This window comes from Nostoc sp. 106C (genome assembly GCF_002154725.1).
Taxonomy (GTDB): Bacteria; Cyanobacteriota; Cyanobacteriia; order Cyanobacteriales; family Nostocaceae; genus Aulosira.
In genome coordinates this window covers 1-57671 of record NZ_MTAW01000140.1, presented here as the reverse complement: position 1 = coordinate 57671, position 57671 = coordinate 1, and the positions used below count along the sequence as shown (strand labels likewise).

The following is a 57671-nucleotide window of genomic DNA, read 5'->3' as shown; positions in this document are numbered from 1 at the left end:
TTTGACAATTAAATTACTATAGTTTTGTAATAAAGCGCTTAAGCAATCATCACTATGAGGGTGACGGTGTTGTGCCACAGCTATAGGTACAGGAAAGTTTTTTGGTAAACTTCCCAAAATAGCTGTCAGGGCATTTAACCCTCCTAATGATGCGCCAATCACAACGAGTTCAAAGTAGGGGCGAGAAATAATTTTTTGGTTTCTAACCAGTTCTCCGGTAAAGCTTCTCACGGCCATCTAATTCCTCATATTGTTTCTCATAAGGTGTAAACCTCAGTGACTCTTGGCGTCCTAAACCCAAAATGCCAAACCTAACTAAGCTCTCATACAATAGATGATGCACCCTTGCTTGTAGGGATTTATCAAAGTAGATTAGGACGTTGCGGCACAATATTACATTAAATTCATTAAAAGAACTATCCGTGACCAAATTATGCGGTGAGAAGATGATATTTTCTCTTAGAGATGAGCGAAAGATTGCACCATCATAAGCGGCAGTGTAATATTCTGAAAAATAAGTTTTCCCTCCAGATTGTAAATAATTGTGTGTATACTGCTGCATCAATTCTAAAGGAAAAATCCCGTCCCTGGCTTTGCGTAAAACCATTTCATTCATGTCAGTGGCATAGAGCCTAGAACGATGGTAAAGTCCTTCTTCTTGCAGCAAGATTGCCATAGAATAAACTTCTTCGCCAGTAGAACAACCAGCGTGCCAAATCCGAATAAAAGGATAAGTTTTTAATATCGGTACGACTTTGTTTCTAAAAGAAAGATAAAAGCTAGAATCGCGAAACATGGCGGTGACATGGACTGAAAGATTCAGCAAAAACCGTTCCATGCATTCGCGATCGTGCAAAACTTTTTCTTGTAAGCCGGATATAGTAGTTAAATTTTCTGAATGAATAGTATTCCAAATGCGGCGTTTGAGGGAAGCTAGGGCATAATTCCGAAAATCCAGACCATAGTATTGGAATATGCCCTCTAGCAAAAGTTGAATTTCGATGTCTTCTAAATGTGGGTTCATTGGAAATAGGGCATAGGGCATGGGGCATTGGAAACAATTTTAGATTTTGGATTGGATTCAATCTAAAATCCAAAATCTAAAATCTAAAATTTATTTTCCTCGTCCCCCTTGTCCCCCTACTTCCTCATGACGCCTATCTATATAGCCAAACGCGCAATAAAGAAAGCAACTGTTCCGTATCTACAGGTTTAGTGATGTAGTCGGATGCACCTGCTTCAATACACTTTTCGCGATCGCCTTGCATGGCTTTAGCAGTGAGTGCAATGATCGGTAGGGTTCGCAATTGATTGTTTTGGCGGATTAAACGTGTTGTTTCGTAACCATCCATTTCTGGCATCATTACGTCCATCAAAACAATATCAATATCTGATGTATTTTCCAAAAGCGCAATCCCCTCTCTACCATTCTCCGCATATACAACCTGCATTTGATAACGCTCTAGCATACTTGTTAAGGCGAAGATGTTGCGCACATCGTCGTCTACAATTAGTACTTTCTTTCCTGTGAGTAAGTAGTCTCTAGCGTGTAGCTGTTCGAGGATTTCTCGCTTGGGTGCAGGTAAATTCGCTTGGACTCGGTGCAAGAATAATGCGGTTTCATCCAACAGACGTTCAGGCGATCGCACGTCTTTAACGATGATTGTATCTGCTATGCGGCGCAGTTCGGTTTCTTGTACCCTAGTTAGTTCTTGCCCAGTATAAACTATTACAGGTAAAGATTCCCCATTGGGTAGCAGCTTGATTTGCTCGATTAATTCAAAACCCGTCATATCTGGTAGTCCTAAATCTAGCACCAGACAATCAAAATACTGAGAGCGAATGGCTTCCAGGGCAGCTGCACCCGTACCCACCGCCGTGGTAGTCACGTCGCTGTTGCCAATCAATTCGACAATGCTGTGGCGTTGGGTATCGTCATCTTCAACTACTAGGAGGTTTTTCACCCGGCGTTCAATGAAACCTTTAATTTTAGTTAAAGCTTCGGAAATTGTTTCGCTGGTTAAAGGCTTTTGCAGATATGCGATCGCTCCGAGTTGCAAACCGCGTTGTCGCCCTTCCTCAACCGTCATGATATGTACGGGGATGTGACGGGTATGGGGGTTATGTTTCAGCCGATCTAGCACCGTCCAACCATCCATTTCTGGCAAGCGGATATCCAGTAAGATAGCTGAAGGCTGGAATTGCTGTGCTAGGGTGAGTCCAATACTGCCGTTTTGGGCAGTAATTACCTTAAATCCCTGCTGTCGTGCCATATCTAGGAGGATGCGCGCAAAGTTAATGTCATCTTCCACAATCAGCAGTACGCGATCATCTTCTGCCAGAATAGCGCGATCGTCATTCAGTGGTGAGGAGTTGAGACTGGTTAGTGGTAACTGCGCCTTGAGAGAATGAGAGTTAGAGATGGGGAGTGACCTTGGTGCTAAAGGCTCAGAAGTTAATCCCCGTAACTCTGGACTTGTTTGCGGTAGGTAGAAAGTAAAGGTGCTACCTTGATTGGGGGTACTGACAAGTTTGATTTCGCCACCAAACAGGCGGGCAATTTCGCGGCTAATTGACAAGCCCAATCCTGTACCGCCGTATTTGCGACTGGTGCTACCATCGGCTTGTTGAAAGGCTTCAAAAATCACTTTCTGCTTTTCTGGGGCAATACCAATACCTGTATCCTTGACAGAGAAAGCAATCACAGTCTGGGCGCGATTCAAGCTTTCATGCGTAACGCTCCAACCCTCCTTAGCTACCTCCACCCTTAAGCCTACTTGCCCACGCTCTGTAAATTTAAAGGCGTTGGAAAGTAAATTTTTCAGTACTTGTTGTAAACGTTTACTATCGGTGTATAAGGTTTTCGGTAATTCGGGAGCAAATTCAATCGCAAAGGTGAGTCCTTTGTTCTGCGCGATTTGCCCGAAAGTGCGCTCTAGTTGATCGCCTAACTCAGAAAATAACATCTGGTGCATGTCAATTGACATCGTTCCAGATTCGATTTTCGCCAGATCTAAAATGTCATTGATCAACGTCAACAAGTCATTACCGGCTGAGTAAATTGTCTGGCTATATTCAATTTGCTTACTTGTGAGGTTGCCTTCCATGTTGTCTGTTAACAGCCTTGCCAAAATCAACAAGCTGTTGAGTGGTGTCCGCAGTTCGTGGGACATATTTGCCAGAAACTCAGATTTATATTTAGATGAGAGTGCTAGTTGTTCCGCTTTCTCTTCCAAAGACTTTCTGGCTTGTTCAATTTCTAGATTTTTGCGCTCGACTTCTTTCTTTTGCAGGGCCAGCAACTCGGCTTTTTCTTCTAATTCCGCGTTGGTTTGTTGCAACTCTTCTTGCTGTCCTTTGAGTAAATCTTCAGAAGCTTTGAGTGATTGAGCTTGCTGTTCTAGACGCTTGTTGGTTTCTCTCAGTTCGTTTTGCTGGGTTTGTAGTTCTTCTGCTAAAGATTGCGACTGTTTGAGTAATTCTTCAGTCCGCATCGAAGCTGCGATCGTATTCAACACGATCGCAATACTTTCGGTGAGTTGGTCGAAGAATGTGAGATGAATCTCGCTAAAGCGGCGGAAGGAAGCTAATTCAATTACTGCTGTCACTTGCCCTTCAAACAACACAGGTAAAACTACCGCATTCAGTGGCGCAGATTCTCCTAAACCAGAGCTAATTTTGACATAATCACTAGGCACATCTGTGAGTAGAATTCGCTCTTTTTCCAAAGCACACTGTCCTACCAAACCTTCACCCATGAAAAAGCGGTTAGCCAAGTGTCGCCGCTCGCGGTAAGCATAACTACTCAATAGTTTGAGATAGGGCTGAGTCTCTGGATTTTCCATCATGTAGAAGACGCCATGTTGCGCTCCTACTAGAGGTGCAAGTTCGGAGAGAATTAATTTGGAGACAGTTTCTAAATCTCGCTGACCTTGCAGCATCCGGGTAAACTTCGCCAGGTTCGTTTTCAACCAATCCTGTTCGGTGTTTTTCTGCGTTGTCTCTCTCAGGTTAGCGATCATTTGGTTGATGTTGTCTTTGAGGATCGCTACTTCTCCTAAAGCTTCCACGGCAATCGATCGGGTGAGATCGCCTTTTGTTACCGCTGTTGCCACTTCTGCGATCGCTCGTAGCTGGGTGGTGAGAGTTGCAGCTAGTTCGTTCACGTTGTCGGTCAAATCTTTCCAAGTTCCGGCTGCACCAGGCACCTTAGCTTGACCGCCCAACTTTCCTTCAATTCCCACTTCCCGCGCCACTGTGGTTACCTGATTTGCGAAAGTGGCAAGGGTGTCAATCATTTCGTTGATTGTCTCTGCTAGGGTTTCAATTTCTCCCTTAGCATCCAGCATTAATTTGCGTTTCAAGTCCCCATTTGCCACCGCCGTCACAACTCTGGCGATACCTCGCACCTGGGCTGTTAAATTACCCGCCATCGAGTTCACGTTGTCGGTCAAATCTTTCCAAGTCCCGGCTACACCTTGGACTTGCGCCTGACCGCCTAATTTTCCTTCAGTTCCCACCTCCCTAGCAACCCGTGTTACTTCCGAGGCAAAGGAACTTAGCTGATCCACCATTGTATTGATGGTGTCTTTCAGTTCCAAAATTTCACCTCTCACATCCACGGTGATTTTCTTCGAGAGGTCACCGTTTGCCACCGCCTTGGTCACTTCCGCAATGTTCCGCACCTGGGCTGTCAGGTTCCCCGCCATTGAGTTCACGTTGTCGGTCAAATCTTTCCAGGTGCCAGCTACCCCTCGGACGTAGGCTTGTACACCTAATTTACCCTCGGTTCCCACCTCCCGCGCCACCCGCGTTACTTCCGATGCAAAGGAGTTGAGCTGATCCACCATTGTGTTGATGGTGTTTTTCAGTTCCTGAATTTCGCCTTTCACATCAACGGTGATTTTCTTCGAGAGGTCGCCGTTCGCCACCGCCGTTGTCACTTCCGCGATGTTCCGCACTTGCGCTGTCAAACTGCCCGCCATGAAGTTTACGCTGTCGGTGAGGTCTTTCCACGTACCCGCGACTCCTTTCACCTCGGCTTGTACGCCCAGTTTTCCTTCGGTTCCCACCTCTCGCGCCACCCGCGTTACTTCCGAGGCAAAGGAGTTGAGTTGATCCACCATCGTGTTGACGGTGTTTTTCAACTCCAAAATTTCACCTTTAACGTCCACAGAAATTTTCTTCGAGAGGTCGCCATTCGCCACCGCCGTGGTGACTGCGGCGATGTTCCGCACCTGGGCCGTCAAACTGCCCGCCATGAAATTCACGCTGTCGGTGAGGTCTTTCCACGTACCAGCTACACCTCGCACATCTGCTTGTACGCCCAGCTTGCCCTCACTTCCCACTTCTCTAGCAACCCGCGTTACTTCTGAGGCAAAGGAGTTGAGTTGATCCACCATGATGTTAAGCGTGTTTTTCAACTCCAAAATTTCACCTTTAACTTGCACGGTGATTTTTTTGGAGAGGTCGCCATTCGCGATCGCAGTCGCAACTTCCGCAATGTTCCGCACCTGGTCGGTAAGATTACCCGCCATCATATTCACCGCACCAGTCAAATCTTTCCAGGTGCCTGCCACGCCTCGCACCTCGGCTTGTACACCCAGTTTCCCTTCCGTTCCCACCTCCCGGGCAACCCTGGTTACTTCCGATGCAAAGGAACTCAGTTGATCCACCATTGTATTGATGGTGTTTTTCAACTCCAAAATTTCGCCCCGCACATCAACGGTGATTTTCTTGGAAAGGTCGCCATTTGCCACCGCCGTTGTCACTTCTGCGATGTTCCGCACCTGTGCCGTCAAACTGCCTGCCATGAAGTTCACGCTGTCGGTGAGGTCTTTCCATGTCCCCGCTACCCCGCGCACTTCTGCTTGTACACCTAACTTTCCTTCACTACCCACCTCTCGGGCAACCCTGGTTACTTCTGATGCAAAGGAGTTGAGTTGATCCACCATTGTATTGATGGTGTTTTTCAACTCCAAAATTTCGCCTTTCACATCCACAGTGATTTTCTTGGAAAGGTCGCCAGTTGCCACCGCTGTGGTCACTTCTGCGATGTTCCGCACCTGTGCCGTTAAACTGCCTGCCATGAAGTTCACGCTGTCAGTGAGGTCTTTCCACGTACCCGCCACACCTCGCACTTCCGCTTGACCGCCCAGTTTTCCTTCTGCACCCACCTCTCGGGCAACCCTGGTTACTTCTGATGCAAAGGAGTTAAGTTGATCCACCATGATATTAACGGTGTTTTTCAACTCCAAAATTTCGCCTTTCACATCCACAGTGATTTTCTTCGAGAGGTCGCCATTCGCTACCGCCGTTGTTACCTCTGCAATATTACGTACCTGAGCAGTCAAATTTCCTGCCATCAGGTTCACGTTATCGGTCAAATCCTTCCACGTACCTGCAACTCCCCGCACTTCCGCTTGTACGCCTAATTTTCCTTCGGTTCCCACCTCGCGGGCAACCCTGGTTACTTCCGATGCAAAGGAGTTGAGTTGATCCACCATTGTATTGATGGTGTTTTTCAACTCCAAAATTTCGCCTTTCACATCCACGGTGATTTTCTTGGAAAGGTCGCCATTTGCCACCGCCGTGGTCACTTCGGCAATATTCCGTACTTGCGCTGTCAAGCTGCCCGCCATGAAGTTCACGCTGTCAGTGAGGTCTTTCCATGTACCTGCCACACCCCGCACTTCCGCTTGACCGCCGAGTTTTCCTTCTGCACCCACCTCGCGCGCCACCCTAGTTACTTCTGAGGCAAAGGAGTTGAGTTGATCTACCATGATATTGACGGTGTTTTTCAACTCTAAAATTTCGCCTTTCACATCTACCGTAACTTTTTTAGAAAGGTCGCCGTTTGCTACAGCTGTGGTCACTTCCGCAATATTACGTACTTGGGCGGTCAAATTACCTGCCATCATATTCACTGATTCGGTAAGATCCCGCCAAGTCCCAGCCACGCCACGCACTTCTGCTTGTACGCCCAACTTACCTTCGGTTCCCACTTCTCGGGCAACCCTGGTTACTTCTGAGGCAAAGGAGTTGAGTTGATCCACCATCGTGTTGACGGTGTTCTTGAGTTCGAGAATTTCGCCTTTTACATTAACTGTAATCTTCTTCGACAGGTCACCGTTGGCGATCGCAGTGGCAACTTCCGCAATATTCCGCACTTGTCCGGTAAGATTACCCGCCATTAAGTTGACGTTATCAGTCAAATCTTTCCAAGTACCAGCCACACCGCTAACTTGTGCTTGCACACCCAGCTTACCTTCAGTTCCCACCTCCCGAGCCACCCTGGTTACTTCCGATGCAAAGGAGCCGAGGCGTTCTACCATTGTGTTGACAATATTGGCAGTTTGGAGAAACTCTCCTTTGAGGGGTCTGCCTTCAATGTCTGGTGCGATCGTTTGGGATAAATCGCCATTAGCTACAGCTCTAATTACACGTGTAGTTTCTGCTGTTGGCTGAACTAAATCTGTAATTAGTGTGTTAACAGAATTAACGCAACTTAACCAAGAACCGCGAACATTTCCTAAAGAAGCGCGTTCCGAAACCTTACCTTCTTTACCAACAACATTACCAATTCGCTGTATCTCTGCCGCCATTCGCTCATTCTGTTCAATAATGTCGTTAAGTGTATCGGAAATTTTTCCGGCTATGCCTGTTTGGTCAATGGGCATCCGAGCAGAAAAATCGCCTTTCTTGGCAGCATTTAGCGTTCTCAATAGTAGTTTTAAATCTAAATTGTCGCCTTCTTTGATTAACTGTTCAGTTGCCATAGCCATAGCCTTTAGGAATTTATATATCTTTTACTCCCCCTAACTGCTTGGGGGTACTGTTAAGTTCATAATTGGCGTTATTTTGGCCGGGGTTAACTTAACCCTATGCCTATATCCATTAAACAAGGCTGCTGCCAACGCTTGTTGGAACCTTACTTAGCCAATGATAGCTTTTGCATCGTCCTTAAGATAGCTGGTTATAGGATATTTTGCACAGTAAATATTTAACCAGTCTTATTACCTATTTCTTTAGACCTATTTCGCTAGGAGGAAGATTTTTACGCAACCATGACAATGACTAAATATTGCTCTCCTGAATTCAACTGATTTCTCCAAAATTGACCAAAGCTTACCTGTGACAAAAAAGCGATCGCTTTTAGCATCGTAAGCAATTCCATATACTTTTTGATATTAGAGCAAGATTTTCTTCTTACACATATCAACCGAACTATAGGACTCCTATTTGATTTTTGAACAAGACTAGGAGATAATATCGGCTAATAAAACAGGTGTAAGAGGAGACAATGATAAGTTAGGGTCTGCAAACTATCACACTCCCAGAGGTAGTATCACGGCAAGAAATACCAGAGAAAGACGCTCAAAAGGCGATCGCCGAACTACCTAAAATCCTTACAAGGTAAGCGTTATAAAATGTTTTTCTTGAGAGTTAACGATAAATCTGGAGGCAAATACCAACTTGGCTTAGTAATATGCCAACTAAAATCAAGCTACCACCAATATACTGGGCTAGAGTAGGAGCTTCCCCCAGTACTAAATAAGCTGCTATAATTCCCACAATTGGTGTAAAAGAGCCTGCTAAGGAAGCTGCTGACACGGTAGAAGCTCTTAAGCCTTTGAGCCAAAATAACTGACCTAACACTACAATCACAGCACCATAAACAAGCATCCACTGCCACAGGAAAGGTGAGAATACATCTATAAAATGGTTGCTGCCATAGAAAACTAAAGCAACAAAGAAAAATATTACAGTTCCTAAAGCAGTACGAAATATACTAAAGATTCCGACTGGGATATTGGAGATTCTGACTTTAACAATAATCGTTGAAGCGACTGAAGCTACGGCAGCGACCGCCGCTAAAAATTCCCCAACACCCACTCTTAAAACACCCATGTTGATCGTAGCTGCCTGTGAAGGTTGCAGAATAATAGTAAGGGTAACACCGACAAATGCAGCGATCGCTCCGACAATTTCCCAACGATTTACCTGTTCTTTTAATAACCAGACTGATAAAGCTATAGTTAGAGGTGGCTCTAAGCGTCCAACCAAAATAATATTATTAACTTCTGTTAATGCTAATGCTTGGAAAACTAAACCAGGAATCAGCGCTCCAGATAAAATAGCTACTACTGTCAGCGCCAACCAATCTTTTTTTGACAGTAGCTTCAAAGTCTTTTTGTGCCACTGTTGCCTATAAATAGGTAACAGAACCATCAAAGCACAGAGATTTCCTACGAATAAAACATTACATAAAGAAATCGGATTTCGACCATCTATGAAGTGTTGAGCGCCAATTTGTGTCAGTTTGCGGGTAACTGCACTAGAGGCTCCAAAAATCAAGATTGCTAACCAGAGATAGGTTTGACCTGGAATTTTATCGATAGAAGGATGCCATCTTCTCGCTCTGCTCACAATAACACCACTGCCAGGAAATACTCTTTCCTATACTCATCCGACTTGCTTAATTTTACATGAGATGAATCTGAGAAAACACTTAAAGCAAGCTGAGATAGAAGAATATCATAACTTACTGAGAATCTGCTGAGTATAAACTCAATTTTCCCAATGGATAAATTCAGATAATTAATAGACTTGTTTCATTTGAGCCTCAGTAGCAGATGAGATGCTTTAGTTCATTGAGGAGCTTCAACATAAGGAAAAACAAATGAAAATCGCTTCTTCTGTGCTTACAAGTGTTGCTATTGTTGGGATGTTAGCAGCCTGTAATGTTCCACTTAAAACTGTGAGTCCTTCCCTGATGCAAGCATCAGCCGCAGAAATGAAAGATGCTACAGGTTTGACTACTCAACAAAAGATTGATTTGGTCATCAAGCACAAGGGTCAGTTTGGTGGTGGTGACGAATTACGTCGTTTCTTTTTTGGCGATCTTGAGCCGCTTGCTGTTCAACCTGGTGGTGCAGGTATGGTGGTTAATCTTTATAACAAAGCTAATAATGTGACCTTTGCTTATTGTTCTACTTACGATGTGATAGTTGCAGTTAAAAAGGGTAAAGTCACTAAGTTCGCTGCCGATGAAGTTAAGTAATTTTTGAGTTGTAGATGTTTGTTTAAGTGCAGTGTACTGCTTCATAAGCATCTAAAAATGGGTAGTGCCAAGCGCTACCCCAAAATTTATCCGAAATCTGGAATTTTCTAGCAGTTGCCAATAACCGCAGAATTAGTCCAAAGGCATTGTTTGAGAAAACGAATTTGTCACTTTTGGTGAGAGATCAGATATGGAATCTAAAGATATTATCCTGCTGTTACATCCAGCGATCGCTGTACTTGTAGTCTTTCCATTAATTGGTATCATTGTCAACCGCGCTTTACAAGTCCGTCAACGCCGATTACAAACTTTAGCTACGGGTAAAAGCAAAATTCCCCCCACTGTAGGACAAGAACACGTCCAGTTGGGGCAATGGCTAACTGGAGCAGTTGTTGGTATTGTTTTAATAGCTTTTGCTAACGATATTATAAATAATATTTCAGACAATCAAGTTTGGATGAAATCCCCATTTCAGGTAATCTTTATCGGGCTATTGTTTGTGGCTGCGATCGCTTCTTTATATTTACTTTATCAAGCAAAGGAGAAAAAATGGCGCGGCATATTTGCAACCCTGACAGGAATGGCATTAGTGGTGCTTGGTTGTCAAGATGGTGTCTATCGCAAAACTGACCAATGGTATATTTCTCACTACTACTATGGGCTAACTGCTGCTCTATTGATGATTTTTTCACTCTCCATATTGCGAGACATTTATCAAGATAAAATCAATGGTTGGCGCAAAGTTCACATCATTCTTAATTTCATCGCCCTTTTACTATTTCTTGGGCAGGGAATAACAGGAACGCGGGCATTATTAGAAGTTCCCCTTACTTGGCAGGAACCCTATATTAAGATACTTTACGAACAAAAATGTGATACAAAATCCTGTACTATTCAGCCATCTTCTTTACTCCAAAATCATTAATAATATAAAAATCAACATCTTTTTTATCAACTCAAACTAAAACAGTGAATCAAACAAAAAAAAAATGGATATATCTTGACCCATTCTCATTACAACTACGCATAACAGTTGGTATTGCTACGTTTTCAGCTTTGATTTTAGGTAGTTTCGCTGCATGGACTCGTTGGAAAATGCAGCAATTTTTGATTGATAGTTATAAACAGAATATAGAACAAATTACTCAACGCTTGCCACATGATATACAAATTTATAGTGAAATGATGCAACCTGAAACCGGGTTGCAGAAGGCTATTGATAACTTAGGAAATACTAAAATATTATTATGGGTAAAAAGTGATAATAAAATACTGGTGAAATCTATAACTTTGGATTTGTTATCTGATTCTATAGTGACTCAATTGATGTCTCTAAGTAATATGCAGATTAAAGCACAAATTTACAAAGTTAATCAAAGCTACTTTGTTTTAAGTAGTGGTTCTTTGCAAGTGCAGGGTAAGTTACTGGGTAAGCTCTTTGTAGCACAGGATATTACTCGCGAACAAACTGTGTTTATGGCGATGGTGCAGAGTTTGAATATTGCTAGTATTTCGGCAATTATTTTGACGATAGCTATAATGACATTTTATATTAGACGTTCTCTGCAACCACTACGTCAACTAAATCAAATGACTTCTGTAATTTCTATAAAAGATTTAGGACAAGCACAACTATATGTTGATAATGCACCTAGTGAAGTCAAAGAATTAGCTCAAACTTTAACCATGCTACTATCGCGTCTCTGGCAATCTTGGGAGCAAGAGCGAGAATTTGTGAGTAACGTTTCTCACGAGTTACGTACACCTTTGACAATTGTGCATGGTTATTTGCAAAGCGTTTTACGACGGCAGAATAACTTAACAGAAACTCAACAAGAAGCTTTAGAAACTGCTGCATCAGAAACTGAACGTACCATTCGCTTGCTACAAGATTTACTTGATTTAGCACGAGCAGATAGTGGTTATTTACATTTTCAGATGAAGTCTTATGTACTGAATGACTTAATTGAAGAAGTCGTTATGATGGCACAAAAGTATAGCGATCGCTTAATTACAATTGAGTCAACAAGTTACCCCATTGAAATCAAAGCAGACTATAGTCGTCTTAAACAAGCATTGCTAAATTTGATTGACAATGCTATTAAGTATTCTGATGCTGGTACGCCTGTAAGTATAAAGCTAAATCAAATTTATGACAAAGCGATTATTCAAGTTTTTGATCGAGGGTATGGCATTCCTTTACAATATCAAACACGGATTTTTGAGCGATTTTACCGCGTAGATGAATCCCGCTCTCAAACCACTGGAGGTTCTGGTTTAGGTTTATCAATTGTTAAAACACTTGTAGAAGCTATGGGTGGTAGTGTATCTGTACAATCCAAGTTAGGAGAAGGAAGTGTGTTTACAATAACTTTACCTACATAGTTTAGTAAAGGTAGTTGAAAGTGATAATTCTCTTCTGACTCTATCTATCTGCTATAAGAGCAAAAATATGTCAGCAAATATTCTCTTAGTTGAAGATGAAGTTAAACTAGCGCGATTTGTTGAATTAGAATTAAATAGTGAAGGTTACAATATAAATGTGGCACATGATGGAATCACTGGTTTAACTTTAGCACGAGAGTTATCACCGAATTTAGTCATTCTTGATTGGATGCTACCAGGACTGTCAGGTTTAGAAATCTGTCGTCGGCTGCGGGCAACTGGTATCTCTATACCAGTAATATTATTGACAGCAAAAGATGAAGTTAACGATCGTGTAGCAGGTTTGGATGCCGGAGCAGATGATTATGTGGTCAAACCATTTAGTATTGAAGAACTACTAGCTAGAATCCGCGCTCATTTACGCCGTACTCAAGAATCAAATCAGGACATTTTACAGTTTGAAGACTTAAGTTTAAGTCATCGTACTCGCCAAGTTTACCGAGGTAATCGAGAAATTGAATTAACGGCAAAAGAGTTTGATTTATTAGAGTATATACTTTCACATCCCCGTCAGGTATTAACTAAAGACCAAATTCTACAGAAAGTTTGGGGTTATGACTTTATGGGTAATTCCAATATCATTGAAGTCTACATCCGTTACTTGCGTCTAAAGCTAGAAGAAAATCATGAAAAACGCTTGATTCATACGGTGCGTGGTGTGGGCTATGTACTCCGAGAATAGTTATAAGCCTGTTTTGTTATTTTTGGAAAATAATCAAAGCTCAAGGCTATTTCATTCTAAAAAGTTGTTTGAGTATATCCAAACCAAAACAGCAGAGTCGTTAGACTTGTGCTATATCTTTAAATATCTGTTCACGGTAGAAATTGAGTGTCAAATTGCGAGCGACGTAAAGCCCCCGTACTTTAGTTGGGGGCTTTACGCTTCACGCCTTGTAAACTTTAAAAAATACCAGGTAACTTAAGCAGAGCTTAAGCCTTCAATTATCACTCTCCAGCATCATAGTCAGGTACAATACTTTCTACATTTCGCAGCCTCCGCCAGGCATACCCAGCTAAACCAAGAAGCACACCCAAGAAGCAAAACAGAGCATATTGCAGCGCCATCCCTGAACTAGAACCAGTACCGAGTAAGCTGCCGAATATAGGCGCTAAGCTACCTTTAGGCATCATCGCTGGGCGGAAAAAATCATCCGCTAACGGCCCAGCGATCGCTAATCCCAGAGGTGAAGCGATGAGAGTGAATAGATAGCGAGTAGTAAAGACTCGGCCTTGCACATTAGGTGGTACTTTAGATAGCCAGATTACTTGATTTGAACTAGAAACCCACGGCCAAAATACAGAGGCCAAAAAGCTGGTAATCATCCAAATTGCGGGTAAAGTTGCCAAGCTAAAGACCATCATGATGCTGTAGTGCAATATGATGCCTAGTAATAAACCGTGAATGCGGGGTTTAAGACCGCCCCAGACACTCAGCCCTAAAGCACCAACTAGACCACCTAAACCAATAGCAGATTGGATGCTGGCAAAGACTGCGGGATTGCTACCACTACGAGCTAAAAGGAAAGATGAATGTATACCAAAAATAATAGAATCAATTGAGTGAAAAATGAATAAGAATAATAGAAGATTCAGTAAGCCAGTACTTTTAATAATATAGCGAAAACCAAAGGTCAAATCTTGCCAAATTTTTGCGCTTTTTAAGTCTGTTTCAGACGGTATAGGTTGGGGTATATGTACGATACAGATAGCGGCGATCGCCAGAATAAATGTAACTATATCAAACGATAAAATACCTTGCAGACCGATTACATAGTAAAGTGCCCCAGCTAGCCCTGGTGCTATGATATTCGAGCTAAACTGACCTATGTGTTCACTCATGACAACAGCCCTAGTGTAATGCTGTTTTGGAACGACCTGAGAAATCGAAGTTGAAAATGCGAAATACTGGAGGTGGCGAAAGGGGCCAAGGATGGCAGCAGATGCGTATATATGCCAAATTTCTAGGTGATTAGTTAAATAAAGTAAAAAGATAATAATAGTAGAGATACCTGATGCTGCATCCCCCAAAATCATCAACAGCTTGCGATTATAACGGTCAACAATTATGCCAGCAAATAGAGTCGTGATTAATCTAGGTAATTGGTTAAATAAGAGAATTAAGGATAAAGAAGTTGCTTTGCCTGTAATATTCCAAGCCCAAAGTGTAATGGCAAAATCAGTCATTTCAGAGCCAAGCATTGACAGCAACTGAGTACTCCAAATAAGGAGAAAAGTGCGAAATTTTGGTTGATAAATATCTTTTTTTATCAAAATTTAATTCCTAAGGTAATTGCAGATAGAATTAATATTGTAAAAATTAAAGAACTCAGACTTTTAAAGCAAAACATTGCTTTAAAATAAGCCTTAAAAATAATTTGCTTTGAATTAATTTTCAGCTTTAGTACAATTACAACTAAAAGCAGAATGTTGTTCCCAAAATTTAAATATTTTATTGGTATATAACCACATATTAATATTTATGGTGGTGCTAAGAGATAAGGCTTGATGCCACCAAAAAGCGGGAATAAAAAGTATATCTCCTACATTCAAAACAGCTTCTAATCCATTAGTTTCATTAAATAGGGGAAACATTTCTAAGTTTGGTTGTTGTGGGTCAATAGGGCTTGACCAAAGCTCATCGTCAATCTTTTTTACGTAAAGATTTTTATATTCTTCTGGTGCAAATAATAAAAAGACTTTTTTGCCAAATATTTGAGCATTAAAGTTATGGTCTGGGTCGTTATGGATAGTTGATTTTTGATTAGCTGCTCCCATCCAAATGCGAATATCAATACCATTATTATCTGGAAAATAATTAGGAAAATCGAAATGAAGCTTTAACTTTTCAAAATATTCTTGAGCCTGGGGCGAAGTTAAAGAAAGATTTCCAAGATATGATGGGCGTTGACTATCTGTATTGAGTGATTCAATGCTATCTATATAATCAGCGATTGATATCTCTGTTAGTGCTGTAGATTTCCCAAAAAATACATCTATTTCATTATCACTCTGTCTCACAGGAACACGTACATCACCAAACATACTTTTAAAAGCCTCCGGTTTCCACAAATAACAAGCTGGCCACTCATTAGCAACACCAGAGATAATTACTGGCTTGTCTTGCATGACAAACTCATACTGAAATTCTTCTACAGTTGGTTTTTCAATGCGTTCAATAGGTTTAAGTTGCATATTACTTGGATTTTTTGAGTGAATTTTTCAGGCGATCGCTCTTAAATAAGCTGCATCATGTAGACTATAAAGTTGGATTAACCCTACAAAAAATATCCAGAGCGCAAGTCATTTATACTATTCTTCACAGCCTGAATTATGTAATTGATATCTTCATCTGTATGCGCCGTTGATAAGAAGCCACTACCACCTCGGCTCAATAACCCTCGCTTGATTAAATGATAAGTTAATAAACTTAAACCCAGTGGTATGGATTGTTCTGAGTTAGTAGTATTTCCAGAAGCAGCAGGGCCAAACAATGAGCCAAAATTAACCATCTTCACAGGTATATTTTCAGCTTCAAAGTAAGCGTTTAAAGTATTAACAAACTCTGCTGTGCGTTGATTTAAATTTGATTGCAACGTTGCACCTTGAGTCTTGAGATAGTTAAGCACAGCTTTTGCAGCAGCTAAAGATAAAGGATGCTTACAATGCGTACCTGCAAACAATGTTGTTTCTATCTGAGGGAAGGAAGTATCGCCATAGTTCCACATACCCCCATCAATTTTATCCATATAGGCAGCTTTACCAGCAATGACACCTATAGGTAAACCGCCACCAACAATTTTTCCGTATGTAGCCATATCTGCGCTAACACCAAACCATGCTTGTGCGCCACCTGGATGAATACGGAAACCTGTTACCATTTCATCAAAAATTAAGACAATACCCAATTCTGTTGTTAATTGCCTAAGTTGATGAAGAAATTCTTTTGGTTGTAAATCAGCACGGCTAGTTTGTACAGGTTCAACTAAAACAGCTGCTAATTCATGTTGATAAGTTTCTATTAATTCTAATGATTTAGGACTACCATAATCTAGAATCAAAACATCTTCAGCAATTCTAGGAGGAACGCCTGGAACTGTTGGTAATATTTGTAAGCTGCCATTTATTTTTTTAGCTTCAACTAAAGTACCATCAGAATGACCGTGATATGAGCCAGAGAATATAGCTATTTTGTTACGCTTTGTCGCGGCTCTAGCGATACGAATAGCTGCCATTACTGCTTCCGTACCTGTATTGCTAAAAGTAACTCGCTCCATTCCAGTCATTTCAGCGATTAACTCAGCAACTTCGCCAGCTAATTCTGTTTGGGGGCCAAGTTGGATACCTTGTTCTAACTGTTCTAGTAACGCTGTTTTCACAAAAGATGGGTTATGACCAAACAGATTTATGCCAAACCCCATTGTGACATCTACGTATTCATTCCCATCAACATCCCAAATTCTGGAACCCAAGGATTTTTTCGCAAAAATGGGATAGCACATTTCTTTTAGCGCTAAATTGAAACCTGCGGGAACTCGACTATCAGCTAAGGTAAAACGATAGTTTTGTGTCAGTTTTTTAGATGTTTTGGTAAGTTGGTTGTAGTCAGTGATAAATTGCTGTAAATAATTTTTTTGTACATCTTCTGGTGAGCTATTAGGTTGCTGTAGTTTAGAAATTGTTTTTTGCATATATTTCAGTTGCTTTTGGAGCCGAGACAAAATTATTACGAACTAGGTGAGAAAAATATGTGGAAAGTAGCTTCTCATCTGTGATTGGACAAACAATAGAAGTACCTGTAAGACCCTGTTGTGTGTTGCTACAATCAAATTCAAGTTTTATAAAGTTTGATGTCGCTTCAGTGTTCTTTTTCAGAGTAAATAATGGAATTAAAGGATAGAGAGGATGTTCTGGAAAATTCTCAGCAATTTTCGTTAGTTCTAGTTGCCATTGCTCCTCAGAGACTTGTTGCAATGGATAGCCAAAAGAGCGAACTACATTAAACAATATATTTAAGTCAAGAAGCTCTGGATTTAGTACATGAAAAGCTTTACCTAAAGATTCTTGTTGTCTAGATAAATAAACGATAGCTTTGCTGACATAATCCACAGGCGCTAAACTATCGAAAAATTCTCGTTCGGGAACGCTACCTAGTTGGACGCATCCTATCAGTAATCTGTAGAAGAAATCATTGGGATTAAATGCACCAGTTTTACTATGTCCTGATATTCTTCCTGGCCTGTAGATGGAAACTGGTAAACCGCGATCGCGTGCAATATTAACTAACTTTTCTGCTACCCATTTACTTTGAGCGTAACCACCTTCTGGTATTTGGTAATCATCTAGATTAGATTCTTCGCTAACTAACTTAACTCCAGTACCCTGAGGTGCAGAAAAAACGCTAACAGTAGAAATAAAATGTACAGGCTTAATTTTTATTTGGCTGGCTAATCTTAAAACTTCTTGTGTTCCCAATACATTTGCAGCCTTAAGTGTGGAGTATGGAGAAGCATGATGTACCCATGCACCATTGTGATAGATAACACCAAGTTTCTTGGCTAGTGCTGTAAACTGCACTTGGGAAAGCCCCAGAAGTGGTTGAGATAAATCACCTACAACTGGAATAATTCTTGAACTTTGAGATTCATTCCAAATGAAATAAGATTCCAGAGTACGACGTAGTTTTTGCTTTCCTTGCTCGGCGTTAGCAGCACGCACCAAACAATAGATATCTGCTTGAGTTTGTTGGAGAAGTTCATTTAATAAAAAAGCACCTAAAAAACCTGTTGCGCCAGTCAAGAATATACAAGCAGGATTAGTTATTTCTTCAAGCTGTTTACCTTCACAATTAATTGCTGGATCTAATACAGCCTCGGCTTTTAAATCAAAGGTAGAATGAGCAATATTTGCATTTTTTAACCTTTGAGTAAAAGCTGCTACAGTAGGCGCTACAAATATAGTTTGTATAGGTAAATCTATTTTAAAAACTTGGCAGATACGGGCAAACAACTGCATGATTAGCAAGGAATTTCCCCCCAGCTCAAAGAAGTCATCATAGATTCCTATTTTTTCCAAACCAAGGACTTCTGCCCAAATTCGTGTTAGTTGTTCTTCTTGAGTATTACGTGGTGCTACATAAACTTTTTCTAACTCTGAATGACTCTGATCAAATCCTGGTAAAAGTTTGCGGTTAACTTTGCCATTGGTAGTCAATGGTAATGTTTGTAATTCTACGAATCCCGTAGGCAACATATACTCAGGTAGCTTATTTTGTAAAAAGCAACGCAAGTCACGAACTGTAACTGTTGATTCTGTTTCTGGAAGAAAGCAAGCTACTAAAAACTTATTACCGCTAATATCTTTTTGTACATTTACAACTGCTTGCCGCACAGCAGGATGTTGAGAAATAATCGCTTCAATCTCTCCTAGCTCAATCCGAAAGCCTCTAATTTTTACTTGTTGGTCGATGCGTCCCAAAAATTCAATATTGCCGTCTTCCAAATAGCGAACTAAATCTCCCGTTTTATAGAGATATGAGCCAGGAATATTACTGTAAGTATTAGGCAAAAATTTACTAGTTGTTAAATCTGGACGGTTAAAGTAATGCCGCGCTAAACCGTCTCCACCAATATATAATTCACCAGGAACACCAACAGGAACAAGTTGCAAATTATTATCTAATATATAAATCTGGGTGTTGGCAATAGGACGACCGAGAGGAACATAATTTTCTATTTTGCTATCAGCAGTAATAGGATAGCAACAGGTAAATGTCGTATTTTCTGTTGGGCCATAACCGTTAATTAGCTGACAGTCTTGGCACTCTTGTAAAAACTTCTGGACATGGGTAACAGATAAAACATCACCACCAACTAAAAGTTGTCGTACTTGCTTTAAATCCTCTAATCGTTCATCTACAATTAAGTTAAACAAACTGGCAGTCAGCCATAATGTTGAAACCTGATATTGCCGCAAGACTTTTCCTAAATCTGTCAACAAAGTTGTAGTGTCACCTGGAAATAACACTAGCTTTCCACCATTTAACAAGCAACCCCAAATTTCAAAAGTGGCTGCATCAAATGAAATAGGCGCAGCTTGCAAGAAAACTTCTTGTGCATTTAACTTAGCGTAATTAGTTTCTTGCACTAGCCTGACTACACCTTGATGAATGACACTTACACCTTTAGGTGTTCCAGTTGAACCGGAAGTGTACATCACATAGGCTAAATTTTGAGGATTAATTTCAGTAACTAGATTAATGTTATTTTCTTGGCTAATAGTCTCTTTCTCTCGATCCAAGCAAACAACTTTAACTTGAAATTGGGGTAATTTAGTTAATAAGTTTTTTTGAGTTAATAGTACTGGTGTCTGTATATCTTCTAGCATCCAAGCTAAACGTTCTGATGGATATGTATGATCTATTGGTACATAAACGCCTCCAGCTTTGAGGATAGCTAGTATAGAAATAATCATTTCTAAGGAACGTTCCAGGCAAATAGCAACTGGAACTTCTGCTTTGATATTTAATTTTCGGAGATAATGCGCTAACTGATTGGCACGCTGATTTAGTTCTTGATAAGTTAATTGCTTGCCTTTAAAAACTACCGCAATAGCATCCGGTGTTTTTTCTACCTGTTCCTCAAATAATTGATGAATGCACTTATCTTTGGGATACTCTGTTTGCGTATTATTCCACTTTATTAATTGTTGGTGGATTTCGGCTGCTGTCAATAAAGGTAATGAAGAGAGAGATTGGTGAGGATTGGCAACCATACCCTCTAATAATGTTTGCAAATGTCCTAACATTCGGGTGATGGTAGCTGTATCAAAACGAAAGCGATCGCTCACAATCTCTAACGCTAATTCTGTACCTACCCCTGCTTTAATTGTGATGGGATAGTTTGTAGTTTCTACAGACCGCACATTATGAATCTGCATTTCTGTAGCCCATACTTTTAAAGAAGCGTCTACAGGATAGTTTTCAAACACCAAAATACTCTCGAACAGAGGCAAATCTCTAGGAACTTCACTCCATCCCTGAACTTGCACTAAGGGGCTGTATTCATACTGCTGCGCTTCTACCTGTTGCGCCTGGAGTTTTTGCAGCCAAGGAATCAGTAACTCATCCCCAGAAACTTGCACCCGCACTGGCAAGGTGTTAATAAACAGCCCTACCATTGAATCTGAACCAACTAATGCAGGTGGACGACCCGCAGAAGTCGCGCCAAAAACAACGTCTTCCTCCCCACTATAACGGTTGAGGAGTATAGCCCAAGCTCCCTGTACTAAAGTATTGACAGTAACCTTGTGCTGTCGTGCTAAAGATTTTAGTGCGGCAGTTGTGGCTGGGGATAGCTTTAGTGACTGCTCATCATATCCTGTTGCGTCATTTGCGGAACTACTTACCCGCAACTGCGTAGGTGCAGTAAAACCTTGCAGAACTTTGCGCCAAAATGCTTCTGCTTGTGATAAATCCTGCTGTTTTAGCCAAGCAATATAGTCTGCATAAGGACGACAGCGTGATAAAGCTACAACTTGCCCATGACATAGTGCTTCATAAGCCTGGAATACTTGCTGAAGTATCAAAGCCCCAGACCAGCCATCTAAAATTAGATGGTGGCTGCTCCAAATAAAATGATAAGTTTCTTTAGCTACCTGTATAAGTGTCAAACGCATTAGGGGTGCATGAGAAATATCAAACCCTTGCTGACGGTCGGCTTGTAAAAACGCTTCTAGCTTTTCTTGTTGTTCAGATACAGAGAATTCTTGCCAGTCATGTTGTTGCCAAGGTAACTCTACATTTCTATGTACTACCTGAAACGGTTCTTTGTGCTGCTTCCAGTAGAACGAGGTGCGTAAAATAGGATGCTGATTGATAACTTGTTGCCAAGCTTGCTTAAAAGCTGCAATGTTGAGAGTTTTACTGAAGGTATAACAACTTTGAACGACATAAACTCCCGATTTTGGGGCATAAAGGGTGTGAAAGAGTATGCCTTGTTGCGTAGGTGAAAGCGGATAAATATTTTCAATATTTTTCTTGTTCATTATTAATGATTATGGGTAAAAAACGAACCGCAAAGGCGCAAAGAGCGCAAAGAAAGAATGAAAGAAGAGAAATTAAAGTGTACTATCCGAGTTCTGCCATTAATTCATCTAGTTCTGCTTGACTAAACTGCATCTGCGGAAAATCAGAAGGAGTGAACCCGCCAGCGTTGGGTGACTGACAGTGGACAATGAGCGATCGCAATGCTTCAATAAATCCTTGAGCTAGTTTTTCCACTGTTGTATGTTGATATAAAGCTTTGCTATAAGTCCAATCCAGGCTCAACTGTCCCCCAACAATTAATCCATTTACCTCTAGCAAACAGTTACGCTTTCCTCTAGGACTTTGGGTTGTTCCTGTTGATTCCGTCGCAGGTCGAAACATTGAGGTTTCAGAAATCACTTGGTCAAACTGACCTAAATAATTAAATGTCACTTCTGGTTGGGGTAAAGCTTTTAATTTTTCAGCAATTGATTGTTCACTTAGATAACGTAGTACACCATAATTAATACCTTTATTAGGAATACTACGTAGTTGTTCTTTAACTGTCTTTAATGCTTCTCCAGGGTCCAAAGCTGCTGTGATATCCAATAACACTGGAAATATAGTAGTAAACCAGCCAACAGTACGTGATAAATCAACGTTCTCTAAAATGTCTTCTCGTCCATGACCTTCTAAATTAATTAAAAGTGAACTGTTACCAGTCCATTGTTTAAAAGTTTGGACTAGTGCAGTTAGCAAAATATCATTGATTTGAGTTTGATAAGATGTTGGTACTTCATATAATAAAGATGTCGTTTCTTCTGGAGAGAGACTAACTGAAACTATACAAGTTGAAGCAACGGTATTTTCTCCATTGCGACAATCAACAGGTAAAGGAAAAATATTTTGATAAGGCTGGCTCAACCAGTAATTAAGTTCTGATTTAACATTTGCTAAATTAGCATATTCTTGAAGTTTTTCAGCCCACTGCTTTACCGAAGTTGTTTTAGGTTGCAATTGTATTTTTTCATTTTGCACAAGTTGTTGATAAGCTGCTTGCAAATCTTCTAGTAATATGCGCCAAGAAACTCCATCAACTACTAAATGATGAATAATAATTAACAGTCTGTAAGGTTGATTTTCTCCTAGCTTAAGTAAAGCGACTTGTACTAATTGTCCGTTAGATAAGTTCAGGCTGGCTTGGAGTGCATTAGCTTTTGTTTCTATACTCTGTTTCTGTTCATCCTGAGATAACTTTGATAAGTCAATGATAGAAAAAGCTGTATTATTTTTCGGTTCATTAATACTTGATTGCCAACCGAATTCAGTTTGCTCAAACCGCAAACGTAAAGCATCATGATGAATAAGTAATTGCTGTATAACCTGTTCTAATAAAATTGGGTCACAAGTATGAGCTACTTCTAACATTACTGCCTGATTCCAATGGTGAGAATCAAGCAATTCTTGTTCAAAAAACCAATGTTGAATCGGAGTTAGATTTATAGAACCTGTAACAATGCTTTGTTCTGTAATAATTTTTGTACTAGGAACAGCAACTAATGCTAAATCAGCAATAGTTTGATATTCAAATATCTGTTTAGGAGTTAGTTGTAAACCTGCTTGATTAGCTTTAGCAATCATTTGTAGACTCAGGATAGAGTCTCCACCTAATTCAAAAAAGTTGTCGTTAATCCCGACATTTTGCAGTCGCAGAACTTCAGACCATATCTGCACAAGGGTTTCCTCAATAGGAGTGCGTGGTGTCGCAAAATCAGCTTGTAAATCAGGTCTAGTGGTATCTGGTGCTGGTAGTGCTTTTCGGTTTACTTTGCCATTGGGTAAAAATGGTAAGGTATTTAATGTGATAAAAATTGATGGCACCATGTAGTCAGGGAGAGTTTGTTTCAAGAAACTCCGCAGTTCACTAACTATAGGTGGCTGTTCTTGGTTAGGAACAATATAAGCTACTAAGCGTTTTTCTCCTGGTATATCTTCTCGAACTAAAACTACAGCTTGTTTGACTTGTAAGTGCTGGTTTAACTGGGTTTCTATTTCACCTAGTTCAATACGAAAACCTCTTAGCTTGACTTGTCCATCAATGCGTTCAATAAATTCTATAGTCCCATCTGGACGATAACGAGCTAAATCACCTGTTTTATATAACCTTGTGCCAGGAAGAAAAGGATTTGGAATAAATCTTTCATCTGTCAAATCTGGACGGTTGAGATAACCCGGTGCTAAACCTGCACCACCGATGTAAATTTCACCAGAAACACCAATAGGTACAGGTTGGAGGTAAGAGCCTAAGAGGTATACTTGGGTATTAGCGATCGCTTTTCCAATCGGTACTGTTCTTTGTTCATCTTCCGACTGACATCGCCAATAGGTTGTATCTATTGTTGCCTCTGTTGGGCCGTATAAATTACACAATTCGACATTGGGCAAAATGCTGAAAAAGCTTGTCTGCAAGTCAATTGCTAATGCTTCCCCACCACAAAATACTCGGCGCAGGCTGTGACAGTTGGATATTTTTGGTTCGGCTAAGAGCGATCGCAACTGTGAAGGTACAAATTGCACAATGCTAACTTGTTGTTGTCCAATCAAATCTAGAAGATAAGCATTATCTTGATGTCCACCTGGTTTAGTTAAAATCAAACAACCTCCAGCCAACAAAGGTGCATAGAATTCCCAAACCGAAGCATCAAAGCTAAACGGTGTTTTTTGCAGAACTCTGTCTGAGGCGGTGAGGGGAAATTCTGATTGCATCCACAGCATATGATTACAGAGGGCGCGGTGGGGAATCATTACACCTTTGGGTTGTCCTGTGGAACCGGATGTATAAATCACATAAGCTAAGTTTTGGGGTTGGACTTGGCTGTTTGGAGTTTCGCTACTGTGTTGGGCTATATTTTCCCAATCTTGGTCTAAACAGACTACCGACGCTGATGTGTGCGGCAATACATCCTGTAGGTGTTTCTGAGTTAGTAATACCGATACATCTGCATCAGCAAGCATAAATATCAAGCGTTCTACAGGATAAGCAGGGTCAAGGGGTACATAAGCCCCACCTGCTTTGAGAATCCCCAACAGTCCTACAACCATTTCTAAACAACGCTCTACACAAATCCCGACTAAGTTATCAGAACCTACACCTAAGTTTTGCAAGTAGTTTGCAAGTTGACTGGCTTTGCTATTTAACTGACGATAGGTTAATTGTTGATCTGCAAAGACTGCTGCTACAGCATCCGGTGTTTTTTCTACTTGTTCTTCAAATAACTCATGAATACACTTGTTGAAGTTGTATTCTGCGTGAGTGTGATTCCAAGTCAACAACTGATGCTGCTCATTTGCCGTTAGTAAGGGCAGTTGTGCTATTTGCTGGTTGGGATTGGCAACAATACCTGCAAGTAATGTCTGTAAATGCGCTACCATCCGGGCAATAGTGGCAGCATCAAACAAATCAGTGTTGTATTCTAACCCACCCCTGATTCCTGACTCAGTTTCCTCCATCAACAAAGTCAAATCAAACTTGGCTGTGCTAGATTCGCTTTGCAAAGCCTGTAAACTCAAGCCAGATAACTCAACTGCCGACATCGGCGCATTCTGGAGGACAAACATCACTTGAAATAGCGGTGTATGGCTCAAGTCACGCCGGGGCTTAAGTTCTTCCACCAACACATCAAAAGGTAAATCTTGGTGGTCGTAGGCTCCTAAGGTAACTTCGCGCACCCTACCTAGCAGTTCTCGAAAAGTGGGATTATCTGATAAGTTAGTCCGCAACACCAATGTATTGACAAAAAAGCCAATTAACCCTTCTATTTCTGAGCGATCGCGGTTAGCAATTGGTGAACCAACTACAATATCTTCATTACTCGTGTAGCGATATAGCAGCACTTTGTAGGCTGCTAACAAAGTCATAAACAGGGTGCAACCTTCCTGCTGACTCAAGGTTTTGAGGGCAACAGTCACATCCTGCGGTAATTGGAAAGATTGTACAGCCCCTCGGTAACTTTGAATATGGGGTCGCGATCGGTCGGTGGGTAACTCTAAAACTGGTAGGTTGTCTCCTAATTGCTGTTTCCAGTACTCTAGATGAGTTGCTAGCACTTCACCTTGTAACCATTGTCGCTGCCAAACAGCATAGTCAGCATACTGGATAGGCAATTCTGGCATAACAGAAGGTTTGCCATTAGAGTAACTTTCGTAAAGAGTTGCAACTTCCCGCACTAATATATCTGTTGACCAACCATCACTGACAATATGATGCATGGTAAACAGTAAAATATGTTCTGCTTCAGAAAGGCGTAGCAAAGTACTTCTGACTAATGGCCCAGTTATTAAATCAAAAGGTTGCCCAGCTTCTTTATTTACTAAATGTTGTGCCTCAGTTTCTCGCTTTTGAGGTGGTAAAACAGTCAGGTCAATTAACTTAATCGTCAGCTTTTGTAGAGGATTAATTATCTGAATTGCTTCGCCATCCACAACATTAAATGTAGTTCGCAAAATCTCGTGACGTTGGATGATGGCGTTAAAACTCTGTTCCAGTGCGGCGATATTAAGTACACCATTCAGGCGTAGAGCAGCAGAAATGTTATAAAAAGGGCTATCTGGTTCTAACTGATTAAGAAACCATAAACGTTGTTGTGCAAAAGATAGCAGCAAATTCTCTGAACTTTCCCTTGGAGAAATTGTTGGGATTTCAGGAGATGCGATTCCTTCTTCTTCTAGTAAATAAGCAAGTAGTTCCAGTTTTTGTGCGTCCATCATACCCTCACCTGTTTAGCTGCTTTCCGGTTCTCAAGTGCTTGTTTTGCCTCTTCGTTAGACATCCCCTCTAGCTGTTTCAGGATTTGTGCTATTTTTGCCGTCATTCCTGGTTTAGCTTCATAAGCAATTAGTTTTTGGGATAATTCTGCTACTGTGGGTGATTCAAATAAACAACGCAGAGGTAAGTCTAATTTAAAAGTTTCCCGAATGCGGGAGATAACTTGAGTCGCTAACAAAGAGTGTCCACCTAAATCAAAGAAGTTGTCATGAATGCCAACTCGCTCAAAACGGAGAATGTTCGCCCAAATTCCCGCTAATACTTCTTCAATAGCATTACGAGGTGGTACAAAACTATCTTGAAAAGTGATTATATTTGTGTCGGGTTTGGGTAGCGTTCGCCTGTCTACTTTACCATTTGGTAACAGTGGTAATTGGGGCAGTATAACGAAAGCAGAGGGAATCATGTACTGCGGCAGTTTTTGTTTCAGAAAATCACAAATTTGTGTGATATCTAATGAGGGAAATGAGGGATTTTGCACTACATAACCTACCAAGCGTTTATTTTTTGGTTCATCTTCCCTAGCAATAACTACAGCTTTCGCTACAGCCGGATGTTGGCTAAGTACTGCTTCAATTTCTCCTAGTTCAATCCGAAATCCTCGAATTTTAACTTGATTATCTGCTCGACCAACAAAGGCAATATTACCATCAGGTAAATAGCGTGCTAAATCACCAGTTTTGTACAGACGTGCGCCTGGCTGATTACTAAATTTATTAGGAATAAATTTTTCGGCAGTTAATTCTGGGCGGTTGTGATAACCTCTAGCTAAACCCGCACCGCCAATATAAAGTTCTCCACAAACACCAATTGGTACTGGCTGTAAATATGAATCTAAAATGTAAATTTGGCTGTTGGCAAAAGGTCTGCCAATGGGTACTAACTGCTCTGTTGATAACTCTTGACTAGAACTTTCGTAGTAGGAACTATCAATAGTGGTTTCGGTTAAACCAAAAGAATTAATTAGGCGTGTTTTTTTACCTATAAATGATTGAATTTTATTATATTCTGCGCCATACCAACTATCAGAACCGCAGATGAGCAGTTGCATAAAATCTAGGTTCTGTTGGCTCTTTTCTAAATACTGAATCAGGTTATTTAAAACTACTGGCACGAATTCAGCGCAATCAACTTTTTGCTGGCGCATCAAAGCATATAATTTTTCTGGTTCTAGTAGAAAGTCACGCGGACAAATAACTAATTTTGCACCAGAACATAACGCCCGAATGAAGTCACCAGCAAAAACATCGAAGGAGAAATTAGCCATTTGCAGGTGACTATTTAGAGATCGCAGTTGATAAGCTTGCTCCCAGCCGTAATAGGCGTTAACAAGGCTGTTATGCTGAACCATCACACCCTTTGCTTGGCCAGTAGAACCAGAAGTATAGATGAGATATGCTAGGTTTTCGGGTGTAAGTGTGTTGTTAGGTAAATTTAACTCTGATTCTTGAGAGATTAACGCCCAATCTGCATCTAAACAAACTACCTGACCTTGGTAAGCGGGAAGCGCATCGACCAAATGCTTTTGAGTTATTAGTATCTGACAATCTGCATCTTGCACCATGTAAGTTAGGCGTTGTGCGGGTTGGTCTGGATCTAACGGTACATAAGCACCACCAGCTTTTAGTACACCTAAAACTGCGATCGCTATGTCGAGGCTGCGTTCTACACCAATCCCTACAAGGACTTCTGCACCCACACCTAATTTTTGCAAGTAGTGTGCTAACTGATTAGCGCGTTGATTCAGTTGTTGATAGGTAAGGCTTTGTTGGGCAAATACTACAGCTACAGCATCTGGTGTTTTCTCTACCTGTGCTTCAAATAATTGATGTATGCACTGCTGAGGAAAATCTAGTTGGTTTTGATTCCACTCGACTAGTAATTGATGTTTCTCAGATGCGGTTAAGATTGGTAGTTCGTGAAGGCACTGTTCAGGATTAGCCGCCATTCCTTCTAGCAATGTCTGGAAATGACTTAATATTCGCGTAATGGTAACGGTATCAAAACGAGTGCGATCGCCTGCAATTCTAATTTCTAACTCAGACCCAGGTATCACACTAATAGTTAAGGGATAACTCGTGTAGTCAACCGCGCTGATAGTCTCGATTTCGAGATTTTTTCGCCAATCAGACAACGCTTGATCTACCGGATAATTTTCAAACACCACAATGCTTTCAAATAACGGCAACCCTCGTGGTATTTCACTCCAACCTTGAATTTCTACCAGTGGAGTATATTCATATTGCCGGAGTTCTAGCAATTGACGTTGTAACTGTCTTAGCCAAGGTAGTAACAACATTTCAGCGTCTAACTTCACCCGTAAAGGTAGGGTATTAATGAATATTCCTACCATTGACTCAGCTGCTGGTAGGTCTACTGGACGACCAGAAACTGTCACACCATACACTACTTCATTTTCACCACTGTAGCGGCTAAGGAGTAAAGCCCAAGCCCCCTGAACGATGGTGTTGAGGGTCAATTGATGTTGTTTTGCCCAAGCTTTCAGGGCTGTTGTTGTTGCAGGTGAGAGTTTAAAGCCTTGTTCAATATGCTTTTCTCCTTGAGCCGACAAACTGTGAACTTCGAGATTAGTTAAAGAAGTGGGTGCTGTTACTCCTTGAAGTGTTTGTCGCCAAAAAGCCTCAGCTTGAGATAAGTCTTGTTGTTGCAACCAAGCAATATAGTCAGATAAGCGACCGTTAGATTGCAAGGAAATTTCTTCACCCCGACAAAACGCTTCGTAAAGTAAAGCAAAATCTTTGAATACTAACGCTCCTGACCAGCCATCGAGAATAATGTGGTGGGAACTCCAAACAAAATGGTAATGGTGATCGCCTAAACGAATCAAAGTCAGGCGCAACAGTGATTCATCTGATAAGTTAAAACCCTGTAAGCGATCGCTCAACAAAAAAGCCTGGAATTTCTCTTGCTGTTCTTCTGAATTTATTCCTCGCCAATCAAGTTGTTTTAGAGGTAATTGGACTTTTTTATTCACAACTTGTAGTGGTTTGTCAAGTCCTTCCCAGTGAAAACTAGTACGCAAAGGTGAGTGATGAGCCACAACTCTTTCCCAAGCCCGTTCAAAAGCGGTAATATTGAGCATTCCCCGCAAGCCATAGCTCAACTGCACAAAATAGGCTCCAGATTCCGATTCATACAAGCTGTGAAAGAGAATACCCTGCTGGATAGGGGAAAGTTCGTAGATATTTTCAATATTGGCTGTATTCATTGACTTGTCTCCTCACCTTGACGCAATGTTTAAATCCCCTGTTTTCAAATATCCAGATTTTCCTGTTGCCTATTGCCTGTTAAGGTTGAATTTCGCCAAGAATTTATCCAAGTCTTGTTGATTCAACTTGGCTTGGGGGAAGTCTGAAGGCGTGAAACCAACAGCTTCAGGAGATTGGCAATGAGTAATGAGCGATCGCAATGCTTGAATAAAACTATTCGCCAATTTTTCCACTGTGGCTCGCTGATGTATCGCTTCGCTGTAAGTCCAATTCACTTGCAGTTGTCCACCAGCCACAATTGCTACTACTTCTAATAAGTAAACTCGACTACCTCGCAGACTCCGCGCTGAACCAGTAGATTCTTTTGCAGGTGCAAACAGCGAAGACTGCGACATTACTTGGTCTGTTTGTCCTAAATAGTTAAACAGAACCTCAGCTTGGGGTAAGCCTTGGAGTTTTTCGCCCTCATCACTGAGGTAACGCAGTACACCATAACCAAGCCCACGATTAGGGATAGAACGCAATTGCTCTTTTACTGACTTCAAAGCATTACCCAAATCTTCGCCAGTTCCTAAATTTAGCAGCACCGGGAAATGGGTAGTAAACCAACCCACTGTCCGTGATAAGTTCACATCCGCGAAAATATCCTCTCGTCCATGTCCTTCCAGTTCTAGCAGCAAAGAATTTTCTCCTGTCCACTCTGCAAAAACTTGCACAAGTCCTGTCAGAAACACATCGTTAATTTGGGTGTGATAAGCCTGATGCACATCCTGTAGTAAGGCTTGGGTTTCTTGCTGGCTGAGGGAAACTGTAACAGTACGAGCCTCAGCAACCATATTTTTCCCTTCTGCATAGTCTACAGGTAAGGGCGAGATTGGTTTTTCCAGTTGCGTCAACCAATAATTGAACTCTTGCTTGAGGATTGCAGATTGAGCATATTCCTGCAAACGGCAAGCCCACTCTGGGAATGAGGTCGTCTTGTTGGGTAAATGTATCGCCTCACCCTGACTTACCTGCTGATATGCTGTTTGCAAATCTTCCAGTAAAATTCGCCAAGAAAGACCATCTACAGCCAAGTGGTGGATGATAATTAACAGGCGGTTGCTTGTTTCTGCACCTAAGTCAAACAATGCAAATTTAACTAACGGCCCATCTGATAAATTTAGGCTTGTTTGCAGTTCGGCGGCTGTTTTTTCAATAGCTATCTTTTGCTCAATTTCTGGTAAAGCTGATAAATCTAAGCGGGTAAATATTGCTGTTTCTTCGGGAGCAGAAATAATTTGTTCCCAACCAGATTCTTGATGATGAAAACGCAGACGCAGTGCATCATGATATTCAACTAAATATTGTACCACCTGCTCCCATAAATTGAGGTCATTGCCTTGTTGTATTTTTAATAGTAAAGACTGATTCCAATGATGTGAATCGGGTTGATTTTGCGCGAAGAACCAATTTTGAATTGGTGTCAGTGGTACTTTACCACTGATTAATTTTTGTGCTACTGGAATGTTTTCGCTCTTACTAACTACAAGTACTAATTCTGCAATTGTGGGGCGGTCAAAAACTTGTTTAGGCGTGAGTTGTAAACCTGCTTGATTAGCTCTAGCAACAATCTGAATACTCAGGATAGAATCGCCGCCTAATTCAAAGAAATTGTCTTGAATACCAACCTGTCCTAGCCGTAAAACTTGCGCCCAAATATCAGCTAATATTTTCTCAACAGCAGTGCGAGGAGGCACAAAATTTACTGACAATTCTGGCTCTGGTAATGCTTTGAGGTCTATTTTTCCATTAGGAAGACGCGGTATATTATTGATACGTACAAAAGCAGAAGGAATCATATATTCTGGTAGCTTTGCTTCCAGAAAATGGCGCAACTCGCTTAAATTAGGAGCTACTTGTCCCGGTTGGGAAACTATATAAGCTACTAAGCGTTTTTGACCAGATTTTTCTTCTCTAGCTATCACTACATTTGCCCGGATGCTTGGATGTTGAGCTAATGCGGTTTCAATTTCGCCTAATTCAATGCGAAAACCCCGAATTTTTACTTGCTGGTCAATACGTCCGAGAAATTCTATGTTTCCATCTGGTAAATAGCGGGCTAAATCGCCTGTTTTGTAGAGACAGCTACCTTTGTTAAAAGGATTGGGAATAAAACGTTCTGCTGTTAAATCAGGACGGTTTAAATAACCTCTAGCTAAATTATCGCCACCTATATATACTTCACCAGCTACACCCAAAGGAACAAGATGTAAATTCCGGTCAAGTAAATAAATTTGGGCGTTTCCTATTGGACGACCAATAGGAACTGAATTGCCTATTTCTTGTGAACAGCAATGATAAACACTACTCCAAACTGTGGCTTCTGTGGGGCCGTATTCGTTAAATAAAGAAGCCAAGGGAAGTTTTTCTAGGTGACGATTCACCAATTCTAATGGACATGATTCACCCGCAGCGATCGCACTCCGCAAATAAACTAATTCTTGTTGGTTTGCTTGTTCTAAAATGACGTTATATAAGGAAGGTAAACCTAATAAGTGAGTTACCTGATTTTGGCTAATTAAATTGAGCAAATATGATATGTCTTGCTCTCCATCTACTTTGGGAAATACCAAAGTTCCACCAGAACATAATGTCCAGAAAATTCCGGCGACAGAACTATCAAAAGCAAAGGAAGAAAGTAATAAGAAACTGCCAACAGGTTCTTGATAGTAATTCAGCCGCGCCTGTGTAGAGTTGACTAAATTTTGATGAGTGATTTGTACACCTTTAGGTTTACCAGTAGAGCCAGAAGTATATATAATATAAGCTAAGTTAGCAGATGTCATGGACACCGCAGGATTGTCTTGACTCTCAGATGCTATTGTTTGCCAATCACTATCTAAGCAGATAATTTTTGCTTGAGTTGATGGTAAATTTTGCAGTAAAGATTGCTGAGTTAATAATACTGGCGTTTGGATATCTTGAAGGATAAATTCTAGGCGTTCTGAAGGATACTTGGGATCTAATGGGACATAAGCACCACCAGCTTTGAGAATGGCAAGAATACCAATTGCCATTGATAAAGAACGTTCTACACAAATTCCTACTAATACTTCTGGTTTAACACTTAATTTCTGTAGGTAATGAGCTAATTGATTAGCACGTTCATTTAATTCGCGGTAGGTTAATTGCTGGTTATCAAATACTACAGCAAGATTATCGGGCGTGCGTTCTGCTTGTGCTTCAAATAGCTGATGAATTAATTGAGAGCGATCGTAATCAACTTGCGTATTGTTAAACTCAAATAGTAGCTGATTAAGTTCACGATCGCTTAGAATTTCTAAATCACTAATTGCAAAATCAGGATTACGAAACACACTAGATAATAACTTATCAAATTGTGCTGCTAAACGTTGAATATCTTTTGCATTAAAGCAATTAGCATCATAGTACAACTCAACCTCTAAACCATCTTTTTGGCAAATACATGATAATTTAAGTTTAAATCTGTCAACACATACATACTCTTTATAGAGATTCAATGCCACTGTATCGGCATATACTTGCTGTGCTTGCTCTTTAAATTCAAAACAGTATGGAAAGAAAGCAATATCCAAATTATTAGTATAATCTTGCCAAGAAAAGTAATCTTGCCATTGATGACCTTGACTAACAGATTCCTGAACTTGCTGCCATATTTCGTTAAATGACAAATCTGGCTGTAAACGAGATGCTATGGGTAAATATTTAGCGAATAATCCAATAGCTGCTTGTAATTCTTCATACTTGCGGACATCATATAATCTACCAACAACTACATCAGGATTATCAAGATTACGCCACAAGACAATTTGCCAACAAGTTAATAAAAAATCAGATAAATAATTTGTTCTTTCTTGTGATATTTTATCAATCTTAAGTCTGATAGCCTGTGGTTGAAAAACTCCAACATTCTCAGACACTTGTTTTTCAAAAGGAAGCTTAACATCAAAAAAATTAAGAAGCGCTTGTTGTTGCCAGTATACTTTTCCTAAATTAGCTTCTTCTGCTGTCAGTAATTCATGTTGCCATTCAGCTATATCTGCATATTGCAGCACTTCATCAGATAATTCTTCATTATTTATAGTAGCTGCATAGAAACGGCTAACTTCATGCACTAAATTACGCAGCCCAACCGCATCAGCAATCATCGCTGGTAAACTTACAAGCAATATATGCTGATTATTTGCAAGTCTAATTAAATCTATTTGTAAATTTGAATTATCAAAACTATGCTGATGCAATAATAAATCTATTTTTTTCTCTTTATCTTCATTAGATAACTGACAACAATCATAATAATTAACTGATATATCTTGGTTATCAGCAATTACCTGTAAGGGAATTGTCATTCCTGGTAAACAACGGAAACTTGTGCGGAGAATTTCATTGTGATTAACAACATTCTGTAAAGAATTTTTGAGAATCTCTACATCCAGTTCGCCATCAATGGAAACAGCACACTGAGCAATATAAGAACTATCTTGAGTAACCGACTGTAATCTCCATAAATGCTCTTGCTGTGGAGAAAGTCGATAACCTGCGACATTTTCTGTTGGCGATGTATTGTTGAGAGTTTGCATAACTACATTCCTCTAATAACTTTTATTTTTAATTACGTTTAATTTCTTCATACTCTTTGCGCTACTCTGCATTTACCTCCGCGCCACTCTGCGTTTAAAAAACAGAATTAGTAAACGGATCTGCCATTCCGACCACAATCTTACGTGACCCAACAAATGGCGAACGACCATGAGCAACTGACATATTATCTAACATCAATAAATCCCCTTCTTGCCAAGGGAACAAAACCGTTTCTTGCTGATAAGCTACGCGTAATTCTTCTAAAACTTCCGGTTCAATTGGCGAACCATCACCATAATAAGTATTATTTGGTAAATCCTCTTCCTTAAACTCTGCTAATAAAGCATCTCGGAGTGTAGGTTCGAGAGTAGAAACATGAAAGAAAGTGGCGTGATTAAACCAAAATAATTCACCAGTTTTTGGATGTTGAGCAACTGCTTGACGTACTTGAAGAGTCCGCAGACGCTCACAATCTTTCCACTCAAATTCAATCCCATTCCTGTGACAATATTCTTCGACTACAGCTTTGTCTCTAGTTTGAAAAACAGTCTGCCAAGTTAGTCCAAAACCATCATTATAGTTGCGGACATACAAGACTTTTTTTTCGATAAATTTTTCCCTAATTTGGGGACGAATGCGCTGAAAAATATTGCGACAATCAGCGATTGGTGTTTCTCCACCTTGTTGCGCTGCAATTAAACAGCCAAAGTAGATTTTTAATGGCCAAGTTAACCAATAAGTACCCTCGTTATGTAAGAAAATACTTTGCTCGGCAGGATAATCTGTAGATGTGTAGATTTTATCACCAACTTCATGACGTGGAGAAGAGCGATCGCGATATTCTAGCAATTCACCACTAGAGGTAACATTGACAAATTGATTAAATAATTCTGGCGTATTGATATGAAATTTACGGAATAGTAAAGCTCTGTATTTGAGCAAGTTTTCTTCAATAAACTCACTATGATTCTGCGCCCAAGCGATTAAGTTTAAGCCATCAACTGTAGGTTGAATCACTAATGGCAGAAGTTGTCTTGGTTGCAAAAAATCCACCTTAACTAACTCTGCTGATGATAGATTAATCGATTTCCGATTAATACTACCTAATGTTTTGATACTGGGTTTTTGAATAGACATTTTTACCCCAAGATAGCTTTACGTTTGGCAAACTTTAACTTCTGAAGACTAGTATTTGTTAATTCTTGCTCTTTTTGTTGCTGTTGTTGTTTTTCATCATCCGCAAGTATTGTTAATAATTCACTTAATTTAGTAGCAGGTTGTTCAATGATTTTTTGCAACAGCATTTCTAGTTGTTTGAAAACCTGGGTGATGGTTGTAGCGACAAAGCGATCGCCACTATAAAGAATTTGCAATAGCCATTCTGCTTCTATCCGCACTCTCAACGTTAAGGGATAGTTATTTCTCGAAACGGCAACACGCGCATTCCCCAATTTTAAATCCGTGAATCCTTGGCGTAAGGAAGGAGATAAAGGGTAGTTTTGAAATACCACAATACTCTCAAATAAAGGTAAATGTTGAGGTACATCACTCCATTTGTGGATTTGAACTAAGGAACTGTGTTCATACTGACGCGCCTCGACTTGCTGATTTTGCAATTGCTGCAACCAAGACAACAACAACTCATCAGCAGCTACTTGCACTCTTACTGGCAAAGTATTAATAAAGAGTCCAACCATCGATTCCGCACCATCGAGTGTAGCTGGACGACCGGAAACAGTAGAACCAAAAACTACATCCGATTTAGCGCTATAGTAGCTCACTAATAAAGCCCAAGTTCCTTGTATAAGGGTGTTTAAGGTTATTTGATGTTGACGTGCTAGAGCCTGGAGAGCGTTGGATGTAGCTGTCGAGAGACGAATTTCCTGCAATTTATAGCTACCATCTGGGTTGGAATTTTGGTATTTGGGTAATACTGGTGTTGGCGCAGTAAATCCTTGCAGCATCCCTCGCCAAAAGGCTGCTGCTGGCTGCATATCTTGTTTTTGTAACCAAGCAATATAGTTGCGGTATGTGCGGACTGGTTGTAAATTTAATTTTTCAGTCTGACTTGTAGCTTGATACAGTTCAAAGACTTCTTTGAGTAGTAGCGCCGCAGCCCATCCATCCATAAGGATGTGGTGATGGCTCCAGATAAAGTAGTGAGTATCATCAGCCACTTGAATTAGTGTCAGGCGCATCACGGGAGCAACAGCAAGATTAAAGCTGATGTGGCGATCGCTTGTTAAAAATTTCTCTAGCTGTTGTGTTTGTTCACTAGGCGATAACCCTCGCCAATCGTACTGTTGCCAAGGTAATTCTACTTGTCGCAGCACAATTTGTACTGGTTCATCGAGATTCTGCCAATTAAACGTCGTCCGCAACACAGGATGACGTTTAATCACTTGTCGCCATGCTTGCTGCAAAGCCGCTAAATTTAAATTGCCATGCAGGCTGCAACTCCACTGCTCAAAATACATCTGCGACTCTGGGGCATACAAGGTATGAAATAGCAAACCTTGCTGAATCGGTGAGAGGGGATAAATATCTTCAATGCGACGATAATCGCTACCAACTAATTGATCGAGAGTTGCTTGATTGAGTTTGACAAGGGGAAAATCACAAGGAGTATAACCGCCTGCGGTTGGTAGTTGACAGTGAGCAATGAGCGATCGCAACGCCGACAAGAATTTTTGGGCTAAATTTTCTACAGTCGATGGCTGGTGTACTGCGGTGCTATATGCCCAATTCAACTGTAATTTACCTTGACTGACAAAGCCATTCACGATTAATAAATGACTGCGTTTATCTCTCAAACTGCGAGTGTTACCAACTGCATCAGGTACTAATTCAAACAAAGATAATTCAGTCAGAGTTGTATCTAATTGCCCCAAATAATTAAACAATACTTCTGCTTGTGGCAAAGCAGCAAATTTTGCTTGCATTTCAGGTTCATCGCAGAGGTAGCACATTACCCCATAACCAATGCCATTGTTAGGTATTTGCCGCAGTTGCTCTTTGACTATTTTTAAAGCCTTTCCTGGTTCCACAGATGCACCTAAATCTAGACGCACGGGAAATAGAGATGTAAACCAACCCACAGTCCGAGATAAATCTACATCTGCAATTAACATTTCTCGCCCATGTCCCTCTAAATCAACTAAGAGGGAAGATTTCCCTGCCCAATCACCAAAAGCTTGCACTAAAGCAGTGAGTAACACATCATTAATTTGCGTGTTGTAGACTTTGGGAACTTGTTGCAACAAAGCTTGAGTTTCTTCAACAGTCAGCGAGATAGTGACAGTACAAGATGACGCGACTGTATTAATGCCATCAGCATAATCTACTGGTAAAGGTGAGACAGGCTGGTGTAAAACTGTTAACCAGTAATTGATCTGTTGCTTGAGTTCTGATGATTGGGCATATTCTTGTAAGCGGTAAGCCCAATGTTGGAAAGAGGTAGTCTTAGCAGGAACAGAAATTAATTCACCGTAGCTAAGTTGTTGATAAGCAGTTTGCAAATCTGTTAGTACAATTCGCCAAGAGACTCCATCAACCGCTAAGTGGTGAATAATAAATAACAAGCGGCTGGACTGTTCTGCGCCACAATCAAACAACGCTACCCGCAATATTGGCCCTTTCTCCAGATTTAGACTAGCTTGCAGTTGTGTTGCAGCTTTTTCCATTGCCGATAATTGCTCATCGGTTGGCATTGCTGATAAATCTATGTGTGAAAATGGCACTATTTCATCAGGTGCGGCGTTAACTTGTTGCCAACCAGATGTACTATTTTCAAACCGCAAGCGTAAAGCATCGTGATGTGCTAACAAATGCTGTACTGCTTGTGCTAATAACCCAGGTTCTAGCTTTTGCTGCAACTTCAGCAATACTGCTTGGTTCCAGTGATGAGAGTCTAATAATTCTTTGGCAAAAAACCACTGTTGAATTGGTGTGAGAGGAATAGCACCAGTAACCGCACCTTGTTCGGTTTGCTGAGATGGTGTGGTACTAACAACTGCTGCTAATTCCGCAATGGTTGGGTAGTCAAATAACTTTTTGGGAGTTAGGTGAATATTAGCTTGCTTTGCTTTAGCGATCGCTTGAATGCTCAAAATCGAATCGCCACCCAACTCAAAGAAATTATCATGAATGCCTACCTTTTCCAGTCCCAATACCTGTAACCAAATTTCGGCTAACTGCGCTTCTATTGCTGTGCGAGGAGCAACAAAAGTTTCTGATAAATCGGGACGTACTGTACCTGGTTCTGGGAGTGCTTTGCGATCTACTTTGCCACTAGATGTGAGTGGCAATTCTTTTAATAGTACAAAAGCAGCCGGAACCATGTAATCAGGTAGCTTTTCTCCTAGATAACGGCGTAAATCTGGTACTAAATTATTGGCTAACTTTCTTTGCAATGGATTATTAGCATAAGTATCCCAAGATTGGAGAGCGACCGCTTTCTCAGGACAAACAGGAATAATAGTTGACGATTCTGCTCTACGATGCACAAGAACTACATCGTAACTACCATCAGCATCAGAATTTGACCATTGAATACTAATGATATAAGGTAAGTCTTCACTCAATGACCAAAATTCTTCTGGATCTATACCAGCATTAGCAATATTTTTATCTAAGGCAGCTTGCAACTCACCAACATTATTAAATTCTTGACCATGAGTTAGTAATTCTAAAGCCTGAATATCCTTTATAACACGCGCATTAGGAACATTACGTAAACCTAATATTTCTGGCTCAGATGTTATTAATAATTGGCGAATATCATTTACAGTTAATTTTTCTTGCTGCCAATCGAGCCAAGCAAATGGTTGTATTCCTCTGTCTAAATTTCCTTCCTCAGTATGAATATGCAAAGTCACATCGTAGCGGAAATTGGTCATTTCGTTGCGATTATGACCCCGCTTGAGTTGAATTTGCACATGACTAATTTGAGGAAAATGCTGTTGCAAAGCAATAAAAAACTCTGGGTCAATTAACAGTTCTTGTTCTTGCTCAATCCGATTTTGAATTCGATGTTTGAGTTCAGTAATAAATAGTGAAGCGGGGGATTGATACAGTTGCACAGATGTATGAAAAGCTTCTAAAAGCGGTAGACTCCGCACATCGCCTATAAAAATACAGCCGCCTGGAGCCACAGTTTCAACTGCTCCTGCAATTACTCGCAGCAAATAATCAATATTAGGAAAATATTGGACAACAGAGTTTAAAACTATAGCGTTAAAAGAGCCTGCTTCTATTCCTTCAAAGTTATCGGCTGTTCGTTGCTCAAGCTTTACTTGCGGTAGTTGGAGATGCTGGCTAATGTAATCTAACCCAGTCGATGAAAGGTCTATACCATAATATTGCTCGGTGTGAGGAGCAATCTTAAATAGTAACAAGCCAGTTCCACAACCAATTTCTAATACTCGCTTTGGTTCCCAGTGCAAAATGCGCTCAACTGTTTGGTCTAACCACTCACACATCTGGTTTACTGGAATTGGTTGATTTGTGTAGCTGCTATTCCAACCAGCAAAATTAAATATTGATTCCAGTTCTTCAGATTTTTGATTGTAGGTTTTATCAAACACTGTCTCCCATTGTGAGACTTGATCGTTATTGGCTGTTGGTAGTAATGACTCTAAGCTGTCAGGTTGTAAATTCTGAACTATATAAGCAATTAAGCGTTGGTTTCTAGCTTCATCTTCTCGCGCCACGACAACGTTTTGTTGTACTGCTGGGTGCTGTCCTAATACCGCTTCAATTTCTCCCAGTTCAATACGTAAGCCTCTTAGTTTAATTTGGTAGTCGATACGTCCCAGAAACTCGATAGTGCCATCTGGTTGATAACGAGCTAAATCACCTGTTTTGTATAGTCTTGCCCCTGGGCGATCGCTAAATGGATTATGTATAAATTTTTCTGCGGTCAGTTCTGGACGGTTAAAGTATCCCCGTGCCAAACCTACGCCACCAATGTACAATTCACCAGGTACACCCACCGGCACTAAACGCAACTGAGCATCTAATATATAAATTTGGATGTTAGCAATTGGCGAACCAATAGGAACTACAACTTCAGTACTATGGCGTTGACAAGTCCAAGCTGTCACATCAATTGCCGCTTCTGTCGGGCCATATAAGTTATACAATTGTGCCTGCAAACGCTCAAAGAAACTTTGTTGTAAGTCAAAGGGTAAAGCTTCCCCACTACAGAACACCCTTTGCAGAGAATTACACTGCTCTAACCCCTGTTCTTGTAGGAATATTCGCAGCATCGAGGGAACAAAATGCAGTGTAGTGATTTGCTCCCTGGCAATGAGTTTAACTAAATAGTTACTATCTCTATGACCTCCTGGTTGAGCAACTACTAGACAAGCACCTGTAAACAATGGCCAGAAGAACTCCCACACAGATACATCAAAGCTAAAGGGTGTTTTTTGTAATACTCGATCATTCGCAGTTAATTGGTATGTATCTTGCATCCACAACAAGCGGTTACACACCCCAGCATGAGTATTCATCGCACCTTTAGGCTGACCTGTAGAACCAGAGGTATAAATAACGTAGGCTAGGTTATCAGATGTGATATTTGTGGCGGGATTCTGGTTAGATTCTTGGGTAATTATTTCCCAATCGGTATCTAAACAAATAACTTGAGCTTGGTGTTCAGGTAGGGTAGCTGCGAATTTCTGTTGAGTCAGCAACACACTTGTTTGACAGTCTTGCAACATGAAAGCTTGGCGCTGTTGTGGGTAATCTGGATCTATCGGTACATAAGCACCACCAGCTTTAAGAATACCCAAAAGTCCCACAACCATTTCTAGGGAACGCTCAACACAAATCCCCACCTGTACTTCTGGCTTCACACCTAACTTTTGCAAATAGTGTGCCAGTTGGTTAGCACGGCTATTTAGTTGTTGATAAGTAAGTTTTTGGTCAGCAAATACTATTGCTACTGCGTCCGGTGTCTTCTCTACTTGCGCCTCTATTAACTGATGTAGACAAAGATGTAGGGGATATTCCTTTTGAGTATTATTCCACTCAACTAAGCACTGGTGTTGCTCAGCCTTTGTTAACAACGGTACATCTTTTAATTGCTGTTGTGGATTTGCTACCATGCCCTCTAGCAAAGTTTGCAAATGTCCCAGCATTCTAGTGATGGTAGCATCATTAAAGTAGCGGCGATCGCAAATTATCTTCAGCAGTAACTTTTCATCAGGTACTACTATGATACTCAGAGGGTAGTTAGTACGATTAAGTACGCTAAAATCAGCAATTTCTAAGGATTTATTTCTTTGACGTAACGCCTCATCTATAGGGTAGTTTTCAAAAGCAATCAAGCTATTAAATAAAGGCACACCCTTGGGTAGTTCACTCCATCTTTGAATCTGCACCAGAGGACTATATTCATAGTGACGTACCTCAGCTTGTTTAGCTTGCAGGTTTTTCAACCAAGGAATGAGACAATCAGTAGGATTAAGCTTTACTCTGACTGGCAGGCTATTAACAAATAAACCAACTGCTGAATCTATTCCTGACAAATTTATAGGACGACCGGAAGTATTAGCCCCAAAAATAACGTCATCTTCTCCACTATAGCGGCTTAAAAGTAAAGCCCAAGACCCTTGTACTAAGGTATTAAGAGTTAATTGATATTGTCTTGCTACAGATTTGAGTTGCTCTGTACTTGCTAGAGATAATTCAATCTGCTGCTCACTATATTCCTCAATACTAGATACATTGCTAACTAATTTATCAACTACTAACGGTGTAGGTGCTGTTACTCCTTGAAGTTCCTGCCGCCAGAATGCCTCCGCCTCAAATAAATTTTGCTGTCGCAGCCAAGCAATATATTTTCTGTAGGGAAAAGATGGTTTTAAAGTGATGTGATTACCATTATTTAATGCTTGGTATATTTCTAAAACTTCGTTGAATAAGACAAACCGCGACCAGCCATCAAAAAGTATATGGTGATTACTCCAGATGAATTGGAAAACTTCGTCAGTCATCTGAATTAAAGCTAGACGCATTAAAGGCGCTTCGGAAAGCTGATAACCGCGACTTCTATCTGCTGTCAAAAAAGCCTCTAGTTTCTGTTCTTGTTCTGCTGAATTTATTCCCCGCCAGTCATATTGTTCTAATGGCAGTGTTACTTGTCGATATACTACTTGCATTGGTTCTTCTACTTCTTCCCAAAAGAAAGAGGTACGCAAAACCGAGTGTCGCTTTGCTACTTGCTGCCAAGCTTGCTCAAAAGCTGAAATGTTGAGATTGCCTTTGAAAGTGATCCTATATCGATCGCAATATATACCCGAATCAGGCGCGTAAAGCGTGTGAAAAAGTAATCCCTGCTGTGTAGGTGAGAGTTTATATATATCTTCGATGTTCTCTACTTTCATACTTTTACCTACTCATTTGGCTAATTTTGGCAAGCAGTTTATCAAGTTCTGTTTGACTGAGTTCTGCTTCGGGAAAATCTGAAGGTGTGTATCCCCCGGCTTCTTGTGATTGACAATGGGCAATTAAGCCGCGCAGTGCTTCTATAAAATGAGCAGCCAAACTTTCAATAGTGCTGGGGTGATGAATGTTCTGGCTATATGTCCAATCCAATCGCAACTGTCCATTAGTAACCATTCCGTCAATTTCTAGTAAATGGCTGCGGCTTCCTTGCAAGCTACGGTTGGGGCCAGTGGTTTGGGCTGCAAGTTTAAAAATAGAAGTATCGGGTAATACTTGGTCAAATTGCCCCAAATAGTTGAATTTCAATTGCGGTTGGGATATAGCTTGAAGGCTGCTATTTTGGCTTAAGTATTTGAAAACACCATAATTTATGCCATTTTGCGGAATATTACGTAACTGCTCTTTAATGCTTTTTAAGGCATCTCCTGGTGAGAAAACATCGCCTAAACTCAACAGAACTGGGAACTGAGTAGTAAACCAGCCGACTGTGCGCGATAAATTAACATCTGGAAAAATGTCTTCCCTTCCGTGACCTTCGAGGGTGAGTAACAGTGAATTATCTCCTGTCCACTGGACGCAAGCTTGAACTAAGGCTGTCAGCAAGACATCATTAACTTGGGTTTGATAAGCCTTTGGTACTTCTTGTAACAGGGCTTGCGTTTCGTCGCTGCTGAGTGAAACTGATACAGTTCCCACAGATGCGACTGTATTTGCATCTTGATAATCTGTTGGCAAGTTAATAACTGATTGCTGAATTTGATTTTGCCAGTATGGGAGTTCTGATTCTAACTTAGAAGACTGAGCATATTCACTTAACTTTTCTGCCCATTGCTTGAAGGCTGTGGTTTTTGCAGGTAGTTGTATTTCCTGACCTTGGCTAAGTTGCTGGTAAGCTGTTTGTAAGTCTTCTAACAAAATTCGCCAAGAGACACCATCAACTACTAAGTGATGAATGATAATTAACAATCGAGGTGGTTTATCTTGGCCAAGGTCAAAATAAGCAATCCGCATTAAAGGGCCATCAGAGAGGTTGAGACTGGCTTGTAACTCAGTAGCAATAGATGTAACGGCTTGCTCTTGTTCTGCTGCTGATTGCCCTGATAAATCTAGTCTGGTAATTGGTACTATCTTGTCAGGTGCAGCATTAATTTGTTGCCAACCATTTTCTGTTAGTTGAAAACGCGATCGCAGTGCATCATGATGTTGTAGTAATTGCTTTACTACTTGTTCTAATATCTGAAAGTCTAGATTTTGCTTTACCTCTAGCAATACTGACTGATTCCAATGGTGAGGATTAGGTAAATTTTGAGCAAAAAACCAATGTTGTATCGGTGTGAGGGGTACTTCTCCAGTAATTAAGCCTGTTTCTGTCTTGATAGGCTGAGTTGTTTGGGCTACTGCTGCTAACTCTGCGATTGTCTGATGTTCAAACAATTGCTTGGGAGTGAGTTGCAAACCTGTCTGATTTGCTTTTGAGATTACCTGAATGCTGAGAATAGAGTCGCCACCTAACTCAAAAAAGTTATCTTCGATGCCTACTTGCTTTAAACCGAGAATTTCTGCCCAAATTTTTGCTAACAGTTCTTCTTGCGGTGTGCGTGGTGCGATATAGGTTTTTTCCAGTTCTGCTGCAAGTTCTGGTGCAGGTAATGCTTGATAATCTACTTTCCCGTTTGTAGTCAAAGGAATCGTATTAAGGATGACAAAGGCAGTCGGCACCATATACTCAGGTAACCTTTTCTGCATAAAGTGCCGCAAGTCACTAGTGGAGGTGTGCAGGGAAACTACATAAGCTACTAAGCGTTCCTCGCGCACAGTAACTACAGCTTGCCTAATGAATGGGTGTTGGCGCAAGATAGCTTCGACTTCTTCTAGTTCGATGCGGAAACCGTGAATTTTTACTTGGCGATCGCAACGTCCTAAAAATTCGATGTTACCATCTGGTAAATAGCGGGCTAAATCACCAGTTTTATATAGACGACTCGCTTCAACCTCACTAAAAGGATTAGGAATAAACCTTTCTTGAGTCAACTCAGGACAGTTGAGATAGCCACGCGCTAAGTTTGCGCCACCTATATACAGTTCCCCTGGCACAAATATAGGAACAGGTTGCAGCTGTTCATCTAGGATATAGATTTGGGTGTTAGCAAGAGGACGACCGATAGGTACTGTTTTTGATTGTGCGGCTTCTTGTTCAACTTTGTATGTCAGTACCCCAACAGTAGCTTCTGTTGGGCCGTAGTGATTTAAAATTTGACAGCTAGGTTTTAGCTGCTGAACTTGCGCTACTAAATCCCAGCTTACAGTTTCACCACCAAGAATCAGTAATTGAGATGGCAGGATTTGTTCAGGGTTAGCAGCAGTTAATAGCGCATTTAAATGAGAAGGAACTATTTTGAGACAGTCGATAGCATGGCGGTGACAATATTCAGCTAATGCCACGGGGTTAGTGGCACATTCTTGAGAAATAATATGCAGACATCCGCCTGTACACAAAGCTGAAAAGATAACGGTGTTACCTAAGTCAGCTGCAAAGGTAGAGACAGTTGCAAAACTTGCAGCATCAGGTAAATCTATTTTCTCTAAAATGCCGTGAAGATAGTTGCATAGTTGGCGATGTTCAACGGCAACGCCTTTTGGTATCCCTGTGGAACCAGAGGTATAGATAACATAAGCTAAGTTTTCGCAGGTGACGCTGCTAAGAGGATTTTCATCAATGGTTTCGGCTTCCCAGTTATCTAAACAAACAACTTGCGCTGTATGTACAGGCAAACTACAAAGTAATGTTTCTTGAGTCAACAAAACTTGTACTTGAGCATCTTGCAACATCAAACTCAAGCGTTCCTTTGGAAGATTTGGATCTAAAGGCAAGTAAGCGCCACCTGCTTTGAGAACTGCCAAAATAGCAATTATTGATAGATGAGATTTTTCTAAACAAATGCCTACCAATACATCAGGTTTGACACCCAAATCCTGAATGTAATTGGCTAATTTATTGGCTCGATTGTTGAGTTCGCTGTAAGTAATTTGTTCATTTTCAAACACTACAGCAATATTGTCTGGTGTCTTAGCTGCTTGTGCTGTAAATAGTTGATGAATGCACAAGTCTGGCTGAAAATTACTCTTAGTAGTTTTATTAAACTCAACTAATACCTGTTGTTTCTGAAATTGATTTAAAATGTTTAGTCTTGAAACTGGTAACTGCGGATACTGACTTATGCTTTCTAACAAAGTCAAAAATTGTTCCGCAAGATATTGAATTCGTTCTGCTGCATAAAAGTTGCCATCGTAGTAAAAATTTATAAATATTTGCTCTTGCTGTTGATAGCAATTAAGTTTAAGTTTAAATTGTTCCAGAACAACGTAATATTGCTCCGCCTCAAATGAGACATCATCAATGACATACTTCTTCGGTAGTTCTGCGAATTCAAACCCTAATGGATAAATAACTTCTCCTAAAGTTTCAGCATAATTAAAATAATCTTGCCATTCAGCAGCCTCAATTACGGAGTTATGAGAGCGTTCGAGAACATCAATAAATTTATCTTGAAATTCAATGTGAATTTTTAGCGGTAAATATTTAACAAATAATCCTAAATAATTAGCTAACTCTTCATATTGCCGCCCATCAAAAGCCTTACCAATAATCAACTCTTGTTGACCTGTAAGTCGCCAGATTAGTACCTGCCAACAAGTTAATAAAATTACCTCTATTGATATATTGTACTGTTGGGATAATGCAAAAATTTTGTTGCTAATATCAAATGCGATCGCATATTTTAAAGACTGACAAGCAAACTGAAGTTTGTCTCTATGATATTGATTTTCATAAGGTGTTGCTAAAGTGGCAAGAACCGAAAAATCTTGATTACTCCAATACTCTTTACCAGCTAATTCATCTTCATCTGCAAGTAATTGATTTTGCCACTCAGAAAATTGTAAGTATTGCAGTACATCATCGTTGGCATTGAATAAATCTTCACTGTTAAGACAAGCAGCATAAGCATGGCTAATTTCTGAAACTAAATTATTGAGCGTTTTAGTATCAGCATTCATCGCGCTTAGACTGAGCAGTAATATATAATTTTGCGCTGATATACTCAGTAAACAAGCTCGGACAATAACATCTCTATTAGGCTGTCTTTCTGCTAAAAAGATTGACTCTATCTTAGCTTCTTGTTCTCTAGAATCGAAAATACTCAAATCTATATAGCACCAGGAAGCATTACAGTCATCAGTTACACACTGTAGTGGTACTTTAAACCCAGGTCTATCATAAAATTTTGTTCGCAGAATATCATGTTTTTTAATAACATTCTCTAACGCCACCTGTAAATATGATTTATTTATATCGCCAAGAATACGAATAGCACATTGAGCTTGATAAGCAAGAGAATCTTTTTGCACTGACCAAAGATGTTTTTGTTGCGGCGAGAGTTTAAAACCCGTGTTAATTATTTGATTTGTCATCAATTTCTCCGAAGCTTTCAGAATAGTTGTTTGCTTAACATCACTAATCTTTAGATTTGTCTACTCTACCAATCCAGATATTTAGGCTAGAGGTTTATACATATCGCCCATCGCCACTAGAATTTTTCGCGACCCGACATAGGGATTACGACTATGGGCAGTTAGCATATTATCCAGCATCACTATATCTCCTTGTTGCCAAGGAAAACTCACTTGTGACTGTTGGTAAATTTCAGTAATTTCTTCAATAATTGACTGTTCTATCGGTGAACCATCACCATAATAAACATTACGCGGCAACTTTTCTTCACCAAATAAGGATAAGAGTGATTTTTGAACAGATGGCTCAAGAAAAGATATGTGATGTAACTGGATTTGATTAAAGAATACCATTTCTTGGGTACGCGGATGCTTAGTAATTGCTTGTCGATAAGAACGAGTTCTTAAATTATTATCCGGTAACCATTCCCAATCAATCCCGCTTTGGTGAGAATAATTTTCTACTACTGCTTTATCTGTAGTTCTAAAGAATTGTTGCCAGCTAACATCTAATCCTTCTATAAAGTTGCGAACATACATGAGTTGTTTTTGCTCAAATCGTTCTCTTAATTGGGGATTAAGTTGCTGATAAATCTTACGACAGTCTACAATTGGTGTTTCCCCTCCTTGCTGTGCTGGCTGTACGCAGAAAAACCAAATTTTTAAAGGCCAAGTTTGTAAATGAGAACTTTCATTATGAAATAATATGGCTTTATCTGCTGGATAAGGTGTCGAACCATAAACTTTACCCCCAACTGCGGCACGTGGTAAATCACCGTAATCTCCAAATAGTTCTAGGCAAATAGATTGAGCAAAATTTTCAAATTCAGTTGCTGAATTGACTGGAAAATTTCTAAATAGAATCCCACCGTGTTGCAGCAATTTATTTTCAATAAATTCCCGATTAGTTGTTGCCCATGCTGCTAGTTCAACATCTTCATTTACAGGCTCGATTACTAAAGGTAATCTTTCATCTGAGTCGAGTAAATACGTTTTAACTAATTCTGCTGGTGATAAGCTTACAGCTTTAGGCTTGATAGTCTTGAATTTTTTAAACTTAGTTTCTTGACGTTGCTTTTGTGCCTCATCTAAATTTTCTTTTTCGGTTTTTGTGAGTATTTCTAAAGAGTTAATTCTAGTATCCGGCTGATTTACAATATTGTTAAGCAATGTCTCAAAATGTCCTGTCATACGAGTGATTGTAGAGGAGTTGAACAGGTCAGTGCTATATTGCCAAGTTCCTATTAATCCTTGTTCTGTTTCTTCAATAAATAAACCTAAATCAAATTTAGTTGTGCCTGTGTCAAATTTTAGGTTACTCAATTTTAACCCAGAAAATTCTAATGCAGGCATGGGAGAATTTTGCAGTACAAATAAAACTTGAAAAAGTGGTGTATGGCTAAGGTTTCTTTCTGGGCGCAAAGACTCTACTAATTTTGCAAAGGGTAAATCTTGATGAGCATAAGCTCCTAATGCAACTTCACGCACTTGTTGTAGTAGTTCTCGGAAAGTGGGATTACCAGAGAAGTTTGTCCTTAAAACTAAGAGGTTAATAAAGAAGCCAATCATTGGTTCAAGTTCGCTGCGGTTACGGTTAGCAACATCAGTGCCAACAACGATATCGTCTTGATTTGTGTATTTGTTTAGTAGTGTTTGGAATGTGGCCAGGAGAGTCATAAATAAGGTGACTCCTTGCTGACGGCTTAAGGTTTTGAGTGCTTGTGATAGCTCAGAGGATAGTGTAAAACTAGTGCTGATACCTTGGAATGTTTGAATTGAGGGTCTTGCCCTATCTATAGGCAAATTTAAGCTAGCAGGAGCGCCATTCAGTTGTTCTTTCCAGTAAGCGAGTTGAGTTTCTAATCCTTCGGTTTGCAACCATTCTCTCTGCCAAATAGCAAAGTCTGCATATTGTATTGGCAGTTTGGGCATTTGAGGTTGTTTACCACTCACAAAGCCTTCATAAAATGTTGCCAATTCCTTCACTAGCACACCCATTGACCAGCCATCAGCGATGATATGGTGCATGGTCAATAACAGAACGTTTTTTGTGTTATTTAATTGCAACAAGGTTACTCGTATTAATGGCCCTGTACCTAAATTAAAGGGTCGTTTGGCTTCTTCTAAGGCCAAGTGTTGCACTTGTGCTTGTTGCTCAGAATCTGCTAAATCACGCAAATCTACTAGTGAGATTGTAATTGTCTGTTGGGGTGTAATTATCTGTATGGGTTCGTGGCTACCCATAACAAAGGTAGTGCGTAAAGCTTCATGACGACGGACAATTTCGTTAAAGCTTTGTTCTAGTGCTGAGATGTTGAGATGACCAGTTAGCTGTAATGCAACTGGGATATTATAAGCGTAGTTGCCAGGTTCTAACTGATCCAGAAACCACAATCGTGCTTGAGCAAAGGATAATGGTATTTCTGTGGGACGAGAAGCAACAGCTAAGGGTTGCAATGGTAAACTTAATTGTGTTTGCTGGATTTTTTGTAGGCGATCGCTAAAACTGGCAATTGTGGGAAACTCAAATAAAGAGAGCAAGCTGATATCTACCTGGAAAGTATCCCGGATTCTAGATATCAATTGGGTTGCAATTAAAGAATCTCCTCCCAATTCAAAGAAGTTATCGTCAATACCCACTTGTTTCCATTTCAAGACTTCTGCCCAGATAGTAGCCAGCATTTCCTCCACCAGATTTCGTGGTGCAGTAAATACCTTAGCTCCAACGGTAGCACTGGTGCGAATATTGCTAACAACTATATCTAGGTTGTTTGCTAAAAATGCTGCCTTGGTTGCACGGCGTTGAATCTTGCCACTAGAGGTTTTACAAATAGTGCCAGGTTTGATTAGAACTACTGCATAGACTTGGATTTCATATTCTTCTGCAACCGCCTGACGTATGTTGCTAATTACTTCCTCATAGTTTGGTTTGGCACGAAATTCTAATTCTTGTACTACTACTAAGCGTTCTTCATTGTCTACCTCAACCGCAAAGGCAGCACAACTACCCAAACGCAAAGAGGGATGACTCCGTTCTGCTGTTAATTCAATATCTTGCGGGTAAAGATTTCGACCACGAATAATAATTAAATCTTTAGCTCTACCTGTAATGAAAACTTCGCCATGATCTAAAAAGCCTAAATCTCCAGTCCGTAAAAATGGCCCCTCTGTTGTATCTGTGAGGTAGGCTTGGAAGGTTTGTTCTGTCTCTAAAGTGCGATGCCAATAACCTTTACCCACACTGGCACTAGATATCCAAATTTCTCCAACTTCATCTGGTTGACACCGGGTACAATTTTCTGGGTGGGCAATGACTATTTGCTGTTCTGGGATACTATAACCGCAACTAACAAAGGTCTGGCTATCTTGATTTGTAATACTTTCACGGATTTGATTTTGGGAAAGTGCAATTTTATCAACAGTTTTGCTACGAGGTATAGATGTCTTAGTAACACCAGAAACCATCAAAGTTGCTTCTGCCATACCATAACAGGGATAAAAGGCTTCTGGACGAAAGCCACACTCTGCAAAGGTGGCTGCAAATCGTTCTAACGTATTATGTCGAATAGGTTCTGCACCATTAAAAGCCACACTCCAACTGCTTAAATTAAGTGTCGCACGTTGTTCAGGTGTAATCTTATCAATGCACAATTCATACGCAAAGTTAGGTGCGCCACTGGTAGTGCCTTGATGGTGGGAAATCGCCTGCAACCAACGATATGGACGCTGTAAAAAAGCAGCGGGAGACATCAATATGCAAGGGAAACCTCCATATAGAGGTTGAAGTATCCCACCAATGAGTCCCATGTCATGGTAAACAGGAAGCCAAGAGACAAATTTGCTCTGTGGTGAATGTTCCATGAATTTATAAGTCACAGCTGCGTTGTGCAGTAGGTTACTGTGACTTAGCATCACTCCTTTGGGTGTTCCTGTAGAACCGGAGGTGTATTGCAAAAATACTAAAGAGTCTTGATTAATAAAGGGTGCTTGCCAAGCAGTTTCTATTCCTGGTTCTAGACTATCAGTAGCTAACCAGTGAAATCTATAATTCTCACCTATCAAAGATTGTACTTTGGGTAAGAGGGTGCTGGTGGTAAGCGCGATCGCTGCCTGTGCATCTGCGATAATAGTTTGAATTCTGGGCGTGTTGCGTTGGTTATGCGGTGGGTAAGCGGGAACTGCTACCACCCCAGCATATAAACAACCAAAAAAACTTGCTAAAAAGTCCAGTCCTGGTGGGTACAGCAGTAATGCCCGTTCGCCAGCCATACCCATTGATTGTAGTTGAGATGCGATCGCCCGCGATCGTCTATCTAGCTCTTGATATGTGAGTGTGATTACCGTATTTTCCCCATCTTGCAAAAAGCTAAAAGCCTCTGTGTTCGGTTGATATTGAGATCTATATTGCAGAATCTCAACCAACGTCGTACAGCTATAGGCAATATCCTTCAAGTCATTAAAAGGTTGAACCATTTTATTCTCAAGAGCTAGATGCCAATCCTAGAACCAATTACAAGCAAACGCAATCACAGCCATCTGATTCTCTATCAATAGCCATCTGCCGCCGATTTATCTGTAAATTATTGCTATTAATTTGCAATTACTTTAATCACACTAATGCAAGTGATTCGATCTTACAACCCCCTAAGGATAATAAATACTTATCATTATTTTGCAATCTTATTGAATTTAAATTGCAAGTATTATTTATATCTTTAGATAGATGTAATTCAAAATTAAATAATTTTATTACCTCTATTTGCCAAATTGTATGGAAAACAGCAAAGTGATAAAAAGAAAGTTTTTGAGCAAGCAGAAAATTTAGCTACTGACGGTAGAGTTTGCTGTCTCTTTAAAATTTGAGAAATATTTGCAAAAGACAATATTCTGACTAGGGCTTTACATATTGAGAGTTACTTGCAATAATTTGACCAAGATTATTGATGACAATGTGTGATTTGCGATTGGGCGTGAAGACAAGAATGAAACTAGAGCTAATACTGCCAAGTTTGTTACTGATAAGTTCTGTTGTTGCGTGGGACACCACTGCTGTTCTGAGTGAAGAGGTCTTAGAAAAAGATACACAGACGAGAGCGAAGCTCAAATCAAGCAGAAAAATCCCCAGATTGAGTGAAATAAAGCATTCCTTTAGGTTAGCTCAGTCTTCAATACCCAGCTCGCAGCCTGTAATTCAAGTTATAGATATTACGGGAGTCAAGATTAATGCCACAGAAACAGGGATAGATTTGATATTAGAGACTACTTCAGGCGAAAAGTTGCAAGTATCACCTCAAACTGATGGCAAAAGTTATATTGCAAACATTTCTAATGCGCGACTGCGCCTTGCTAGTGGTAATCAATTTCGCCAAGAAAAGCCAGCCGCAGGGATTGCAGAGGTAATTGTCATTAATCAAGATGCGAATAGTATCCGGGTGACGTTGATAGGTGAGGCAAGCGTACCAAAGATAGAGCTATTTGATAGTGATGAAGGTTTGATTTTTGGTGTAACATCAGAGGACTCTGCAACACAACCGCAACAGCCACAAACACCATCAGCAAATACACAAACACAACCCACACAGCCATCTTCTGAGCAACCTCCAGAGGCACCATCAGCAACTACCGATGAACCAATTGAATTGGTAGTAACAGGGGAGCAAGATGGATATAGGGCCACAGAATCTTCAACTGCTACCAGAATCGACACACCTATTCGTGATATTCCCCAATCAATACAGGTGGTTCCTCAACAAGTCTTAGAGGATCAAAAAAATGTTCGTCTGATTGATGCACTACGAAATGTTAGTGGTGTTTTTTCCAGTAATAGTTTTGGTGGTACAGTAGATAGTTTTAATATTCGGGGATTTGACAATGCTGCTACACTGCAAAATGGCTTCAAACAAAGCACCGCAAATGGAAATTTCTCGTTACAAGATCCAGCTAATATTCAGCAAGTAGAGGTTTTAAAGGGGCCTGCTTCGGTTTTGTATGGCAATGTTGAACCAGGAGGCGTGGTCAATGTTGTCACGAAGCAACCTTTGGCCGATCCTTTCTATAGTGCAGAGTTCTCCATTGGTAGCTATAGTTTTTATCGTGGTAGCTTTGACTTGTCTGGGCCGTTAACTCCAAATAAAGCCTTGCTCTATCGGCTGAATCTGGCTTATCAAAATGCGGGTAGCTTTCGTGATTTTGTCAATAGTGAGCGATTTTTTGCTGCGCCTGTCTTTGATATTAAGTTAGGCGATCGCACTAATTTATCGATTAACACTAGCTATCTATACGACCAACGCACCGTTGATCGGGGGATAGTTGCGATCGGACGAGGAATTGCTGATATTCCGATTAGCCGCTTTTTAGGTGAGCCTGGTGACTTTAGGCGTAGTGAGCAGTTTGGTATTGGTTATCGTTTAGAACATGAGTTCAACGACAACCTCAAAATCCGTAATGCCTTTCAATTTTTACAAAATAATGAAACAGTATTCAATACGAATGCAACACAGTTAGATGAAGAAACTGGCACATTATTCCGTGATTACTTTGATAGTGCCAATGAGTACACAATATATTCGATGCAAACTGACCTCACAAGTAAATTTAAAACAGGCTCAGTCAATCATCAGCTCTTATTTGGCTTTGATTTACAAAGAAATACGCTTGAAGGTTTCTTTAGAACACCATCTGATGCTTTTGATACCTCTGTGGCAGATCGCCAAACACCAAGCATCAATATTTTTAACCCCAGCTACAATCTACGTCCACCCGATCGTTCAAGCTTCATCTTTCTACGAGATGATTTAACAACAACTGATAGCTTGGGTATTTTCTTACAAGACCAAATTGCCCTGACAGATAATCTCAAACTTTTAGTTGGTGGCCGATTTGATACTCTTAGACAAGAGCGTAATGACAAGCTAGAAAATAGTGAAAGTAGCCAATCAGATGAAGCATTTAGCCCGCGTGTAGGTATTGTATATCAACCTATTCAACCGATTTCACTTTACGCCAGCTACAGCCAATCTTTTGCTCCCAATAGTGGTGTTCGTGTTGATGGCTCATTGCTGGAACCAACGCGCGGAAACCAGTATGAAGTGGGTATTCGAGCCGAATTGAATCCGCGACTTGCTGCTAATCTTGCATTCTACGAAATTACCAAAACTAATATCGCCACTACAGATCCTGTCAATCAGGCATTTAGCATTGCAGTTGGTGAACAACGTAGTCAAGGAATTGAATTTGATATTTCAGGAGAGATTTCCCCAGGATGGAACATAATTGCTTCTTACAGCTATATAAATGCTGAAATTTCTGAGAGCAATGATTTTCCCGTTGGTAACAAAGTTCCTAATGTTCCACACAATAAAGCCAGCCTATGGTCAACCTATGAGTTTCAAAATGGTGGGTTCAAGGGATTCGGTTTAGGAATGGGATTGTTTTATGTAGATGCTCGACAGGGCGATTTAGAAAATAGCTATGAATTACCAAGCTATATCCGCACTGATGCAGCGATTTACTACCGACAAAACAATTGGCGAGCTGCAATTAACTTCCAGAACTTGTTTGATATCAACTATTTTGAAACCAGCGAACTTGGTCGAACAACGGTAATTCCAGGCGCACCACTTACGATTATTGGCTCATTTGCTATTGAGTTTTAATATGAAACTTCGTCATCTGGCTTTCCAGCTACACCGTTATTTAGGATTAGCAGCTGGACTAGTTATCATGGTTGTTGGCTTAACAGGTAGCTTGTTGGTTTTTGAAGAAGAAATTAGCCATTTTCTGCTGGAACTTCAGTTTGGAAAGATAGTTCCTCAACAACAACAGGTATCAGTTATCTCTGTTATCGATCGGGTGAAAGCAGCTTATCCCGATCCCAACCTGAATTTTAGTTTCTTGGGATTACCCCAAGAACCTGACGAGGCTATACACATTGAGCTGCAATCTCCAAACAAACCGACATTAGAGGTAATTGTTAATCCATACACAGGTAAAATTCTAGGCGATCGCCTTCGTGAATATGCCATCATGAGCGTAATTTACAATCTCCACTATTCCTTGCTAGCAGGTGATACTGGGATTGCGATCGCTGGTATTGCTGCGCTTTTACTATTCATACTCTGCATTACAGGAATCTTCTTATGGCCGGGTTGGCGAAAGCTAATTCCAGGCTTCAAAATCAAATGGAATGCACATATCAAACGTACCAATTTTGATATCCATAAAGTAGCGGGAATTATCACAGCCGTATTTCTAGCACTAACTGCTTTCACTGGATTTTGCTGGAATTTTTACACTTACGCTGAACCTGTAATTTATGCTGTTACTTTTTCGCCTAAACCTGTAGAACCTCTATCCAAACTTATACCTGGTAAATCGCCAATAGCTTTAGCAGAAATTTTGCAACGTGCTGATGCTGCTTTACCAGGCGCTGCAATCACTTATATCGGTTTCCCAACTAGTCCAGAGGCTGTATTTATGGTGGGAAAAAAATTTCCAGAAGAAAAAGAAGTTTGGCGTAGCCGAGTGTATTTAGACCAATATACAGGGGAAGTGTTGCACGTTCGTAATTCGCGATCGCTTCCTGTTGGTGAAGAAGTAGTAGATGCTTTTAACCCTCTGCACTACGGTACTTTTGGCGGATTACCAACTCGTATTCTTTATATTTTTGTTGGTTTTGCTCCCACTATTTTGTTTGTCACTGGTTTTGTGATGTGGCGTTATCGTTATCGGTCAAAATTATCTAGCTCTTACCAAGCTACTAATGCAGATTTTAGAGCTTAAATATTTTTTTTAATTTGTGATCTAACAGTAGCAAGACAAAGAATAACACCAATTTGAGCTTTAAGCCCAACTACAGTTCCATGTATCACTATGCCGTCCTGAACAATGTACCACCAACTGCGTAGACCGCATTAAATCCGATTCTTTCTGCCCAAAGTGCCGCATCAGCTTGTTTGGCTCGTAACCGCATACTTGTTACAACTAAATCATCACCAATCTCATATTCACCTGTCTCAACATTGATTGAGATAATTTTGCCAATATTCTCTGGTGTTTCTACTTGAGCGCGAATACTGTTTTCATAGAGTTCTTTCCCGCGTCTGGTAATTTCTTCATCACTAAGTTTAGGGTAGGACATATCAACAATCTTCTCTGTCTAAGTCCGTGGACTTTCATCATTATTGTAAAATACAAGACTTACCGCTTCGCTTATCTAGCGCTCTTTAATCACTCTCGCGAGACAAAAATCTACAACCCTTATTATGCCCGACTTTTATAAATTTAGGCGTAGGTTGGGTTGAGGAACGAAACTCAACACCCAAAAACCTTGATATAGTTGGGTTTCACTGCGTTCAAACGCCACTTCACTCAAGTCGGGAAACCCGCCCACGTGAGTGGCTCCCCAACCTACTTACCGCTTCGCTTATCTAGCTCAATAGTAAATGATACTGCGATCGCTCATCGTGGTTATAAGACTTATTGTTACAACAGAGCGACGTATTGGCATCACAGGCCGATCCCGAAACCCGCATGATTCAAGTCAGCGAGTATTCGGAAATACCCGATGAAAGCGATCGCGCTCACCAATACACCCGCTTAGTGAAGTTGTATGTCGCTAACGAAGCAATCACAAGATTTCTACGATTGCTTCCCTACCCTACTCTTCGAGAACGGCTTCGACGAACGGGAACGCTTTCAGCGCTAAGCGTTGGCGCAGCCTCTCGTAGAGAAGCTATGCCGTTCGCGCAGCGTCTCCGCTAGGAGAAGGCTTTACGGTCGCAATGACGGTTATTTGAACAGACATGATCAGCTAATAATCATTAAAATTGCATCTTTGCGTCTCCCTTTCTCCGCGTCGCCGCGTCTTTCTGAGGCTAAGGATTCTGCAACTTAAAGGCGGGTTAGCTTATTATAAGGGCGTAGACGCGGAGCCGCTTGTCATTAGACATTGCTAACTTGCTCGAAACGCGATCGCCCTAATTAATTAACTTGTAACCATCACCGATTTTTTGCGGCTGGGACGCTTGCGGTCTGATTTTTTCTTCAATCCTACTGATTGAGCTTGATCGCTATCTGAGCCATATTGCCCGCGTACAACTTCTTTCATCGCTAATATTGCATTATGGAATTGCCATTCTGCTAATCTTGCAGCATCAGCAGCAGCACGGTATGAAGCTAGTTTCTCAGTTTCTGCTTGTTGCTGCGCTAACATCGCTTGATAAGCTTGCTGTATGTTTGCAACAGAAGCATCAGCACGGGATGTGTCATAAGTGCTGATGGTTTGTAAACCGTGCAATGAGTCAACATCTTGACTAATGACTAGAGGACGCAAACGATTTGTTGTATTTTGAAGAACCATAGATAGTTACGTAGTAAACTATATATTTAATGTGCCCATTACAACAAAAAAAATAGCAGTAAGATAAAATATTCACAGGACTTACGCAAGCAAAATTTGTCATTGCGACCGGAACGTAGTGTAGGGAAGCAATCCCAGAATTTCAGGCGATTACGTCG

24 protein-coding genes (1 of these 24 running past the window's edge) are annotated in these 57671 nt (G+C 40.5%); 7 read left to right on the top strand and 17 right to left on the bottom strand.

The annotated features are described in order from the left end of the window. The 4 genes from BV375_RS21870 to BV375_RS21855 all read right to left on the bottom strand — a co-directional run. Window positions 1-237 carry the start of a chemotaxis protein CheB gene (locus BV375_RS21870; RefSeq protein ID WP_086764169.1) on the bottom strand. The gene continues 411 nt to the left of window position 1, outside the view, so 237 of the gene's 648 nt are visible here — the first part of the coding sequence; the start codon lies at window positions 235-237; its stop codon lies off the left edge, out of view. Then, on the bottom strand, window positions 203-1045 hold the full coding sequence (locus BV375_RS21865) for a protein-glutamate O-methyltransferase CheR (RefSeq protein WP_243714007.1): 843 nt from the start codon (window positions 1043-1045) through the stop codon (window positions 203-205). The genes BV375_RS21870 and BV375_RS21865 overlap by 35 nt, the downstream gene beginning before the upstream one ends. A 112-nt stretch (window positions 1046-1157) precedes the next feature. Next, entirely contained in the window at window positions 1158-7778 is a 6621-nt protein-coding gene (locus BV375_RS21860; protein WP_086764175.1) for a HAMP domain-containing protein, read from the bottom strand. A gap of 667 nt (window positions 7779-8445) precedes the next feature. After that, window positions 8446-9429, bottom strand: a complete 984-nt coding sequence (locus BV375_RS21855) for a DMT family transporter (protein ID WP_086764167.1) — start codon at window positions 9427-9429, stop codon at window positions 8446-8448. Window positions 9430-9682: 253 nt separating this feature from the next. Here BV375_RS21855 and BV375_RS21850 point away from each other — a divergent pair, with 253 nt between their 5' ends. The 4 genes from BV375_RS21850 (at window position 9683) to BV375_RS21835 (ending at window position 13190) form a co-directional block, all read left to right on the top strand. Next, window positions 9683-10063 (top strand): hypothetical protein, encoded by a 381-nt coding sequence (locus BV375_RS21850; protein ID WP_086764165.1) that lies wholly within the window; start codon window positions 9683-9685, stop codon window positions 10061-10063. A 190-nt stretch (window positions 10064-10253) separates the two neighbouring features. Continuing rightward, window positions 10254-10988 carry a DUF4079 domain-containing protein gene (locus BV375_RS21845; protein ID WP_086764163.1) on the top strand — a complete coding sequence of 245 codons (735 nt, stop codon included), beginning with the start codon at window positions 10254-10256 and terminating at the stop codon, window positions 10986-10988. A 44-nt stretch (window positions 10989-11032) separates the two neighbouring features. Then, window positions 11033-12448 (top strand): HAMP domain-containing sensor histidine kinase, encoded by a 1416-nt coding sequence (locus BV375_RS21840; protein WP_086764161.1) that lies wholly within the window; start codon window positions 11033-11035, stop codon window positions 12446-12448. Between the two features lie 67 nt (window positions 12449-12515). Beyond that, a complete protein-coding gene (locus tag BV375_RS21835; protein ID WP_086764159.1) occupies window positions 12516-13190 on the top strand; it encodes a response regulator transcription factor in 675 nt (224 codons plus the stop codon). 263 nt (window positions 13191-13453) lie between these two features. Here BV375_RS21835 and BV375_RS21830 read toward each other — a convergent pair whose 3' ends face one another. From BV375_RS21830 to BV375_RS21770, 11 genes are all read right to left on the bottom strand, one after another. Further along, on the bottom strand, window positions 13454-14779 hold the full coding sequence (locus BV375_RS21830) for an MFS transporter (RefSeq protein WP_086764158.1): 1326 nt from the start codon (window positions 14777-14779) through the stop codon (window positions 13454-13456). A 114-nt stretch (window positions 14780-14893) separates the two neighbouring features. Then, a complete protein-coding gene (locus BV375_RS21825; RefSeq protein WP_086764156.1) occupies window positions 14894-15700 on the bottom strand; it encodes a cupin-like domain-containing protein in 807 nt (268 codons plus the stop codon). 83 nt (window positions 15701-15783) lie between these two features. Beyond that, the gene (locus BV375_RS21820) at window positions 15784-17196 is read right to left on the bottom strand and encodes an aspartate aminotransferase family protein (RefSeq protein WP_086764154.1); all 1413 of its coding nucleotides are present in this window, start codon (window positions 17194-17196) and stop codon (window positions 15784-15786) included. Next, window positions 17177-21550 carry a non-ribosomal peptide synthetase gene (locus BV375_RS21815; RefSeq protein ID WP_086764152.1) on the bottom strand — a complete coding sequence of 1458 codons (4374 nt, stop codon included), beginning with the start codon at window positions 21548-21550 and terminating at the stop codon, window positions 17177-17179. The genes BV375_RS21820 and BV375_RS21815 overlap by 20 nt, the downstream gene beginning before the upstream one ends. Before the next feature lie 82 nt (window positions 21551-21632). After that, window positions 21633-26297 carry a non-ribosomal peptide synthetase gene (locus BV375_RS21810; protein ID WP_086764150.1) on the bottom strand — a complete coding sequence of 1555 codons (4665 nt, stop codon included), beginning with the start codon at window positions 26295-26297 and terminating at the stop codon, window positions 21633-21635. Further along, the gene (locus tag BV375_RS21805) at window positions 26294-29584 is read right to left on the bottom strand and encodes a non-ribosomal peptide synthetase (RefSeq protein WP_086764147.1); all 3291 of its coding nucleotides are present in this window, start codon (window positions 29582-29584) and stop codon (window positions 26294-26296) included. Before BV375_RS21805 ends, BV375_RS21810 begins: the two co-directional genes overlap by 4 nt. A gap of 69 nt (window positions 29585-29653) precedes the next feature. Continuing rightward, window positions 29654-34189 carry a non-ribosomal peptide synthetase gene (locus BV375_RS21800; RefSeq protein ID WP_086764145.1) on the bottom strand — a complete coding sequence of 1512 codons (4536 nt, stop codon included), beginning with the start codon at window positions 34187-34189 and terminating at the stop codon, window positions 29654-29656. Between the two features lie 94 nt (window positions 34190-34283). Then, a complete protein-coding gene (locus BV375_RS21795) occupies window positions 34284-35327 on the bottom strand; it encodes a TauD/TfdA family dioxygenase (RefSeq protein ID WP_086764143.1) in 1044 nt (347 codons plus the stop codon). A gap of 2 nt (window positions 35328-35329) precedes the next feature. After that, window positions 35330-42583 (bottom strand): non-ribosomal peptide synthetase, encoded by a 7254-nt coding sequence (locus BV375_RS37720; RefSeq protein WP_208099162.1) that lies wholly within the window; start codon window positions 42581-42583, stop codon window positions 35330-35332. Window positions 42584-42587: 4 nt separating this feature from the next. Further along, window positions 42588-47114 (bottom strand): non-ribosomal peptide synthetase, encoded by a 4527-nt coding sequence (locus BV375_RS21775; RefSeq protein ID WP_086764141.1) that lies wholly within the window; start codon window positions 47112-47114, stop codon window positions 42588-42590. 81 nt (window positions 47115-47195) lie between these two features. Next, the gene (locus BV375_RS21770; protein ID WP_166507500.1) at window positions 47196-51626 is read right to left on the bottom strand and encodes a condensation domain-containing protein; all 4431 of its coding nucleotides are present in this window, start codon (window positions 51624-51626) and stop codon (window positions 47196-47198) included. Between the two features lie 509 nt (window positions 51627-52135). Between BV375_RS21770 and BV375_RS21765 the strand changes: the two genes are divergently transcribed. After that, window positions 52136-54808 carry a TonB-dependent receptor gene (locus BV375_RS21765; protein WP_086764139.1) on the top strand — a complete coding sequence of 891 codons (2673 nt, stop codon included), beginning with the start codon at window positions 52136-52138 and terminating at the stop codon, window positions 54806-54808. A 1-nt stretch (window position 54809) separates the two neighbouring features. Further along, on the top strand, window positions 54810-55934 hold the full coding sequence (locus BV375_RS21760; RefSeq protein ID WP_086764137.1) for a PepSY-associated TM helix domain-containing protein: 1125 nt from the start codon (window positions 54810-54812) through the stop codon (window positions 55932-55934). An 88-nt stretch (window positions 55935-56022) separates the two neighbouring features. Here BV375_RS21760 and BV375_RS21755 read toward each other — a convergent pair whose 3' ends face one another. Next, window positions 56023-56292 carry a hypothetical protein gene (locus BV375_RS21755; RefSeq protein ID WP_086764135.1) on the bottom strand — a complete coding sequence of 90 codons (270 nt, stop codon included), beginning with the start codon at window positions 56290-56292 and terminating at the stop codon, window positions 56023-56025. Window positions 56293-56633: 341 nt separating this feature from the next. On the opposite strand from BV375_RS21755, the gene BV375_RS36140 reads away from it, so the two are divergent. Beyond that, window positions 56634-56915: a hypothetical protein gene (locus BV375_RS36140; RefSeq protein WP_143842156.1), complete on the top strand. Its 282-nt coding sequence runs from the start codon at window positions 56634-56636 to the stop codon at window positions 56913-56915. Between the two features lie 223 nt (window positions 56916-57138). Here the strand turns inward: BV375_RS36140 and BV375_RS21750 are convergent, their stop codons facing one another. After that, a complete protein-coding gene (locus BV375_RS21750; RefSeq protein ID WP_086764133.1) occupies window positions 57139-57513 on the bottom strand; it encodes a hypothetical protein in 375 nt (124 codons plus the stop codon). Between the last annotated feature and the right edge of the window lie 158 nt (window positions 57514-57671).

What these genes read in the sequence shown, in the direction of transcription:
- BV375_RS21865 (WP_243714007.1), bottom strand. Translation starts at nt 1,045, where the DNA reads ATGCCCTATGCCCTATTTCCAATGAACCCACATTTAGAAGACATCGAA.
- BV375_RS21860 (WP_086764175.1), bottom strand. Translation starts at nt 7,778, where the DNA reads ATGGCAACTGAACAGTTAATCAAAGAAGGCGACAATTTAGATTTAAAA.
- BV375_RS21850 (WP_086764165.1), top strand. Translation starts at nt 9,683, where the DNA reads ATGAAAATCGCTTCTTCTGTGCTTACAAGTGTTGCTATTGTTGGGATG.
- BV375_RS21845 (WP_086764163.1), top strand. Translation starts at nt 10,254, where the DNA reads ATGGAATCTAAAGATATTATCCTGCTGTTACATCCAGCGATCGCTGTA.
- BV375_RS21835 (WP_086764159.1), top strand. Translation starts at nt 12,516, where the DNA reads ATGTCAGCAAATATTCTCTTAGTTGAAGATGAAGTTAAACTAGCGCGA.
- BV375_RS21825 (WP_086764156.1), bottom strand. Translation starts at nt 15,700, where the DNA reads ATGCAACTTAAACCTATTGAACGCATTGAAAAACCAACTGTAGAAGAA.
- BV375_RS21820 (WP_086764154.1), bottom strand. Translation starts at nt 17,196, where the DNA reads ATGCAAAAAACAATTTCTAAACTACAGCAACCTAATAGCTCACCAGAA.
- BV375_RS21815 (WP_086764152.1), bottom strand. Translation starts at nt 21,550, where the DNA reads ATGAACAAGAAAAATATTGAAAATATTTATCCGCTTTCACCTACGCAA.
- BV375_RS21810 (WP_086764150.1), bottom strand. Translation starts at nt 26,297, where the DNA reads ATGATGGACGCACAAAAACTGGAACTACTTGCTTATTTACTAGAAGAA.
- BV375_RS21805 (WP_086764147.1), bottom strand. Translation starts at nt 29,584, where the DNA reads ATGAATACAGCCAATATTGAAAATATCTACGAACTTTCCCCTATCCAG.
- BV375_RS21800 (WP_086764145.1), bottom strand. Translation starts at nt 34,189, where the DNA reads ATGCAAACTCTCAACAATACATCGCCAACAGAAAATGTCGCAGGTTAT.
- BV375_RS21795 (WP_086764143.1), bottom strand. Translation starts at nt 35,327, where the DNA reads ATGTCTATTCAAAAACCCAGTATCAAAACATTAGGTAGTATTAATCGG.
- BV375_RS37720 (WP_208099162.1), bottom strand. Translation starts at nt 42,583, where the DNA reads ATGAAAGTAGAGAACATCGAAGATATATATAAACTCTCACCTACACAG.
- BV375_RS21775 (WP_086764141.1), bottom strand. Translation starts at nt 47,114, where the DNA reads ATGACAAATCAAATAATTAACACGGGTTTTAAACTCTCGCCGCAACAA.
- BV375_RS21770 (WP_166507500.1), bottom strand. Translation starts at nt 51,626, where the DNA reads ATGGTTCAACCTTTTAATGACTTGAAGGATATTGCCTATAGCTGTACG.
- BV375_RS21765 (WP_086764139.1), top strand. Translation starts at nt 52,136, where the DNA reads ATGAAACTAGAGCTAATACTGCCAAGTTTGTTACTGATAAGTTCTGTT.
- BV375_RS21760 (WP_086764137.1), top strand. Translation starts at nt 54,810, where the DNA reads ATGAAACTTCGTCATCTGGCTTTCCAGCTACACCGTTATTTAGGATTA.
- BV375_RS21755 (WP_086764135.1), bottom strand. Translation starts at nt 56,292, where the DNA reads ATGTCCTACCCTAAACTTAGTGATGAAGAAATTACCAGACGCGGGAAA.
- BV375_RS21750 (WP_086764133.1), bottom strand. Translation starts at nt 57,513, where the DNA reads ATGGTTCTTCAAAATACAACAAATCGTTTGCGTCCTCTAGTCATTAGT.